The sequence below is a fragment of the Halobacillus litoralis genome (assembly GCF_020171725.1).
Taxonomy (GTDB): domain Bacteria; phylum Bacillota; class Bacilli; order Bacillales; family Halobacillaceae; genus Halobacillus; species Halobacillus litoralis_F.
In genome coordinates, this window is sequence record NZ_JAIVAJ010000002.1 from 173,014 (window position 1) to 230,684 (window position 57,671).

The window sequence follows — 57,671 nt, forward strand, 5'->3', positions numbered from 1 at the left end:
GACTAAAAAGTAAGATGCAGAAATCCCGTTACGGCCTCGTGACGGGATTTCTTGTACATGCGGCTATGACCTTCTCACAGCTCTTCTAGGTAAATTGACTCCAATCATTCCTCCAAGCCATGCCGCCAGTAATAACCCTCCGAAGTAACTCCACTGAGCGAGCGATACCCACTGATTTTCAAAAATGACTTGGAATAACACCATCGACAGAACGAATAATAGTCCGGTCAATCCTCCTGACAGCCAGCCTTTCTGTTCGCCTTTGTAAGCGGCCATCATGCCTCCGAAGGCCAGGATGCTGATGCCTGAGATGAGAGCAATCTGATTCAGCGTAGAATATTCCATGGAAGTGAACCGTAGAAGCAAGGCGAGCACAACGGCAAAGAGAATCATTAATGCGAAGATCGAGCCTATCCCATATCCGAGAACACCTAGAACCATCTTCTTCATATCATTTCCCCCCTCTCAATCAAAGAAGCTTGTCATTTCACTATATGCAGGATGTCCACATAGATAGAAGTAGATATTTTCCTGATGACTTGAATAGATATAAAGAAAAGTCGTTGATAAAGGGGAAGATCTATGTCTACCGTATTGGCCTTACTCATCTTTATCGTCAGCTATGTGTTGATCATGACCGAGAAGTGGAATAGAGCTTTAGTTGCGCTCGCTGGAGGCGTCCTTCTCTTGATTACGAACGTATATCAGTGGGAGGAAGCATTCGGCTTCATCGATTGGCAGACCATTGCTCTTTTGTTCTCTATGATGGTGCTCGTTTCGATTACGAAGAAAACAGGCGTCTTCACCTTCGTAGCGATCCGCCTTGCACAGTTAGTGAAGGGACGTCCGGTACCGCTTCTGTTTGTGACCGCGCTCTTTACAGCTGTCGGATCCGCTTTTTTGGACAACGTCACGACGGTATTGCTTTTTGTCCCTGTATTGCTGTCTCTGATTGACCGACTGAAGCTTCCTGCCTTCCCTTATCTATTAATGACCATTTTCTGTTCGAACATCGGGGGGGCGGCGACGCTGATCGGGGATCCACCGAACATCATGATCGGACAGGCGGTGAAGCACTTCAGCTTTATGTCCTTTCTGTATCACATGGGACCGATTGTATTTCTCATTTTCGCAGCGGTTGTCTCCATTATGATGTTGTTGTTCCGAAACAAGCTGACATACGATGAGAAGCTTGCAGAAGATCTGATGAACATGGACGCTTCTGAGCATTTGAAAGTGTCCAAGCTGCTGGTCAGCTCTCTTTCCGTTCTTCTGCTAACGATCATCGGGTTTATGATGCATCCGTTCATACACATGGATATTACGACCATCGCTGTCAGCGGGGCTTTACTGCTTCTCTTTTTGACTGAAAAAGAATTGGATGTCGAGAAAGTGTTTGAAGAGGTGGAGTGGGTGACGCTGTTCTTCTTCATGGGACTGTTCATGCTCGTTGGCGGGCTTGAAACGGTCGGTGTCATTGATGAGATGGCAAGAGGCATGGTCTGGTTCTCAGGCGGGGATATGCCGGTCACATCGATGATCATGCTGTGGAGTTCAGGAATCCTGTCTGGGGTAGTTGATAATATCCCGTTTGTGGCCGCCATGATTCCGGTCGTTCAGGAACTACAAGGGTATGGCATGATGGACGTCGACCCTGTCTGGTGGTCACTTGCCCTCGGTGCTTGTCTTGGAGGCAATGGAACGCTTGTAGGAGCTTCGGCGAACGTCGTCGTCGCCGGTCTTGCGGCAAGCTACAATCAGCCGATCTCGTTTGTCCGCTTTTCCTTGTACGGTGTCCCCGTCCTGATCTTGTCGCTCATCATGTCATCCGTTTACGTGTTTTTCCGTTATTTGATTCCGTTTCTTTAATAAAATGAACAAAATAGGTGAACTTATAAGTAGGAATTCCAACTGAAAGGTCGTGGCCGGACGTGCTGGTGCTATCCATTATATTACGTACCATTCTCACCTATTTTGTCATTCTGCTTATTTTCAGGTTCATGGGAAAAAGAGAAATCGGCGAGCTGAGCGTCATGGACTTAGTCGTATTTGTCATGCTTGCTGAAATCGCAGTGGTCCTTATCGAAAATACAGATGTACCGATCTGGCAGGCGATCGTCCCCATGGTCACCATTCTCCTCATTCAATTATTCAGTGCATGGTTCTCCCTGAAAAATCAGACGTTCCGCAACTGGTTCGACGGAAGGCCGACGGTCATCGTCAAACACGGAGCCATAGACGAACATGCCATGCGCAAGCAGCGCTACAATTTCAACGACTTGCTGCTTCAGCTCCGTGAACATGGCATTCAGCAGATTGGTGACGTCGATTACGCCATTCTCGAACCATCCGGTAAACTCTCTGTTTTTGAAAAAGAAGAAGACGGTACTTCTGGGTATGCCGTAGTCCTCATTTCAGACGGCCACATTGAAAAAAGTGGTCTGAAGAACATAGACAAGGATGAAGAGTGGTTACGATCAGAAGTGAAGAAGCAAGGGTTCGATTCTCCAGAAGAAGTCTCTCTCTGCACCATCAATGCAGAAGGGGAAATCCAAATGGACGAAAAAGACGAATACAAAAAATAACCGCCAAACCCGGCGGTTATTTTTTATGAAGGATGCGGTTCCAAGGGATCATGTTCCATTCTTCCTTTGTCAGCAGCTTAAAGGCAAACAACAGGATGAAGTAGATGATGGTGAGAGCGGTGCCGACAATGAACAAATGAGTAAGGCTGTCCAAGTCGATGTACTGCTTCATCGTATAGCCGAGATACCCGGTGACAGCCATGATCGCACCGAATTTCGTGAATAATAGAACAGGGAAGACGATGACCTTATGCTTCATCAGGACAGCCATATGGAGCAACGTGACGATGACGACACCGAATGAGATGGCAGCTGCAACGCCTTGAATCCCGAATTCTGGTTTCGAACTCAAGGTGAATAAGACAGCGAATTTGATGACAGCTCCGATCAACGTGTTCCACATTGCAGGCTTGGCCAAGTCCAGTGCCTGCAGGCTTGCTTGAAGCGGCGTCTGGATGTAGTGAAGCAGAAAGAACGGTGCCATAAACTGCAGCATAAAAGCGCCATTGCTCGTCCCGTAAACGGTCGATAAAATCACGACTGGGAAAATCATAAAGACGACAGTGATTACGCCGCCTGATGCGAGCGATAATCGGATCGATTGCAAGATCCGGTACTGGATCGTCTGACTATGTCCTTTTGCACCGGCTTCGCTGATGGAAGGGACAAGCGATACCGACAAGGCATGCGTGAGAAAGGTCGGCAGAAACAACAGCGGGAGGACATATCCGGTCAGCTCTCCGTATTGCTTCGTTGCTTCCGCAGCAGCAAGTCCGGCAATCGCAAGACTCTGTGCGACTAGGATCGGCTCAAAGAAATACGTCAGTGAACCGATGAAGCGGCTGCCGGTCGTCGGCAAGGCAATCGTCATCAACTCGTTCAGCGTTTTCCTGCCTTCAGCAATGTGGTTTTTCCACGTTTTTCTCAAACGGAAGCGCTTCTGCATTTTAAATTGGCGCATCATGTACAACAACGAGATGAACTCTCCGAGCACGACGGATGCCATTGCTCCGGCGGCTGCATACTGCACACCATAGGGCATAAATAGCTTGGTCAAGATGATGACAGCACCGATCCGCACGATTTGCTCAATCACTTGTGACATAGCCTGCGGTTTCATATTCTGCCTTCCCTGGAAGTACCCTCTGATCACAGAAGAAATCGCGATGATCGGAATGATCGGCGTAACGGCGAGAAGAGGGTAAAGTGCTCTTGAATCTGTTAGAAAATACTTAGCGACGACAGGCGATAAGAAAAACATACCGACCGTGAAGATGATACTCAATGACCCCGTGACAGCCAGTGAAACGAGAAGAACGCGTTTGATTTTCTTTTCGTCTCCAACAGCGTCCGCCTCTGAAACTCGTTTAGAGATCGCAACAGGTAGTCCGAATTGAGTGATCGTCATGGCTAATATCAATGTAGGGAGCGCCATCATGTAAAGGCCGACACCCTCAGCCCCCATAACCCGTGCCACAACAATCCGGTTGATAAAGCCTAAAACCCTTGTGAAAAGCCCTGCGGCAACAAGAATTAAAGCGCCTTGAAGAAAGGTTTGTTTTGACATAAAGACAATCCGCCTTCTCAAAGTAATAAAATTCAGATACAATGAAGTATATGCGTCTTCATGGACAAGGCATGACAAGGATGTGAAATTCATTCAATTCGTCAGTAAGGAGTGCCGCGATGTACGAATCGAAATCAGTTCATAAATGGAAGAAGCAAATTGATCCTGTATTAACGAGTAAAGTAGAAGAACTCCGAATGATGGGGTACGAGCGGGTCACAAAAGAAGAGGTGTGGCACTGTCTCGTGAAGAAAGTTTGGAAAGGTGAGCCGGAGAAGCGTCTCTACGAAATGGTCCAGGACGTTTTTCATTTGAGCAGTCATACATATGTCAGTTACCTGGCGGCGGAGGCCTATCAGGATGAAGATCTGCTCGCCTCGATCGAAGCAGTCACGCACCATCAGGAAGGAACATAATGGCAACATTCCTGTGAAAAAAGTCGAACACTGGTTGTCAAATAATAAAAAAGTAGTAAAATTGTTACGGAGCAAACTATAAGAACCACTCATCAAAAAGAAATAGAGAAATCGCATAGCGGGTGTGTCACGATTTAAAGGAGGATTTTTGCATCATGGTAAAACGGGGGCGTATCATCGCCTTTTTCCTCGTACTGGCCGTACTGGCAGGTACAATCGGTACGACGATCACAGGCGTTACGAAAGATATACGATTAGGTCTTGACCTTCAAGGCGGATTTGAAGTCTTGTATGAGGTTCAGCCAATTGACGAAAGTCAGGAGGTCAACGACAGTGTACTGGAAGCGACAGCTGCCGCACTGGATAACCGTGTCAATACATTAGGAATCAGTGAAACGAATATCAATATCGAAGACGGCGGGCGTATCCGCGTACAGCTTGCCGGAGTAGAAGATCAGCAGCAGGCACGGGAATTACTTTCTACAACCGCTGAGCTCTCATTCCGAGGTGCTGACGGTACAGAATATATGGACGGTTCCGACCTTGTCGAGGGAAGTGCCCAACAGACATTCGATGCCAACACAAACCAACCCGTCGTTTCAGTAGGGTTGAAGAGTGCCAGTAAAATGTACGAAGTCTCATCAGAGATTACTTCTAAGGGAGACGATCCTACCACGCCATACCCTGATAATGTAATGGTTATCTGGTTGGATTACAGTGAAAAAGATACAACGTTTGCTGAGGAATTCGGAAAAGAAGAACCAGCTTATATCTCGGCACCAGGATTTACCAACAACGATCCGATCAGAAGTACAAGCGTCCAAATAAACGGGAACTTCACAGTAGATTCTGCACAAAATCTAGCTGACATCCTAAACGCAGGATCTTTGCCGGCTAACTTAGAAGAAATCTACTCCACTTCTGTTGGTGCACAGTTTGGTGAGCAGGCAATGAACGATACGATTCTGGCTGGATTCATCGGAATCGCGATCATCTTCCTATACATGATCGTGTACTATAGATTCCCAGGAGTTATCGCAACGGTTACGTTATCTGTGTATATTTACTTAATTCTTGTCGTCTTTGAGTGGATGAACGGCGTCTTGACGCTGCCGGGTATCGCCGCATTGATCCTCGGTGTAGGTATGGCGGTCGATGCGAACATCATCACCTACGAGCGGATCAAGGAAGAGCTGAAATCAGGCAAGTCGGTCCTATCCGCCTTCAAAGCAGGTAACAAGCGTTCACTCGCAACCATAATGGATGCGAACATTACGACGCTTATCGCCGCAACCGTCCTGTTCATATTCGGGACAAGCTCTGTCAAAGGGTTCGCGACGATGTTAATCGTAAGTATCCTTGTCAGCTTCATTACAGCCGTGTATGGTACACGACTATTCATGGGGTTATGGGTGAAGAGCCGCTTCTTGAACAAACGACCGAAATGGTTCGGCATTAAGCCTGAAGATATTAAAGACATCGAAGACGGAGAAGAAGTGGAAGCAACCGTTATGGGACGCCAATTCGACTTTGTAGGTCTTCGTAAACGATTCTTCAGCTTGTCGATCATCCTAATAGCTGCCGGGATCATAGCCTTGAGTGTTTTCAGGTTGAATCTTGGAATCGACTTTACGAACGGCTCTCGTATCTCTGTTCTATCGAATGATGGGAACATTAACTTGGACCAGGTCGAACAAACGCTTGAAGAAGAATTCGGCGTTACGCCGGAGCAAGTCGTTTCAGCGGGAGACAACGGTGAAATTGCGGTCGCAAGGTTCGATAAGGAACTTGCGCAGGGAACCATTACAGATATTCAGGAGTATTACGAAGATGAATACGGCAATACGCCGAATGTCAGTACCGTTTCACCTACTGTCGCAAAAGAACTCGCTAAAAACGCGGCACTCGCCGTCTTATATGCGTCGATCTTCATTATCATTTATGTGACGATCCGGTTCGAAATCTTCTTTGCTTTGACGGCCATCCTCGCCTTGCTGCACGATGCTTTCTTTATCATCGCATTGTTCAGTATTACGAGAATCGAATTCGATATTACGATCATCGCTGCGATTCTGACCATCGTCGGGTATTCGGTCAACGACACCATCGTTACGTTCGACCGGATACGGGAGAACTTGAAATTGAAGAAGAAAGTGAAGAGCTTTGGGGAGTTGGCTAAGATCGTCAACGACAGCTTGATGCAGACATTAGCACGTAGTATCAACACCGTCCTTACCGTGGTCTTTGCGGCATTGATGTTGTTAATCTTCGGTGCTTCGTCCATTACGAACTTTGCTTTCGCACTCGTAGTCGGCCTTGTTGCCGGTACGTACTCTTCCTTGTTTATTGCTTCGCAGCTTTGGTTAGTATGGCGCGGACGCAACATCAAGGAGAAGCCGATTCAATTCGTGAAGAAAAAGAATACAGGTGGACCACAAGTCTAACCTACGAATGAAGAGAGCATGGATATACATTCCATGTTCTCTTTTTATATGGAGCTGCTTCGACTCGTTTGATTGAAAAGGAGGGGTTCAGGGTATATTCATACTAACTGAATATGAAAGGAGAGAAAGATATGAAGGGGCAGACCTATATAATCCTTTCCATTATCTTTGCAATTGTTATTGCCATTTTTGCTGTCATCAATGTCGAACCTGTACAGGTAAACTTCCTGTTCAGTTCGGGTGAAGCACCACTAATTCTTGTGATTCTCCTCTCCGTCCTCCTTGGTGGACTGGCCACGGCTTCTGTGGGGGCTGTTCGATATTACCGGTTGAAAAGGGAGAACCATACACTTAAGAAAAAATTGGATGAGTCAGGCGAGACAATTACAGAAACTGAATCTGTTGAGTCAGGGGAAGAGAAGGAAACAGAGGAAGAAGACACTTCATACAAAACCACATAATCCTGTTTGCTACCCCTGGGTTGCTCTAGTATAATAGACAAGTCAGGGGTGAACGTATGTTACAAAGTAAAATGAAATGGAAATTTACATATAGCGATGAGTCAACCAGTCCTCAGGTCGATGGGCTGACGCCTCTCACAGGACAATTGTTGTCGAAGCGGAATGTGACGAGTCCAGAGGCGATCGAACAGTTTTTGAATCCCTCGATCGAGCAGCTTCACGATCCTTTTCTTATGGGAGGCATGAAGAAAGCCGTGGAGAGGGTTCAAAAAGCGATTGCGAATGAAGAATCCATCCTCGTCTTTGGCGACTATGATGCAGACGGTGTGAGTTCTACTTCCTTAATGATTGAAGCATTAAGAGAAGCCGGGGCAGACTGTGATTTTTACATTCCAAACCGTTTTACAGAAGGATACGGTCCGAACGAAGGAGCCTTTCAATTTGCAGCAGATTCAGGCTTCTCTGTCATCATTACGGTTGATACAGGAATTGCAGCCGTCGCTGAAGCGGACTTTGCCAAACAATTGGGCGTCGATTTAATCATCACCGACCACCACGAAGTTCAGGAAGTTCTACCGGATGCATACGCGATCATCCATCCGAAGACTTCGACGGAGTATCCTTTCCAGGAGCTTGCCGGGGTAGGCGTAGCCTTTAAGTTTGCAGAGGCACTGCTTGGGCGTTTTCCGAAAGAGCTTCTTGATCTCGCTGTCATCGGCACGATTGCTGACCTTGTTCCTCTTCACGGGGAAAACAGGGTGCTTGCAGCTGTAGGACTTCGTGCGATTTCTCAATCGAAACGTCCCGGGATCCAGGCGCTGCGCGATGTGTGCAGAATCGAAGGGGAGATCAATGAGGAAACAATCGGGTTTACGATCGGTCCGCGTCTGAATGCTGTTGGCCGGCTGCAAGATGCGACACCTGCGGTGGAATTGCTTCTATCAGAAACAGTGGAAGAAGCTGTTGAAATCGCCAAGTTTATCGATCAGCTGAACCAGGAACGTCAAAAAATCGTGACCAAGATTGCTAAAGAAGCTGAAGATATGCTCAAGGAACGAGGGCCTGATCAGGAGAATGTTATTGTCGTAGCCAAGGAAGGCTGGAATCCGGGGGTGCTTGGGATCGTTGCTTCGAAACTTGTCCGGACGTTCGACAGACCGGCCATCGTTCTAGGCATCGATGCTGAGAAAGGACAGGCCAAGGGTTCGGCAAGAAGTATCGATGCTTTCGATTTATTCTCGAACTGCATGGAAGTCCGTGATCGGTTCGTACACTTCGGAGGCCATGCTCAAGCAGCGGGAATGACGCTTGAAGTCGATCAGATTGATCCACTCAGGCAGGACTTGATTCAACTGGCCGAACAGAAGTTAGAACCAGAAGACTACCAACAAGTGCTCGAAGTCGAGACGACAGTCCCGCTTGATGAAATCTCACTCAAGCAGATTGAAGAAGTCGACCGACTTCGTCCGTTTGGTATGGGGAATCCCAAACCTCTCTTTCACGTGCAGCAGGCACCGAAAGAGATTCGTTTAATAGGAAGCAAAAAGAACCACCTGAAATTCCAATTCCAGCAGGACCAGGCTAAAGTGGATGGAATTGCGTTTGGTATGGGGGATGCTTATCACCAGCTTGCTCCAGCGGATAAACTGGATCTCGTCGGGGAGCTTGGTATCAACGAATGGAACGGTCGGAAGAATCTGCAGATCATGATCAAAGATTTCTGTGTTCAAGATTGGCAGCTCTTTGACCTTCGTGGTTCAAAGCGAATTGAAAGCAGCATTTCCGCTGCTGACAAAGACACGTTGACAGCCGTTTCATTCCAGGGAGCTAAGGAGGCGCCTCATCAGGTTCCTGTCTATTCACCTGGAGAACTCGACCAGCAGCATATAGATGGATTGATGATTCTTGACCTACCTGATCAGTTATCAGACCTTGAGGAATTTCTGAAAGACAGGACCGTAAGTAAGGTTTATACCTGCTACCGCGTGGAAGAAAGTACATTCTTGAAAAAATGGCCGACAAGGGATCATTTTAAATGGTTTTATGGTATGCTGTTGAAGCGGGGCTCGTTCGATCTTAATCGAGAGACGGACAAATTGGCCGAACGAAAAGGCTGGGACCGTTCCATGGTCGATTTTATTTCAAAGGTGTTTTTTGAACTCGGTTTTGTTAAAATAGACAATGGACTAGTAACAATCAATTCGCAACCATCTAAAAAGGACTTGCAGGAATCCGTTCTATATCAGCAGCGTGCTGAAAAGTTACGTATAGAACAGACCTTGTATTATTCCACGTATAAAGAGTTGAAGGATTGGTTCAACCAACAGTTAACGATGCAGTCAAAGATCGTCAAGGAGGAAGTATTTCATGGACTATAAAGAGCATATTGCCATCGTAGAAGATTGGCCAAAGGAAGGTGTGCAGTTTAAAGACATCACGCCTTTAATGGATAATGGTCCAGCGTTTAAAGCAGCTGTAGACGAAATAGTAGAATATGCAAAAAAGAAGGATATCGACATCGTTGTCGGTCCGGAAGCGAGAGGTTTCATCGTAGGGTGTCCTGTTTCTTATGCCCTTGAAATCGGCTTCGCACCTATTAGAAAAGAAGGCAAACTGCCGAGAGAAACGATTAAAGTAGATTATGGTTTAGAATATGGTAAAGATGTTCTGACTGTTCATAAAGATGCCATCAAGCCTGGTCAGCGTGTACTGATTATCGATGACCTGCTTGCTACAGGCGGAACGATTGAAGCGACAATCGATTTAGTAGAACAGCTTGGTGGGGAAGTAGCTGGATGTGCTTTCCTTATTGAACTGACTTACTTAAATGGCCGTGACAAGCTTAAAAATCACGACGTACTGACGCTAATGCAATATTAATCCGTTTTGATAGAGTGCCCCACATGTGGGCGCTCTTTGTTTTAGCCGGGGAAATGCCCGGCCGCGTTTTCCTTTACATTTATTCGACTTTTTTTGATAATGAGAATTAACGATCGAGTTCGTAAGTTTAAAGAAACTAGGGTGATTGAATGGCTAAAGATACAGTTCTGACTGCCGAAGAAGTCATAGAGCAGGCGAGTCGATATTTGAACGAATCGGACCTTGAATTCATTCGTCGGGCTTATCAATTTGCAGAAAATGCGCACAGTCAGCAGTTTCGTAAATCTGGAGAGCCTTATATTATCCACCCCATCCAAGTGGCTGGGATCCTCGTTAACCTCGAAATGGATCCGGAAACGATTGCTGGTGGGTTTCTTCATGATGTCGTGGAGGATACCGAGATATCATTAGAAGAAATAGAAGAGGCGTTTAATCCAGAGGTCTCCATGCTCGTCGACGGAGTTACGAAACTAGGAAAAATCAAATATAAATCTAAAGAAGCACAACAGGCAGAAAATCACCGCAAAATGTTTGTCGCGATGGCGAAGGACATCCGGGTCATTTTGATCAAGCTGGCCGACCGTCTGCACAACATGCGTACATTGAAGCATCTGCCTGCCGAGAAGCAAAGACGCATTTCCAATGAAACGCTTGAGATCTTTGCTCCGCTTGCCCATCGTCTTGGAATCTCCACGATCAAATGGGAGCTTGAGGATACTGCACTCAGGTATTTGAATCCTCAACAATATTATCGAATCGTTCATCTGATGAAGCAGAAGCGGAACGAACGTGTTCATTACATTGAAGAAGTGATGGACGAAATTCGTGATCAGTTGGAGGATGTCAATATTGAGGCGGACTTACATGGTAGACCGAAACACTTATACAGCATCTATCGTAAAATGGTCCTCCAAAATAAGCAGTTTAATGAAATTTATGACTTATTGGCGATCAGAATTACGGTGGATAGTATAAAAGACTGTTACGCTGTACTTGGAATTATCCATACTTGTTGGAAGCCGATGCCGGGACGCTTCAAGGATTACATCGCGATGCCGAAGCCCAACCTGTACCAGTCGCTTCATACGACGGTCATAGGTCCAAAAGGGGACCCGCTTGAGGTGCAGATTCGTACGCACGAAATGCACGAAATCGCTGAATATGGAATCGCTGCACACTGGGCGTATAAAGAAGGTAGACAAGATGTCGCTGAACAATCCTTCGAAGAGAAGCTGACTTGGTTCCGTGAAATTTTGGAATGGCAGAGTGAAACGCATGATGCCGAAGAGTTTATGGAGTCACTGAAAGTCGATTTATTTTCGGACATGGTCTATGTATTTACGCCTAAAGGCGATGTGATCGAGCTGCCTTCGGGTTCTGTGCCGATTGATTTTGCCTATCGTATCCATACAGAAGTCGGAAACAAGACGATTGGTGCGAAAGTGAACGGGAAGATGGAACCGCTCGATTACGTTCTGAATACCGGGGACATCGTCGATATCATGACGTCCAAGCATTCCTACGGGCCATCGAAGGACTGGATTAAGCTTGCGCAGACGTCTCAGGCGAAAAATAAAATCCGTCAGTTCTTCAAGAAGCAGCAGAAGGATGAGAACATCGCCAAGGGGAAAGAGTTGGTTGAACGTGAGATCCATAACTTCGGAATTCAGCCGAAGGACGTGCTCACATCCGATAACTTGGACCGCGTTTCCGAAAAGTTCAATTTTGCCAATGAGGAAGACATGTTTGCTGCTGTCGGCTACCAAGGGATTACCGCAGCTCAGATTGCAACGAGATTGACCGAGAAACTTCGCAAGCAGAAGCAGAAAGAGCAGGATTTGGAACAGACGTTAGCTGATGTCAGCACAACGGAAATCAAAACCCCTCCAAAGGCAGGGAAAAAGGATTCCGGCGTGCGTGTTGAAGGCGTCGACAACCTGCTTGTACGTTTATCCAAGTGCTGTAACCCTGTACCGGGTGATGACATCGTCGGTTATATCACGAAGGGACGGGGAGTATCGGTTCACCGAACAGACTGTCCGAACGTGAAAACAGAAGAAGCACAAACGCGTCTTCTCCCTGTCAAATGGGAGACGTCGATGACCGATTCCAAGCAGTACCACGTTGACCTTGAAATCTGGGGTTATGACCGCAGAGGACTATTGAACGAGGTGCTACAGGCTGTCAATGAAACGAAGACGAACATTACAGCTGTATCCGGGAAATCAGACCGCAATAAAATGGCGACCATTCATATTACCATTTTGATTCTAAATACGAGTCACCTGCGTAAGATTGTGGAGCGGATTAAGCAGATTCAGGAAGTGTACACGGTGCGACGTGTCATGCAATAAGTTTTAAAGGAGTAGATTCGGATGAAAGCAGTCGTCCAAAGGGCTGTCGATGCTTCCGTGACAGTTGAAGGGGAAACGACTGGGAAGATCGAGAACGGCTTAGTTGTACTACTCGGGGTCACTCATGAGGATACCGAGGAAGATGCGCGTTATTTAGCCAAAAAAATTCCTTATCTCCGTATTTTTGAAGATGAGAATGAAAAGATGAACCTTTCTCTCGTTGACACGGGTGGAAAACTTTTATCCGTTTCCCAATTCACCCTTTATGGGGATACAAGAAAAGGGAGACGTCCGAATTTCATGGGAGCTGCCAAGCCTCCGCAGGCTGAAGAGCTCTATGAAACCTTTAATCAAATGGTCAAAAATGAAGGGGTTCAAGTGGAAACGGGTGAGTTCGGCGCAATGATGAATGTGCAGCTGATAAACGCTGGTCCTGTTACCTTAATCCTCGAAAGTAAAGACCGATAATAGGAAAAAGCCTTGCAGATATTTTCTGCAAGGCTTTTTAGGTTATCGAAAAAGGTTCTGGATGAAATAGAGAGAATCGTGGGTTGGAAAATAGCTCGCTTTCCGGCGGCGGACGCCGAGCCTCCTCAGACTTCGTCTTCCGGGGTCTCGCCGTTGTCCGTGCATCCCGCTGGAGTCTCGCCATTTTCCAACCCACTTTGCCATAACAGTGGATCCAGAACCTAGCAAAAGCCAGAGTCTGAAACGCTGTTCTGTGCAAACATCTAGCATCTGAATTAGCGTATATCCCCAAATTCCTTTACTAGAAAGATTAATGAATCACCAAAAGAACCCTTCTCACGCCTTGCAGGTATTTTCTGCAAGGCTTTTAATATAGTTGTGGTTACAGTCATTTACTGAAATACTCTAGTAATCCATTCGTAATTCCTTGGCTGACCTTCGTCTTGTAGCCTGTTTTCTGAATGGTCTGTTCTTCTGTGATATCCGATAAGAAACCGAGTTCTAGTAATAGAGCAGGCTTTTTGTTTTCTCGAATAACGTGGAAGTTACCATATTGAACGCCGCGGTTCTTTAAACCGGTTGCATTGATCATGTTTTTCTGAATGACCGAAGCGAGCGGTTTGTCGCGGTTGTGATAATAATAGGTGTTGATGCCGCTTGCGCTCACGTGCTTCGGAGCACTGTTATAGTGCAGACTCAGAAATACGTCGGCAGAAGAAGAGTTGGAATAGTAGCTTCGAATCGATAAAGAAACGTATTCGTCAACGTCTCTCGCCATCAGAACCTTTGCCCCTTTGTTCTCCAAGGCTTTCTTCAATGATTGCGCGGTTTGAAGCGTATGGGTCTTCTCGTAGCTTCCACTCCGCCCGATGGCTCCGGAATCGCGACCGCCATGGCCCGCGTCAATCAGAATCGTTTTTCCTTTTAAGCTGCCATTGATTGTTCCTTGCTGGTCGGGTTTCGTAGAGGTCGACTCCTTTACGATCCAGCCGGCTACAAAAGCGGCTCCGCCTTTGTACTGGATTTTGTACCATTCGCCCTGTTTTTCAATTACAGGGAAGGTTTCTCCTTGCTGACCTGATCCAACAACTTGGTTAGTTGTCGAAGGGCCTTTTCTCAAATTAGTGTGGTTGTATTTCAATTCAACGACTTGTTTGTTTTCTGGTGCGGGTTTTTTAGGTGGCTCTTTGGGTGGATCCGGCATGGAGACGGTATTGACTTCATCAACGAGCCATCCGGCAACCCAGCCTTTCTGGCCGTTTTGAAGCTTGATCTGGTACCAATCGTTCACATTGCTTATGTATTCAGCCATGTCTCCATTTCTAATTTTGGATACGATGTCACCTTTTGTATTTCCGGCACTCCGCACGTTAAGTACGTTCGTTCTGACTTTGATTTTTCCAATAGATTTCTGCGGTTCCGGCTCTTTCTTTTCTTCTTCCTTCGGTTCAGAAGGTGCTTGGTCTTTGGTTGCTGTTACATAATCCGCATGGACCCAGCCGTTTTTGTGATCGATCTTCAGCCATTCTCCTTCTTGTTTCGTCGATTGGACGACTTGGTCTCTCATCAAGTGACCATACACCTGACTGTCGAAACTCGGGGATGACCGAATGCGCAGGTAGTCTACTTTCGATTGGTACTTATTCGACTGAACCGCCTCGCTTTTGTTCACCTTTGTCAGCCATTTCGCCACCCATCCTTGTTTTCCATTGATGGATATCTGCAGCCAGTTATCCTTCTCCTTTATGATGTCGAAGGTCTCGGCTTTGTTCACTTGTCCCGTTCGCTCGTAGTTGAGTCCCGGCCCTGTCCGCACATTCAGGTTATCTACTTGAATGACGGCTTTATCTGCGTATGTAAGGGCTGGGAAGAGGAAGATAAGAACGAAGAGAACGGGTAGCACGTGACGTATCGTTGACATTTACACACCTCCCAATGTTTCTAACACTCCTTATTCGACAAGGTATACATTTATACCTCCTAGAAGAGAACGTTAAACATGATCTTTTTTTGATAGGAACTTGACAGGAGAGTGAATCAGGCTATATGATAATAATCAATTCTATATTGAATCGACAAAAACCGATGAGGAAAAAAGTATCTCGTCCCCACATGGCCAGAGAGAGGATGCCGTTAGGCTGAGAGCATTCTTGCATGATGAACGGGTGAAAGACATTTCTTAGGTGCTGTATCGAATAACAGTAGATACAGCCGTCCACAGGCGTTAACTGTTTTAAGCGGAAGCATCAGCTTCAATTAGGGTGGCAACGCGGGTAATCCCGTCCCTTTTCTTTAACGAGAAAAGGGACGGGATTTTTGTATGGAAAGAAATGGTTTTTAATTTGAGGAGGAATGAACATGAGCATGAACGCTCCACGCGGTACACAGGATATCCTGCCTGGTACTTCTGAGAAATGGCAGTATGTAGAAGAGAAATTGATGGACTTGTGCCGTCGATATAACTATAAAGAAATTCGCACACCAATTTTTGAACATACAGAACTGTTCCAGCGAGGCGTTGGGGACAGCACGGACATCGTTCAAAAAGAAATGTACACCTTTGAAGATCGTGGTGATCGCAGCCTGACACTTCGTCCAGAAGGAACCGCTTCTGTTGTCCGTTCTTATGTACAGAACAAGATTTACGGTCTTCCAAGCCAGCCGACGAAATACTTCTATATGGGACCGATGTTCCGTTACGAACGTCCTCAACAAGGCCGTCAGCGCCAGTTCGTTCAGTTCGGGATCGAAGCTTTGGGCAGTGATGATCCGGCCATTGACGCGGAGGTATTGGCTCTTGCGCTTGGTTCTTACGAAGAGCTTGGGTTGAAATCCTTGAAGCTCGTCTTGAACAGCCTTGGAGATCAGGAAAGCAGAGAGGCGCACAAAGAAGCGCTGGTTCGTCATTTCGATCCACACCGAGAAGAGCTTTGTGCTGACTGTCAAGTTCGTCTGGACCAAAATCCATTACGCGTATTGGATTGTAAGAAGGACCGGGAGCACACGGCGATGAGCACCGCCCCATCGATTCTTGATTACTTGAACGATTATTCTCGTAACTACTTTGAAGAAGTGAAGAAGTATTTGGACGAAATGGGCATTGCCTATGAAATTGATCCGAACCTTGTTCGCGGCCTTGACTATTACAACCACACAGCTTTTGAAATCATGAGTGAAGCGGATGGGTTTGGAGCCATCACAACCTTGAGTGGAGGCGGTCGTTACACAGGTCTAGTTGAAGAAGTCGGCGGACCGGAAACATCCGGAATCGGATTTGCCATGAGTATTGAACGCCTTCTGATGGCGCTTGAAGCAGAAGGAATCGAGCTCCCTGTAGATGAAGGCTTAGACACCTATGTCGTAGCTCTAGGGGAAAACGCGGAGAAAGCGGCTGTGAAATTGACGTATGAACTTCGACGTGCCGGAGTGCAGGTCGATAAAGACTACTTAGGCAAAAAGATGAAAGCTCAGTTCAAGTCGGCAGACCGTTTGAATGCCAAATATGTTCTCGTCTTGGGAGACCAGGAGCTCGAGAATAACGTCATCAACGTGAAAACGATGGAAACAGGAGATCAGCAGGAAATTTCTCTTGATGAAATCATCGACTATATGAAAAAACAATTGATCGGAGGCGAATAAAATGGAACGAACAAAATGCGGAGTTTTACGTAAAGAACATTTGGAACAGGAAGTGACACTTAAAGGATGGGTGCAGAAAAGAAGGGACCTTGGCGGCCTTATTTTCATCGACTTAAGAGACCGTTCGGGCATTGTCCAAGTCGTATTCAACCCTGAAACGTCACCAGAAGCATTGGAAACAGCTGAAGGAGTCAGAAGTGAGTTCGTGATTGAAGTCAAAGGGAAGGTATTGGCACGTAGCGAAGAGACGGTCAATGACAACCTTGGCACAGGTGAAATTGAGATTGCAGCTCAGGAGCTTCACGTCCTAAGCAAATCCAAAACGCCTCCGTTCATGATCGAGGACAAGTCTGAAACATCAGAAGATCTTCGTTTGAAGTATCGTTACCTGGACTTACGCCGTAAAGAAATGCAGGATACGTTCAAAATGCGTCACGCGACAACTCAGACGATCCGTAACTTCTTGAATGAAGAGGAATTCCTTGAAATGGAAACCCCGATGTTAACGAAGAGTACACCGGAAGGAGCACGTGACTACCTTGTTCCGAGCCGTGTCCATGATGGTGAGTTTTACGCATTGCCTCAATCTCCGCAACTGTTCAAACAGTTGTTGATGGTATCAGGCTTTGAGAAATACTATCAGATTGCGCGCTGTTTCCGTGATGAAGACTTACGTGCGGACCGTCAGCCTGAATTCACACAAGTCGACATCGAAACGTCCTTCATGTCCACAGAAGACATTCAAGCTATGACAGAGCGCATGATGAAGCGTGTGATGAAAGAAGTGAAAGGCATCGATATCGAAACGCCTTTCGCGCGTATGCCTTACCATGAAGCAATGGAGCGCTACGGTTCAGACAAGCCAGATACGCGTTATGGTCTTGAGCTTGTAAACCTTTCTGAAGAAGTAAAGGATTCCGGCTTCAAAGTATTCAGTGGTGCGGTCGCTTCAGGTGGTCAGGTGAGTGCCATCAACGTTGAAGGAGAGGCCGATAACTTCTCCCGTAAAGACATTGACAAAATGACAGAAGATGTGAAAATTTACGGAGCGAAAGGTCTTGCATGGTTGAAAGTGAAAGAGGGCGCGTTTAACGGACCGATTGCGAAGTTCTTCTCAGAAGAGGAAGCGGCTGCCTTGATGGACAAGATGTCAGCGAAAGACGGAGACCTGCTTCTATTTGTAGCAGACAAGACATCTGTTGTTCATGACAGCCTAGGAGCTCTTCGTCAGAAGCTTGCACGTAAACTGGACCTGATCGACCCTGAGAAGTTCAACTTCCTATGGGTAACAGACTGGCCACTGTTTGAGTACGACGAGGAGGAAGGTCGTTACCATGCGGCACACCACCCGTTCACAATGCCTGCTGAGAAGGACGTGGACAAGCTGCAGACGGATCCGAAGAATGTTCACGCCGAAGCATACGACATCGTCCTGAACGGATACGAGCTTGGTGGAGGATCTCTTCGTATCTATCAAAAAGACCTTCAAAACCAAATGTTCGAAGTACTCGGCTTCACGAACGAAGAAGCACAAGAACAGTTCGGATTCCTGCTGGACGCTCTTGAATACGGGACACCTCCACATGGTGGAATCGCATTCGGACTTGACCGTCTGGTGATGCTGCTTGCAGGTCGTACGAACCTTCGTGATACGATTCTGTTCCCTAAGACAGCATCTGCAACAGACTTGATGACCAATGCGCCAGGTCAAGTCAGCACTGATCAGCTTGAAGAGCTGCACCTACAAGTGGTGTCGAAAAAAGAAGACGAAAATGAATGAGGAATCACATGAATCATTCTTGCTAAGGTTATCTAAATATGCTATGATGACCTTACAATAAAAAGAGATCAATCCTGATGTGTACGTTGTTCGAATGCACGTTTTGACCGAACATTTATGAGACGGGAGCCTGGCGTTTCCGTGTGGAATGCACGCCTCTTAACCATCACTGATGGGAGGACGCAAGAAGCACAGAACAGGGCACCCACCTGCCTAGAGCGGGTTCAAAACTCATCACAAAACAACGGCACGATTGGGATTGATCTTTTTTATTACATAACGAGAAAGCCCCAGGGATCATATCCCTGGGGCTTTCTTATAATAATACAGATGTAATCATTACCTTGCGACGTTCTCCAAGTTTCCGTTTTTCTCCATACGGAATTGAGGTTTATATCCTTCTTGGTCGTCAAACATCACCATCTTACGGGCGCGGTCCATAATTTGAATCATCGACTGATAATCATCTGCCATCGATTCTAACTTTCTATTCAGCTCTTCATTTTCCTTCGCTAGTCTTTCATTTTCACCTTCCAAATACGCAACCTGCTCCGTATTCGTCTGTCCGGAGTAAGCGGTTCTCTGCAAGTCCTTTAAGAAATGAATAACTTGATCAAAATCGATCGATCCTTCCTCAGGCCCTGATTGAACGGGAGCATCAGCATAGACAGGCTCAGGTTCTTTTTCAATATAGGTATAAGCGGGTATGGACTCAGGCTTTTTACTAGGAGCAGGGGAGAAGGCCGGCTGCTGCTTGGCTTCTTCTCGTTTCTTCTCTTTACGCTGTTTCTTTGCGAGTTCGACGGCCTGTTCGTACTTTTGGCGGACCTCCGCATTCCAGCGGAACCCACAAGCAGCAGAGGTTCTGTTCAGCACGTCGCCGACTTCATCGAATGCTTTCAGCTGTGTGCTTCCTTCACGAATGTGGCGTAACACCGTTTCAGCCAGCAAAAGATCATCTTCATGAGACCACGCATCTTGTCTTACTTTAGGCATAATGATATCACTCCTGTTAAGTTCTATATTCTAAGACCACTTTTTTAGCGTCTATAGAAAAGTAGTTTTTCAGATTTAGTTGTAGTGTAGCCAACAGGAGTGAGGTTTATACTTACGTAGATTTTTGTTTTTTGATTTTCTGCCACACTTGGCTCAAGGCCTGTTCGAACTTCCCAGTCGCATTCGGTTCGTAGTAGCTGCGGTTCTTAATCGTGTCCGGCAGATACTGTTGATCCACCCAGGCACCTTCATAGTTATGAGGATACTTATACTCGTTTCCTCTGCCTAACTCTGAAGCTCCTTTATAATGGGAGTCTTTCAAGTGGGCAGGCACGTCTCCGCTTTTACCGTTGCGAATATCACTCAATGCAGCGTCTAATGCTTTATAGGCACTGTTTGACTTCGGCGACAGGGCGAGTTCCGTCACCGCAACGGATAACGGGATTCTGGCTTCCGGGAAACCGATCCTTTCTGCTGCTTCAACAGCTGCCATGGCGCGTGGCCCTGCTTGTGGGTTCGCGAGTCCGATGTCCTCATAGGCAATGACGACCATCCGTCTTGCAATGCTGTCGAGGTCTCCTGCTTCAATCAGTCGACCTAAATAATGAAGCGAGGCGTCCACGTCACTTCCTCTGATTGACTTCTGAAAAGCAGATAAGACGTCATAATGCGCATCTCCGTCTTTGTCATGGGAAAAGCTCTTCTTCTGCATGCACTCCTCTGCAACTTCTAAAGAAATCGGGACGATGCCCTCTTCGTTTTCAGGAGTCGAGAACGCAGCGAGTTCCAATCCGTTCAGGGCAGCACGCAGGTCTCCATTAGAAGATTGAGAGAAGTGATCTAAGGCCGACTCTTCTATATCTAACGTGAGATTCCCGAGTCCTTTCCCATCATCTGAAATCGCCCTCTGCAAGGCTTCCTTCACTTCTTCAGGTGTAAGGCGGTAAAGTTCAAAAAGGTGACACCGGCTTCTGATTGCTGGGTTGATCGAGTGATATGGATTACTGGTCGTACATCCGATCAGTGTGAGACGGTTACTCTCCAAGTGGGGAAGTAGGAAGTCCTGCTTGGCTTTATCGAGGCGGTGCACCTCATCCAAAATCAAGACGAGCTGCCCGTGCATTTTCGCTTCCTCCACGGCGATTTCCATATCCTTCTTTTTATCTGTTACAGCATTTAATGTTTTATGAGGCAGTTTCAGGCTTTTGGCAAGTGCGGTGGCCATCGATGTTTTGCCGGTTCCCGGCGGTCCGAACAAAATCATGGAAGCCAGTCGTTCTGCAGTGATCATCCTTCTGATCGTTCTACCCTCTCCGACAAGGTGGGATTGTCCGATAATTTCATCTATATGTGACGGTCGCATACGAAAGGCGAGCGGTTGTTGACTCATCGTTCCAACTCCTTCATTTCAAGGTCATTTGTTTTAACACTAGTCGGATTTCTATTAAAATGCAAGAGGGTTGCCATTCATGCTATAATAGCGTTTGGTATAATGAAGAGAGGAGGGTTTTGTGTGGAGAAACACAATGAACGCCCACAAAAGAGCCTTCTGAATTGGAGCTTTTTCACAATTGGTTTAATGATTCTAGGATTTGGAATTTCGATGACGATGCAGGTGAAAGACTTCGGAATCGGACCATGGGACGTTTTCCATTACGGACTGTTTCTACAGTTCGGGCTGACCGTCGGAACGTGGTCGATTATCGCGGGACTTGTCATCGTACTCTTGCATTCCATTTTAGAAAAGCAGATTCCTCAGTTGGGAACTGTTTTAAATATGGTCTTGATCGGTGTTTTTATCGACTTCTTCAACTGGCTGCTGCCAGAACCGGATCTTTTATTAACGAAGCTTCTCGTATTTGGATCAGGAACACTCGTCATTGCTATTGGAATCGGGATCTATGTAGCTCCAGGATTGGGCGCAGGACCGAGAGATGGCTTGATGCTTCTTATTACAAAAGCTACGGGATGGAAAGTATCTCATGTACGGAACGGCATTGAAATCACAGTCGCTGTCTTAGGACTTGCGCTTGGAGGCCCCGTTGGGCTTGGAACTGTATTTATCGCATTATTTTTAGGAACCTTTGTCGGTTATACACTGCCGTTAGCTAAGAAATGGCTGGAGTTTTTACAAACGAAAGGTGAATTATATGAAGATATCTACCAAAGGCCGTTACGGTCTAACCATAATGATTGAACTCGCAAGAAAGCATGGAGAGGGACCGATCTCTTTAAAGCAGATCGCCCGTGATAATGATTTATCTGAACACTACCTTGAGCAGTTAATTGCACCTCTACGGAATGCTTCGCTCGTTAAAAGTGTGAGAGGCGCATACGGAGGCTATATGCTGACCAAAGCTCCTCATGAGATTACAGCAGGGGATGTCATCCGCGTGTTGGAAGGGCCGATTACACCGGTTGAAGGCATTGAGAATGAAGAACCTGCGAAACAGGCGCTCTGGAAACGTGTAAGGGATGCTGTGAAGGATGTTCTGGATACGACGACACTCGAGGACTTGAAGGATCACGTAGACGACCAAACACAAGACGCCTATATGTTCTATATTTAAGAAAAGAGGGGTAAACATGGAATCGATCTATTTAGATCATGCAGCCACAACGCCTGTCCATCCGAAAGTGATCGAAGCGATGCTCCCCGTAACCCAAGAGGTATATGGGAATCCGTCGAGCGTGCACCAGTTTGGCAGGAAGGCTAGAAGGATTCTGGACCAGGCAAGAAGAACGGCCGCGAAGAGCATCGGAGCGAATGAGAAAGAAATTGTTTTTACAAGTGGTGGCACAGAAGCTGATAACCTGGCCATTATCGGAACAGCGATGGCGAACAAGGAAAAAGGCAAGCATATCATTACCACTAACGTCGAGCATCATGCTACATTACATGCAGCCGAATATCTCGAATCCACAGGGTTTGAGGTCACGTATCTGCCTGTAGATGAAACGGGTTCGGTACGTGTTCAGGATGTGAAAGAGGCGTTACGTGAGGATACGATTCTTGTGTCTATCATGATGGTGAATAACGAGACAGGGATCATGCAGCCCATCGAGGAGGTTGCGGACCTGCTCAAAGATCATCAGGCCGCTTTTCATTCTGATATCGTCCAAGCTTACGGTTTGATTGAAATCGATGTGCAGGAGCTTGCTGTCGATTTATTAGCCGTTTCCGGTCATAAGATCAACGGTCCTAAAGGGGTCGGGTTCTTATATGTTCGGGAAGGTACAACTCTTGCTTCCCTTCAGCACGGTGGGGAACAGGAGCGTAAGAGACGAGCGGGGACAGAGAATGTGCCAGCCGTCAAAGGCATGGAAGAAGCCATTATGATCATCCTTGAAAACAGGGATGCATACAGAGAGAAATACCGCTCGTTTAAAGAACAGTTTCTTAACACTCTAACAGAGGAATCTGTGAATTATACAGTGAATGGATCAGAAGATAAATGTATGGAATCGATTGTCAACATCAGCTTTCCTGGAACGAATGTAGAGACGATGCTTACGAACTTTGACTTATCAGGCGTTGCCGCTTCGAGTGGAAGTGCCTGTACAGCAGGTTCTGTAGAGCCCTCCCACGTTCTTTCCGCTATGTACGGAAAAGGGGACGCGAGAACAGTTAATTCGATTCGATTCAGTTTTGGTCTTGCGAACACAGAAGAGAATGTAAAGGAAGCAGCGCGGAAAGTCAGTCAGATTGTTCATAGACTGAGCGAATAGGAAGGTGAAAACAATGAAAGAACCAAAAGACACACGCGTAGTTGTCGGAATGAGTGGGGGAGTCGATTCATCAGTTGCGGCACTTATGCTGAAGCAGCAAGGATATGATGTCGTCGGCATTTTCATGAAGAACTGGGATGACACAGATGAAAACGGAGTCTGTACAGCGACAGAGGATTATGAAGATGTGATCCGAGTTTGTAACCAGTTGGATATCCCGTATTACGCCGTGAATTTTGAGAAGCAATATTGGGATAAAGTGTTTACGTACTTCTTGGAAGAATACAAGAAAGGACGTACGCCGAACCCTGATGTTATGTGTAACAAAGAGATCAAGTTCAAAGCATTCCTTGATCATGCCATGAGCCTTGGTGCCGATTACCTTGCGACAGGCCACTATGCCCAAGTCCGTGAGAATGATGGTGTATATGAAATGCTTCGTGGAGTCGATCACAATAAGGATCAGACGTACTTCCTTAACCAACTGTCTCAAGATGTACTCGAGAAGGTCATGTTCCCGCTCGGGCATTTAGAGAAAAAAGAAGTACGCCGAATGGCTGAAGAAAATGATCTCGCGACGGCGAAGAAGAAGGATTCGACTGGAATCTGCTTCATCGGCGAGCGCAACTTCAAAGACTTCCTGAGCGAATACCTCCCAGCACAGCCTGGTAACATGGAAACGCTGGACGGAGAAGTGAAAGGCAAGCATGACGGCCTGATGTACTACACGCTTGGTCAGCGTCAAGGTCTTGGAATCGGAGGAGCAGGTGACCCGTGGTTTGTTGTCGGTAAAAATGTGGAAGACAACATTCTTTACGTCGGACAAGGGTTCCATCACGATGCGCTCTATTCAGACGGACTCATCGCTTCAGAAGCCGGTTGGACAAAAGGAGAGGCACCGACTGAACCGTTCAAGGCTACAGCGAAGTTCCGCTATCGCCAACAAGACAGCGGTGTGACGGTTGAACCACTTGAGGATGGTCGTTTGAAAGTCACATTTGATGAACCGGAACGTGCCATCACACCAGGTCAGGCTGTTGTCTTCTATGATGGAGATGTCTGTCTCGGTGGTGCAACGATCGATACGGTATTGAAAGAAGAGGAAGCCGTCACGTACGTCGGCTGACAACCAGGTCATGTCCGGTTATAACAGGGCATGACCTTTTTAACATGATTTGAAGGAGGAAGAACAATGGACAAATTGAAGCAGGGCATTGAACAAATGCAGAACCATAACTATGAAGAGGCAGCGAAGCTGTTTACAGAGGCGATCGATGAGAACCCGAAAGAGCCCGTTGGGTATATCAACTTCGGAAACCTTTTGACTCATATGAACGATCATGTAAGGGCGGAGCGATTCTTCCATCGTGCGATTGAACTGGATGAAAAGGCAGCTACAGCCTATTACGGGCTCGGAAATGTGTACTACGAGCAGGAGAAGTACACGAAGGCGCAGGAACAGTTCATTCTAGCTGTGCAGAACGGCCTGGATGAGGCGGACGTTCACTTTATGCTGGGGATGACGTACGTTCACCAGGAGTATCCGAAGCTTGCCCTTCCTTATTTACTGAGAGCAGCTGAGCTTGCTCCCGAGGATGTGGACGTTCAGTTCCAATACGGCTTGTGCGCCGCCCAGAATGGCCAGATTGACGAGGCTGAAAAAGTGATGAACGGTGTGCTACAATTGGAAAAAGAACACAGTGACGCCTATTATAATCTTGGTGTCGTAGCTCTTCATAAAGAAGATGCACACCTTGCTTTGGAGCACTTCACCCGTGCACTTGAAATCAATTCAGAGCACATGCTGGCTGCTCATGCCAAGGCGCAGGTCGAACAAGCCCTGAACGAGTAGAATTTTTGAAGGAGAAAGATGATCATGAAACAACAGTCGCTCTTTGAGGAATCGAATGAAGAACGCCCATATGTAAAAGGCGAGCTCAGTCGGATGATTTTCCATAACGAATCCGAGCATTTTTCCATTGCACTCATTCACGTCAAAGAGACGAATGAGGATTTCAAGGAAAAAAAGCTTGTCATTAAAGGGCACTTCTCTCCTTTGGAGGAGGGAGAGACGTACATTTTTTACGGCGCCTTTCAACAGCACAAAAAGTTCGGTGAGCAGTATGTCGTGGAGATGTATAACAGGGTGTTACCTGAGACGAAAGAAGGCCTGGTCCACTATCTATCCAGTGATCTATTTCACGGCATAGGAAAGAAGACAGCAGAACGGATTGTCGACCACCTTGGCGAAAAAGCGATATCAAAAGTGATGGAAGACCGTGATGTGCTGAAAGAGGTTCCGAAACTGGCCAAAGAGAAGGCGGATCAGCTGTATGATGCCCTCAAGGAACATCAAGGGTTCGAGCACGTCATGATTCATCTTTCCAAGTATGGCTTCGGTTTGAAGTTGTCTCAGAAGATCTATGAAGTCTTCAAGGATCAAACGCTTTCCATCATTGAAGAAGACCCTTATCAACTTGTATTTAAGGTAGAAGGTTTCGGGTTCCACAGGGCAGATGAAATGGCAAGAGCTCAGGAGCTTGCTCATGACCACCCTACTCGGATACGAGCGGCGTGCCTTTACGTTCTGCAAAAGAACATGTCGGATGGTCACGTCTACCTGCCGACGAAGGACTGCCTTCTTCAAGTCGAGCAGCTCCTTAATGCCGGCCATGATCCAGAAATCCAGTTTGAATCACTTTCTGACCAGTTGATTCATCTAGCTGAAGAACGCTATGTATTTATTGAAGAAGAACGCGTCTATCTTCCTTCCCTCTATTTCGCTGAAAATGGCTTCCGTGGCCATATCGAACGAATCATGGAAGAATCGATTGAACAGGAATTTACGCAGGCAGATCTATTGAAAGTCATCGGGGATATCGAAGAAGAAGAGTCCATGAGCTACGGGGAAGATCAATTTCAAGGCATCGAAAAAGCTCTATCCTCAAAGCTAATGATTTTAACAGGTGGACCGGGAACGGGTAAAACGACGGTGATCAAAGGGATCATCCAGTCCTATGCTGCGTTGAATGAGCTCTCGACAGATGTAAAGGATTTCGATTCCGATGAGCCGTTTCCTTTCGTCTTAGCCGCACCGACAGGGAGAGCCGCTAAGCGTATGAACGAATCGACGGGCCTGCCTGCCAGTACGATCCACCGCCTTCTCGGGTGGGATGGACATCAAACTTTTGAGAAGAACCACAATAACCCCATTGAGGGGAAAGTTCTCATTGTAGATGAATTCTCGATGGTCGATGTATGGCTCGCCAACCAGCTTTTCCGTGCCGTTCCTTCGGATATGCAGGTGCTTCTCGTTGGAGATGAGGACCAATTGCCTTCTGTCGGACCGGGGCAGGTCCTCGCTGATTTATTAGCCTCGGGTCAAATCCCTTCTGTGAAATTGAACGAAGTGTATCGGCAAAAGGAAGGCTCTAAAATTATTCAGCTGGCTCATGAAATCAAGAACAATCAATGCACGTCGCAGTCTCTTACGAAAGAACATGACTTCAACTTCCTCCCAGCAGAAGAATATCAACTCAAAGACCTGGTCACCCGGATTGTGAAGAAGGCTGTCGACAAGGGAATCGAACTGAAAGACCTGCAAGTGCTGGCACCGATGTATCGAACGGATGTAGGGATTCATAAGCTGAATGAAGAGATCCAGAAGGTTGTCAATCCGCAGAGCAAACAGAAGCGCGATCTCACATTTAAAGAAACGACGTTCCGCAAAGGGGATAAAGTCATCCAGCTTGTGAACCAACCGGAAGACGGGGTGTACAACGGGGATATCGGTGAGATTGTCGCTATTTTCCGAGCAGAAGAAAATGTTGACGGCGTCGAGCAGGTCGTGGTGGAGTATGACGGGAAAGAAGTCGTCTATCCAAAGAAGGATTTGAACAGTATCATGCATGCATACTGCACATCGATTCACAAATCCCAGGGAAGTGAATTTTCCATCGTCATCTTACCTGTAGTAAGAAGTTATAGACGGATGCTGAGGAAGAACCTTCTCTACACTGCCATAACGCGCGCTAAGCAGTCTTTGATGATCTGTGGTGATCGTCAGGCATTTCTAGAAGGAATCAAAGCAACCGATCAAAATACTCGATACACCCACTTAAAAGAAAAACTTCAAGAGGATGCCCCGCCGTCGCCTGTTGAAGAGGAGGAAGAGGAAGGGTTATCGCCCTATGATTTCATGTAAGGAAGGAGCGGTCGTATGCAAGGACATAAGACAGGCATGTCCGGCAGTACCATCATGTCGGACCCTGAACAGTTTGATCACTTATTCCAATTTGGATGCACTCATGTAGAGATCGGAGAATTTCCTGACATGGAATCCGTTCACACTTTCTTGAATCTGGCTGAGGAGAATCAGGTTACATTTGGCGTACATTCTCCTCTGATTCGAAGTGGAAGTAAGTACGACATGATCGAATCCGTTAAAATGCCGATAGAAAAAGCCAGGCAGCAATTCGAAGAGGAAGTAGCCTACTTGGCTGAGGTCGGAGCATCGTACGTCCTTGTCCATTTCCCATACTTCAAAGGTCCGTCGGCGGATCCGTTTGGAAGAATAGAAGAAGGGCTTACCTTCCTGTCACATCTCCAAGAGAAGTATAAACTGCCGATTGTCTGTGAACCGAAGCTTGGTTTTGACCGTTCCCCGTGTAACATTGAATACCTTCACCAATGTGCTGGAAGTCTATGGGGACGCTATGGATTACCCATCTGCATCGATCTCGGAGACTACTTCATGGCAGCAAAAGGGGACTGGATGCCCTACATAAAACCTCTTCTGCCTTTCACGAAAGTGGTCCACCTTCACAATGTTACGTTTACGGAGAAAGGTTATTTCTGGAGCGTGCTCCATCCAACTGAGGGAGGCGCCTACGATATGAAATGGTGTATTGTAATGCTGGGCGAGGGAGAAGGGAAATACTTCATTTTTGAACATACCCCGCATACTTCTCCTTCGTCTCAATCTGTACAAGAAGGGCTTGAGTGGGTGCGCCAATTACTATCCTAATGTATGAATCTCGCAGGTTGCGGTCATACTGGATGGTAAAAAAGGAGTTTGCTCATCTATGCGATGTCCTAACTGTGAGAGTAAGAACCTAGGGAAGATCGGTACGCACCAATTTTATTGCTGGAACTGCTGTTTGGAGTTGTGGGTGGAGGATGGAAAAGTCAATATTCACCAGATTGAAGAAGATGGAAGTTTAAGCTCTTTAAATGATATCTTTTACCAGCAAGGGTAGAGGGGCATGACCGACCAGACTACGAAATGGGTCAAACGATGGGTGATTTTCTTCATCATCCTCCTCTCCCTGCTTTTACTGGCGTGGTTGTTTCCATACTATGACCACGTGCTGATCACGATTGGAACCATCCTTCTGCCCTTTGTTCTCGCCCTGGTCTTTTCACTTCTTCTCCATCCGATCGTCAAGTTTATGGTGGGAGCGGGAGTCAATCGTTCAGTTGCAATCTTACTCATTTTCACCGCTTTCTTTACGCTTGCAGGATTCGGCATTTACCGGGGATATCCTCATCTTCTGGAACAATTGAAGATGCTCAGTGAACAAGCCCCGCAGCTATCAGAAACCTATAAGCAATGGACGAAGGCGTTCTATGCCCAAACGGAACGACTTCCAGACGGGATCCATGAACGGGCGGACGGAAGCCTGAAGGAATTCGAAGAGTGGCTCAGCATCAGAGTCATGTCCGTGATTACTGGAATGAGGGGCTTGTTTGATATGGTCTTCCTGATGGCAGTGATTCCCGTCATGACCTTCTACTTTTTGAAAGACTATAAAAAAATCGGTCATTGGCTTCTGCAATGTCTGCCCGGTCACTGGCACCACGAAGCGAAGCGTCTCACGGTTCAGTTGAATCATTCCCTCGGTGGCTACATTCGTGGGCAGTTATTCATCAGTTTATTTGTCGGAGTGCTCGCTTCTGTCGGGTTTTGGATCATCGATTTACCTTATCCGCTCGTCCTCGGAATACTGGCAGGCGTCACGAATATCATTCCCTATTTCGGACCGCTGCTCGGAGCGGTGCCTGCTTTGATTGTCGCACTTACGATGTCTTGGAAAATCGTCATTTTCACCCTCATCGTCATCATCGTCATTCAACTGACAGAAGGGAACCTCTTGTCCCCCTACATCATGGGGAGAAGCATTCACATACACCCTTTGTTCATCATCCTTGCCCTGCTTGCGGGCGGAGAGGTTGCGGGTATTGCCGGCCTGATCCTCGCTGTACCCATTTTGACCTGTGTGAAAGTGGTTGTATCGGAAGTGAGGGAAGGCCGTTTAAACATTGACAGATGAGGTTCGTTTATCTATAATAGCGCATATCGACACTATATGAACGAAGCAATACGAAGATGGAACGGAGTAAGTAATACTTCCATAAAGAGAGGCATTCCCTTTGGCTGAGAGGAAGGCTATGGACAAGGTTACTGAAAGCTATTCCGGAGTGCGGTTAATCACCGCCGGCAACGCCCCGTTATACGCGTACTGAGATGATAGGCATTCGCCTATAACCAGGGTGGTACCGCGGAGTGAACTCCCGTCCCTGCCAATGTGCAGGGACGGGAGTTTTTTCGTTTGTATAGAAATGATTTTCAGATACTTAAGGAGGCAAAGCAATGAAATCGTTAACTTCAGCAGAAGTGCGTCAGCTTTTCTTAGATTTCTTTAAAGAAAAAGGTCACAGTGTTGAGCCGAGTGCATCCCTCGTCCCACACGAGGACCCTACACTTCTATGGATCAACAGTGGTGTGGCTACACTAAAAAAATACTTTGATGGCCGGGTAACACCGGACAACCCACGAATTGTGAACGCTCAAAAGTCGATTCGTACGAATGATATTGAGAATGTAGGGTTTACAGCCCGTCACCACACATTCTTTGAAATGCTCGGAAACTTTTCGATCGGTGACTACTTCAAAGAGGAAGCGATCGAATGGGCTTGGGAATTTCTAACGAGTGACAAATGGATTGGATTCGATGAGTCAAAGCTGTCCGTCACTGTTCACCCACAGGATGATGAGGCGTTTGCCATCTGGCGTGATAAAGTAGGTCTTGAGGAAGAGCGAATCATTCGAATTGAAGAGAACTTCTGGGACATCGGGGAAGGCCCGAGTGGACCGAATACAGAGATTTTCTATGATCGTGGTGAGGAGTTCGGAAATGATCCACAGGACCCTGAACTCTATCCTGGTGGGGAAAATGAACGCTACTTGGAAATCTGGAACCTCGTGTTCTCTCAGTTCAACCACAACCCGGATCATACGTACACGCCTCTACCGAAGAAGAACATTGATACAGGGATGGGACTTGAGCGTATCGTCTGCGTGATTCAAGGAACGGACACGAACTTCGAGACAGATCTGTTCATGCCGATCATCAAGAAAACGGAAGAAATTTCGGGTCGTCAGTACGGAAATAGTCAAGAAGAAGACTCGGCGTTCAAAGTCATCGCTGACCATATGCGTACGGTAACATTCGCTGTAAGTGACGGCGCGCTTCCTTCCAACGAAGGACGAGGTTACGTTCTTAGACGTCTACTTCGTCGTGCGGTTCGCTTTGCGAAACAAATCGGAATCGACGAGCCGTTCATGTACAAGCTTGTTCCGGAAGTTTCAGCAATCATGGTAGACTTTTATCCGGAAGTGAAAGAGAAAGAAGCGTTCATTCAAAATGTCATTAAAACAGAAGAAGAACGATTCCACGAGACCTTGAATGATGGACTCGCAATCCTTTCTACGATTATGAAACAGGAAACAGAAAAAGGCAGCAATGTTTTCCCTGGTACAGAAGTATTCCGTCTGTATGACACCTATGGTTTCCCTAAAGAGTTGACCGAGGAGTATATCGCAGATGCTGGGTTTACCATCGATGAGGAAGGCTTCCGCTTAGAAATGGAAAAACAACGTGAGCGTGCACGTAATGCACGACAGAAGTCCGATTCGATGCAGATTCAGGAAGGCGTACTTGGTGATGTCCATGTCGAAAGTACCTTCATCGGATACGATCAGTTGCAAACGACATCCAAGGTTGTCGAGCTGATCAAGGGGAAAGACTTCAGTAACGAGGCACAGGCGGGAGATACCGTCTACTTGTTCCTTGATCAGACACCATTCTACGCTGAGAGCGGCGGTCAAATGGCGGATAAAGGCTTTATTCGAACAGACGATGCGAAGCTCGAAGTAACGAATGTTCAAAAAGCACCAAACGGACAGCACATGCACGAAGCAGTCGTTCAGGAAGGCACTATCACAAAAGGCGCTGTAGTAGAAGCAGAAGTTGACGCAGGTTCCCGTTCCTTCATTGTGAAGAACCACACGGCGACTCACCTTCTTCACCAAGCGCTAAAAGATGTACTGGGTGACCACGTCAACCAGGCAGGATCTCTTGTAGCACCGGACCGTCTTCGTTTTGACTTCTCTCACTTTGGATCTGTTACCAATGAAGAGATGGAAAGAATCGAGTCCATCGTCAATGAAAAAGTATGGAAATCGATTCCTGTTTCAATCGAGTACAACTCGATCGAGGAAGCAAAGGCGAAAGGTGCCATGGCTCTGTTTGGTGAAAAGTACGGAGATACTGTACGAGTGGTACAGGTCGGAGACTACAGCTTGGAGCTTTGTGGTGGATGTCACGTCCATAATACAGCGGAAATCGGTTTGTTCAAGATCGTTTCAGAGTCTGGAATCGGAGCGGGTACACGCCGTATCGAGGCCGTTACCGCAAAAGATGCCTATCTGTATATGAATCAGAAAGAAGCGCTTCTGAAGCAAGCCGGGGAACTTCTGAAAACGAAACCTGAGCAAGTACCGGAACGGATCGACGCGCTTCATAAAGAAATGAAAGACTTGCAGCGTGATAACGATTCCCTCAGCCAGAAACTATCGAACATGGAAGCTTCCTCGATTCTGGATGAAGTAGAAGAAGTGAATGGGGTTCACGTACTTGCCAAACAAGTCGATGTCAAAGACGCAAACGCATTGCGTACGATGATCGACGACTTGAAACAGAAGATCGGTTCAGGGATCATACTACTTGCAACACCGAACGGAAATAAAGTACAGTTGATTGCAGGAGTATCTGACGACTTAGTAGAAAAAGGATACCATGCAGGTCAATTGATCAAGGAAGCTGCAACCCGCTGCGGAGGCGGAGGCGGTGGACGTCCCGACATGGCTCAGGCCGGAGGAAAAGATGCGTCTAAGATTCCGGAAGCACTTGAGTTCGCGAAAGAGTATGTGAGTCAAAACGCATAGTTTTTCATGCTTAGGAATCAGGTATATAATAAAGTAAAGACTACTAAGTGCGAGGTGAATGAAATGAGTTCGATGGATAGAACCATGAGGTTTAATTTCTCAGAAGAACCGTTCGACCAAGATGTGCGCTCAGTATTATTGTCTGTACACGGCGCCCTGCAGGAGAAAGGGTACAACCCGATCAATCAAATTGTCGGCTACCTGCTTTCAGGAGACCCTGCTTATATCCCGAGGCACCAGGACGCAAGAAATCTCATTCGCAAAATAGAACGCGATGAGTTGATTGAAGAACTAGTGAAATTTTATCTTGAAAAGAATAACGAGGGCAGCGAATGAAGAAAATAGGTTTAGATGTGGGAGAGAAAACCATTGGCGTCGCCATATCAGACGCCCTTGGTTGGACAGCCCAGGGACTGACGACGATTAAATGGGATGAAAATGATTATTCCACAGCCAAAGATGAACTCCAATCTATCATTGATGAGCATATGGTTACAGAGGCTGTCGTCGGCTTTCCGAAGAACATGAATGGAACGATCGGACCAAGAGGAGAGGCGAGCCAAACGTTCGCCTCTTGGCTTGAGAAAAACTTTAGCATCACCGCTCATCTATGGGATGAACGACTTACAACGATGGCAGCAGAAAGAGTGCTGATCGACGCAGATGTAAGTCGTAAAAAGCGGAAGAAAGTCATTGATAAAATGGCTGCGGTCATGATCCTGCAAGGGTATCTTGATTCCAAACAATAAAAAGGAGGCCACTAAACGATGGCATTAGAAAAAGAAGAGCGTATTATCATTCCAGATGAAAATGGAGAAGAACATTTATTTGAAGTCTTGTTTACGTTCGACGTAGAGCAGACGAAGCAATCTTACATCGCTGTCGTACCGGCTGATCAAAAAGAAGGCGACGAAGTAGAAGTATTCGCTTTCCGTTATGAAGAGAAAGGGAACGAAGAAGATGACCTAGCTCTTTTCCAGATTGAATCGGAGGAAGAGTGGGAAATGGTTGAAGAAATGCTGAACACTCTTACAGATGAAGATTTAGCATAATAGAGTGAAAGGGGGAATCATTCATTTGATTCCCCCTTTTTTTACTTGAGAATTTATAAATTTTTTTACAATTGTAGAAATTTGAAAGCACATGTAGAAAGAATCTGGCACTTTATAGTATAATGTAGCGGATGGAAGGGGGAATTCCGATGTCAGATTCAAACTTTAAAGATAAATATAAAGATCGATTAAAACGAAGAACAGAAGAGGCGAGTACTGTGAGAAAGATTGTCGCAACTATTTTGACGACGCTTATCGTTGTCCTTGTCGTAGGTGGCGTCTCTGGTTACTTGTACGTCAAATCTGCACTTGACCCGGTTGATCCGGATGATAACAGCCAAATGAATGTGGAAATCCCACTGGGTTCTTCTACTTCTCAAATAGCCGCTATTCTTGAAGAGAATGAGGTCATCAAGAACGATTTGATTTTCCGGTTCTATACGAAGTTTAACAACGAAACAGGATTTCAGGCCGGAGACTATCAATTCACCCAGTCCATGAAGCTGAGTGAAATCATCGAGACGTTGAAAACAGGACGCCTTGTCAAAGAGCCTGTAGCCAATATTACCATCCCGGAAGGGCAGTCACTCGAACAGATTGCAGACATTTACGCTTCGGAATTTGACTTCACTACAGAAGAGTTCATGGAGAAAGTGAATGATCCAGCATACGTGAAAGATTTGATGAGTCGGCATTCTGCACTTCTAACGGAAGATATTCTAGGTGAGAATATCCGTTATCCTCTTGAGGGATACTTATTCGCCGCGACATATCCGTTCTATGTCGATGATCCGAGTATCGATCAGGTCGTAACGAAGATGCTTCGCAAAACGGAACAGGTCGTTCTACCATTCACAGATGCATTAGATGCTCAGGGCCTTTCGATTCATGAGGGGATTACGATGGCTTCTCTCGTGGAAAATGAAGCACGCACAGCAGAAAACCGTAAAAAAATTGCCGGCGTTTTCTATAACCGATTAGATGAGGGGATGCCTCTTCAAACGGATCCGACCGTCCTCTATGCCCTAGGTGAGCATAAAGACCGTGTATTATATGAAGATCTGGAAGTAGAGTCACCTTATAACACCTATTACGTGAACGGACTCCCAGTCGGGCCAATCTCGAACTTCAGTTCAAATGCCATGCAGGCAGCGGCTGAACCAGCTGATAATGCATTCTACTATTTCCTGGCAGATTCTGAAGGGAATATTTACTATGCAGAGACGTTAGAGAAGCATAATGAGCTGAAAGCGAAATATATCACAGGTAGTTAATCTTTTTTGGAAGGAATGCTCGCATTCCTTCTTTTTTATGTGTTAAAATAATAGGGTTGTAATTTAGAAACGTGTGAAGGGATGTTCGTGAATGGACCAAGAAGCGTATTTACGATCCTTGCTGCCGGAAAGCTCTGATCACATGCAGCAGATCGAAAAGTTTGCCGAAGATCATAACGTGCCGATTATGGAGCCCTTAGGGATTCATTTCTTGCAGCAAATGATCCGCCTGAAGAAACCTGAGCGCATATTGGAGATCGGGGCGGCAATCGGGTATTCAGCTCTTAGGATGCTGGAAGCAGCACCGGACAGCCGTATCGTTACGATTGAGCGGGACGAGATACGGTATGAAGAAGCCAAGCGCAATGTTCAGGAAGCGGATGCTTCTGAACACATTCATATTTTGTACGGCGATGCCCTTGATATGTCAGAAAAAGTAGCAGAACATGCCCCTTATGACCTGCTCTTTATCGATGCCGCCAAAGGAAAATATGAAGAGTTCTTTGACTTGTACACGCCCTTCTTATCGGAAGACGGAGTGATCATTTCAGACAATGTGCTGTTTAAAGGGTTCGTAGCGGACGATTCCGAAGCCTCTAAACGGATGGCGAAACTTGCTAAGAAGATTAGGAACTACAATGAGTGGTTAACGAGTCACCCGGATTATCATACAACGATTATACCAATAGGTGATGGTGTAGCCATCACGACAAAGAAATAAAAAGCAGTGAGATTTACGTGGATGAAAGGAGAACCTAGCATGATGAAGGACAAACCTGTTGTGATTGGAGTTGCGGGCGGTACAGGGTCAGGAAAAACGAGCGTAACGCGTTCGATTATCCAGCGATTTGCCGATAAGTCCATCCTTATGATTGAACAAGATTATTACTACAAAGACCAATCTCATCTCCCATTCGAAGAGAGGTTGCAGACCAACTATGACCACCCGCTGGCGTTCGACAATGAACTGTTGATTGAGCACTTGAACCACTTGATCAACCAAGAGTCTGTGGAGAAGCCGGTTTATGACTACAAGATGCATACTCGTTCAGACGAAACGATTCACGTTGAGCCGAAAGAGGTCATCATCGTAGAAGGTATTCTCGTATTAGAAGATGAGAGACTTCGTGACCTGATGGACATCAAAGTATTCGTCGACACGGATGCAGACGTTCGGATTATCCGCCGTATGATGCGCGATATCAATGAAAGAGGCCGTACACTGGACTCCGTCATTGAACAATATATTAACGTTGTGAGACCGATGCACCTTCAATTTGTGGAGCCTACGAAACGCTACTCTGATATCATCATCCCAGAAGGCGGACAGAACCACGTGGCGATTGACTTAATGGCAACGAAAATCCAGACGGTTCTCCATGAAAAAGAGCATCCGGAAACCACATAAAATAGTTGAAATACTGTCAAAAATCTGGCATAGTACTCAATAGCAGTTCTAATTATGTATGTCTCCGTGTAAAGTATAGATAAACAAAGTGAGCAAACGGCTCATCACCTATATTTGGGGAACATCTTTTGATGTATTAAAGGAGTGTATGATGACGATGGCAGAAGAAAAAAGCTATTATATGACGGAAGATGGTAAACAAAAGCTCGAAGAAGAGCTTCACCACCTGAAAACAGAGCGACGCAAAGAAGTCGTGGAACGTATTAAGATTGCAAGAGGTTTCGGTGACCTATCCGAGAACTCTGAATACGATGCAGCGAAAGATGAACAAGCTTTCGTAGAAGCACGTATCACGCAAGTTGAAACGATGATTCGTAATGCCGTAATCATTGAGAACGATGATGAGAACCCGGATACGGTAACGATGGGTAAATCTGTGACGTTCCAAGAGCTTCCAGACGGCGATGAAGAGACATACACGATCGTCGGAAGTGCCGAAGCAGATCCTTTCGAGGGTAAAATTTCAAATGATTCTCCAATGGCTCAAAGCTTGATTGGTCACAGTGTCGGAGACCGTGTTTCTGTCACCACACCAGGCGGCGACCTTGATGTAAAAATCATTACGGTAGAATAACGAAGAACCCAGACATCTGTCTGGGTTTTTTTGTGCAAAAAATAGTCATTAAACAAGGTGTTCAAGGGATTGCCCGGGAAATAAAGAGGGTGGGGTATTGGTCTTGAAGCCCTGATAAGGTATAATGAACATCGAGTTAGGAGGAGGCCGTTCATGACGAATCAATATTCACGTTCGAACCGTTTTGAGAAGAAGCGGAAAAGTACGAAACTGATGACGTTTTTATTAGGAGCTGGAAGTTTATTACTGGTTGCCTTCATAGCACTTTTCATTTTTGGCGGAAATGGGGAAGACACCACTGCAAAAGAACCGGAACCGAAGGAAGAACAAATGGTGTCCGATGAAGAAAAAGTCGATGAGAAATCAACCGAAGATGCCTCTGATCCTGAAGGAGACGCCGGGGTTGATGAGTCAAAGGACCAATCTGAAGACTCGGAATCGAACGAAGGAAATGAAACTCAAACGACAACAGACGAAGAAGAGCTTGAAGTGGAAGAGGAAGAGCAGAGTTCCGACGATTCTACTGAAGAAGGCTTGACTGTTGAAGAAGCAAGTGACGATGAAAATGTTAAAAGAGTCATCAAGAAAAACTGGGAACCTGTAAAGACGACTCAAGATATTGAAGGCGAGCACCGTGTTGTATATGATACGGAAAGCCAGGACTGGAAAGAGATGGAGACAGCCATCCGTCGTGCAACGGGTCTAACAGACGAGAATATGATTACCCAGTATATAGGTAACGGAGGTAGTCCGAATAAGGCCATTGCTACGGTCTACAACCGAAATGATGCAAAAGAGATCTATCGTGTGAATGTGCAATGGATCGAAGACACAGGCTATCAAGTTAAACAAATAGAAGAACTTAAGAACCTACCGTCTGGATCAGAAGGGTAAGGGCGTTTTAGAAAGGAAGACTGACATGACAATCGGAATTATTGGGGCAATGGATGAAGAAGTAGAATTATTGAAACAAACGATGACGAATACAAAAGAGCAGGAAGTGGCGGGCAGTCTGTTTATAGAAGGACAGCTGCACGAAAAGGATGTCGTTCTTTTGAAATCCGGTATCGGTAAAGTGAATGCGGCGATGTCGACGACGATCCTTCATGAGCGTTATGACCTTGAAGCTGTCATTAACACAGGTTCAGCAGGCGGGTTCGCCAAAGAATTGGAAGTAGGCGATGTTGTCGTCTCCACACTCGTCACGCACCATGATGTAGACGTTACGGCTTTTCAGTATGAATATGGACAAGTGCCCGGCATGCCTGCTATGTATGCAGCAGACGAGAAGCTGGTGAATCAGGCGATGGAAGCCGTTGAACAGACAAGTGCGAAGGCATCAAAGGGAATCATTGCGACAGGCGACTCATTCATGCAGGAGCAGACACGCGTGGACTTCGTTCGTGGTCAATTCCCTGAGATGATTGCAGCCGAGATGGAAGCGGCAGCGATTGCGCAAGTCTGCTATAAATATGGGACACCTTTTGTCGTGATTCGTGCGTTGTCAGATATCGCCGGTAAAGAATCATCCATTTCATTCGATCAGTTCCTGCCTAAGGCAGCAGAGAATGCAGCGACGATGATTATGACGATGGTGAAGGCTATATAAGTAAGAAATTACCACCTTTCTGCTCATAGGATTATGTTAGAATAATAGATGTAGCAGGAGGTGGTGCATCCATGAATTCGAATGAATGGATGAAGAAAAAAATCCTGGATTATAAAAGATTTGTTATGACTCTTTTGATTCTTTCCAGCTACTTATATATTGGAACCTTAATCAGTATTTATGAATATCACGCCGACTATCACCTTTATCTTCTTCCTTTGTTAACGCTTACGCTGCCGGCGGCTTTTGTCCTGACGCTTAAGACGAAAAGGTGGCAGAGAGCTTTATCGGAGGATCAGTAAGCATCCACTCCACATGTTGGAGTGGTATTTTTTATGGGATCAGTTATTCTGACCTTGCTTGCTCTGCTTGTAAAATTCGTGAAAAATCTTCATGAGCGCTCGTTTTTCTATTCTGGAAACGTAACTCCTGCTTATGCCAAGTTCTTTTGCAATCTTCCGCTGTGTTTTTTCCTCCGTACGATTTAAGCCATAGCGAAAGATAATGACTTCTTTCTCCCGTTCATCCAGAACATTGATGAAATCCTTGATCTTCTCAAGCTCCATATGAAGTTGAATCTCTTCTACGATGTCCTCCACGTCAGCTTGGAGGATATCCAGCAGGTTCAGTTCGTTGCCTTCTTTATCATGACCGATTGGATCCTGCAGTGAGACATCCTTATTCGTCTTCTTAGTGGACCTCAGATGCATCAGAATTTCGTTTTCTATACACCGGGCGGCATAGGTCGCCAGTTTAGTCCCTTTGCCCGTAGAATAGCTCTCTATCCCTTTGATCAACCCGATCGTTCCAATCGAAATCAAATCTTCAAAATCTTCCTTTGTGTTTTCGAATTTTTTCACGATATGAGCTACAAGCCTCAAGTTGTGTTCAATCAACTTGTTGCGGGCTTCCGGATCTCCTTCTGCCATCAACTTCAGCTGCTTTGCTTCTTCTTCAGGGGGCAGGGGATTGGGGAACGCCTGGTTTTTCACGTAGGACATGAAGAATAACGACTCTTTAAAGAAATACAAAATCGAAGCGATCAAACTGCTCATGAGACGCGCACCTCCTCATAGATTAGGCTAGAGCCTATCACATACATATGTGGAAATAAGGGGAGCTGTGCTTGACCATCATGAAATAGGCATGTACCCATTTTCACTCGCACCAAGTCCTTCAACATGAAAACACTCGAGCGGAATAGGAATCCATAAAAAAAGAACGAAACCTTGCGTAAGCAGCAAGTGTTTCGTTCTTTTTATTTGAGGCTGAAAATTTATAAGACAGCCCTAAGCATTTGTCTCGTTTTGTTTTTCTTTTTCTAAGGCGTCGGCATAATCGTCTTTAACGCTTTTTTCCCAAAGTGGTACACCACTTCTATAGGCAGCTCTTGAGATCATGTGTCCGGAAACAGGTGCTGTCAGGAGAACAAAGAAAATACCCAACAACAGCTTACCACTGACGATATCATGCTCAATATATAAGAATAGAAAAGCACCGATCATAACGCCGGCCACACCAAGCGTGGAAGCCTTTGTGGCTGCGTGAAGACGCGTGTACACATCAGGAAAGCGCAGGATGCCGAGTGAACCCGATATGATGAAAAACGTACCGATCAAAAGCGAAATGCAGATTGTTATATCTAAAACAAGATTAATCCATGTCCCGCTCAATGATAACACCCTTTTCTAAGAATTTCGCCAATGCTACCGTTCCAATGAAGAGGAGAATTCCGATTAACAGAATCACATCATTGAACTTCGTTGTAACGAGCAGAATGGCGATCAATCCTGCCAGAGCCATTAAATTGATGCCGATAATGTCCAGTGCGACAGCGCGGTCAGGGTTACTCGGCCCTTTAATGGCACGATAGAGAAGGATAATCAGTGAAATGGAGACACCGGTTATACAAATAAGCGTCGTATATTCCACGAGCGATTGCGTGACATTTAACATCTCTTCCATTATCGTGTCACCTCCATAATCGCTTTTTCAAAGGTTTCTTTAATATCAGCAATGGATTTCTCGACATCAGGTATATCCATTGCATGAATGTAGATCTTCGTGTGATCGTCACTGACTTCGATGGACAGTGTCCCAGGCGTCAATGTAATCAGGTTCGCAAGCAGGGTGATTTCGAAATTGCTTCGAACATCAATCGGGAGAGTGAAGATTCCCGGTTGAATATCAAGCTTCGGTTTATAGACCAGTTTGACGATGTCAATGTTCGAGAGTACAAGTTCCCTCACGAAAAGTAAAATCAGCTTCAAAAACTTCCATACGCGTTTCATATAGAAGGAGTCTGGAATAAAGCGCTGAAGGATGAACAACAGACCGATTCCGAGTAGGTAACCTACAAAGAAGGTTGAGAACTCATAGCTCTCACTAAGGAACATCCACATGATGGCAATAATGATATTGATAACGATTTGTAATGGCATCTGCTTCTACTCCTTTAACACAGAATCAATATAGATTTGCGGGTCCATGATGTACTCGGAAATGTTTGAGATTGTAGGATAGAACCACTCAGCACCGATTCCCAACGTGATGGACATGGCAAGGAGGACTCCAGCAGGCCAGACCATTTTGGAAGCAGCCGGTTTGCGTTCAGGGTGAGGGTTCTCTGTCTTCTCTCCCCAGAATCCCCGGATGAAAATACGAATCATCGAGAACAAAATCAGCAAGCTCGACAATAGCGCGACGATGACGATCATGATTTCATCCTGAGCAAGTCCACCCTGCAGAAGAAGCAGCTTACCAATAAACCCACTGAATGGTGGAATCCCGGCCAAAACTAGAGAGGCAACAAAGAAGAACCACCCAAGAACAGGGTAATGGTGAATCAACCCACCCATTTTCCTCAGATCGGACGTGCCGGCTACATAAGCGATGATTCCGACGAGTAGGAAGAGAGCAGCTTTAATGATCATGTCATGGACCAAATAATAAATCGTTCCACTAATTGATGTTTCTGTGAAAATACCAATCCCCATCAGCATGAAGCCGACAGCAGGGATGATGTTGTAAGCGACGACTAACTTAATGTTGTTCGTCGACATAGCTCCGATTACACCAAACAGCATCGTAAAGGCTGCTAAGTAGATGAACAACGTATGTGTCAACTGTACATCTTGATTGAACATCAGCGTAAAGGTACGTAGAATCGAGTAAATTCCGACCTTAGTGAGTAAGGCACCGAACAGGGCACTCACAACCGGATTCGGTGAAATGTATGGGCGTGGCAGCCAGTAATAAAGCGGGAAGACGGCTGCTTTCGTAGCAAATACGAAAAAGAACATAATGCCGATTGTCGTTAAGATGCCCTGTTGTTCTACTTCCTGAACACGGACAGCAATTTGTGCCATGTTGACAGTACCTACGACCGAATACAGGAATGCGATCGTCGTAACAAACAACATGGAAGAGAACAAGTTGATCAATACATATTTAATGGATTCCCTTAATTGAACTTTTCCGTTCCCAAGTACGATTAACCCGTATGAAGCCATTAGAAGGACTTCAAAGAATACGAACAGGTTGAATAAGTCACCTGTCATGAAAGCACCACTTACTCCAGCGATCAATAAGAAGAAGAAACTGTAGAAATAGAATTCCTCTTGCTGCTTGGATAGAGATTGAGGTGCATAGAAGATCGCGGCGGCTGCAATAATGTTCGTTGTAAGAACAAGTGTAATGGCCAGCAGATCACCGACAATGATAATCCCGTAAGGAGCTGCCCAGCCTCCTGTTTCAAGGATTAAAGGTCCATTCTGTAAAACGTGTAGAAAAACGTAGCCGACGACAAGCAGTTGTATGATGGTAAACACTTGCGAGAGCGTACGTGACAACTTTCGTTTTTTCGGAATAAACGCCACCAAAATACCAAAGATCAGTGGCAGAATGATAGGCAGTGCAATTAAATTACTCATAGTCATTACCTCTCATTTGCTCCATATTATCCGTTCCATTAACCTGAGCTGCTCGGTAGGCAAGTACTAATAAGAGACTTGTCACACCAAAGCTGATGACAATGGAAGTCAGGATTAAAGCCTGCGGCAGTGGGTCGGTATAGGTTTCGACCCCTTCCGTTAAGATAGGCGGCGCACCGCGCTTCAGTTCACCCATCGTTAGAATGAAGAGATGGGCCCCATGCGATATGAGACCTGTCCCGATAATAATCCGCAGTAACTGTTTTTGAAGGAGGTTGTATATTCCCGTTGTGAATAAAATACCAGCGAGAATAGCCATTAATATTTCCATGGTTATTGATCCTCCTTTTTCCCTGGTAGTTTAATGAGACCGTAAATCGCCATAGCAGCGATACCTAATACGACAATTTCGAACAAGGTATCCAGTCCACGGAAGTCGACCAAGATCACGTTCACGACGTTATCTCCGCCACCTAACTTATAAGAGTTTTCAAGGAAGTAGCTTGAAATCGACTCAAAGAACTTGCTGCTGTGTGCAGAGATGGCCACCATGGTCATCATCGCACCGAAACCGATGGAAATGACTAGGTTTAAGAATCGCGTACTTGCAGCTTCTTCTTTTTTACGAAGCTTCGGCAAGTGATAGAAGACCAATAGGAACAATGCTACGGTCACTGTTTCTACGATTAACTGCGTCAGAGCAAGGTCCGGCGCACGGAAGAGTACGAACAGCATAGAGAGTCCATACCCGACAACCCCAAGTATTAGAATAGCCGTAATCCGGTTATTCGTCAGAATCGTGGAGACAGCGGCAATCACCATTGTGATGGCAACAAAGATTTCAGGAAGTGACAATGGTGCCACATTGCTGAGATCGACCGTAAAGCCCCCTGTGAGCGCCATAAAGGCGAACGTGACAATAAGGATAGCCGCGAGGACTAAACGCACGTACCGGCCGATAGAGCCGTTCATATACGCTTTCGTCACTCGGCTTGAATAGGTCTCAAGGCGGTCGACTAGTCCGTCGTAGACTTTATTCATACTCAAGACACCTGGAATCGCACGATATACAGGGGCCCATTGTTTTCTAGACAAGTAAAGGACGGTACCGAATACGAGCACGGTGATCGACATGATCAACGGTGGATACAAGAATCCGTGCCAGAAGTATACTTCTTTTGAAACAGCAAGTCCTTTTACAGCTGAGGCGGCGTGAGCGATAAACGGCTCATTCACCATACCCGGGAACAACCCAATAAGAATGACACCAAGCACAAGGATGATCGGTGAAACAAGCATCCCGACAGGTGCTTCATGTGGCTTCTTAGGCAGTTCACTAAGGTTTGCCTTACCACGGAATGTACCGAAGAAGAAGTACATGGAGTAAACGAAAGTAAAGATACTACCGAATACAGCCAGGTAAGGAAGGGCCGTTTTGAGAACTCCGATGAAGCCTGCGTTTGCAATATCCTCTAAGTGTAAGGATGCATCAAAGAACAGTTCCTTACTATAGAAGCCATTAAGGAACGGCAACGGCACACCGGCCATTGAGAACGTTCCAAAAATAGCGAGTGTTGCGGTGATCGGAAGGTACGTCATCAATCCGCCGAGTTTACGGATGTCACGGGTACCCGTTTCGTGGTCGACAATTCCTGCAACCATGAACAGACTTCCCTTAAATGTTGCGTGGTTCAGGATGTGGAAGACGGCAGCAAATACGGCTACTTTCGTTCCAAACCCGAGCATCGCCATGATCATACCGAGTTGGCTGATCGTGGAGAAAGCAAGAATTCCCTTCAAGTCCACTTGTCGAACAGCCATGTAAGAACCCCAGCATAACGTTACGATACCGACAGAAGATACAATGATAAAGAACCAGTCGCTCGATGATAGCATTGGTGAATAGCGGGCAACCAAGTAGATTCCCGCTTTAACCATCGTGGCTGAGTGCAGGTAGGCACTAACCGGGGTTGGTGCTTCCATGGCATCCGGCAGCCAGATGTGGAATGGGAATTGAGCTGACTTCGTGAAAGCTCCCAGCAGCAGCAAAGCAAGAATGAGCGGGAAATACTCGCTGTTCAAGATTAACTGCTTTTGACTGATCATTTCCTGGATACTTGTTGTATCGGTTAGAACCGTCATGAATACAAGAGCACCAAGAAGGCTCAATCCTCCGAAAACGGTAATCAGCATGGATTTCAATGCACCGTATCTAGACTCTTTCTTAAAGTTCCAGAATCCAATCAATAAGAAAGAAGACAGTGAAGTGAACTCCCAGAAGCTGTAAAGGACAAAGACGTTGTCGGATAAAACGACACCGAGCATGGACCCCATAAACAGCAGGAAGTATACATAAAAATGTCCCAGTTGCTCTGATTTATCTAAGTAATAGATCGAATAGAAGGCAACTAGGGCGCCTATTCCACTTATTAATAACACAAATAAAAGACTTAGACCGTCCAAGTGGAAAACCATGTTGATGTCCAATGATGGAATCCATGAATAACTCCTTGTGAGCGGCTCAAAGCCTGTTCCGAGAAATCTAGCAAAGTAAATAAAAATAAGTATTGGTATAATGGTTACAAAAAAACCAGTATGGATCCGTTCCCTCCATTTATCTACAAACGGAATGAACATTGCCATAATAAACGGCAATAAAACAGCCCATATCATACGTGTGGCTCCTCCCTTGACTTAGTTTCAACTAGTTCTATTGATAAATATCGTATCAACGTTCTGTTCATTTAATTGTAATCAAAAAAAGCATGATTATTCAACTGTGATCAACTGAGGGAATCGGTTTGGCCCTCTAATTTAGTATGGTCTATTAAATAGGAAGAAACACATGAAAAACGAAAGAAAAAAATCAATAAAAAAACTCACCGATTTTAAGGGGAAGGTGAGTTTTTTTATGTATATCTGTGTCTATTGTTGTTAGGAACTGTCAAAAAATATCAACCGACTTGTGATGTATGCTCATCGTTGTGATTCGATAATGCTCGTTCTTTCATCTCATCTTTGATTTGGTTAATAAAGTCACTGGAAAGGTTGAGTTCAATGGCTTTGTGGTAAGATTGTAATAGCAGGGAATCAGATAGTTCCTTCATGTTTCTGCCACTCATGTGACAGCCACCTCCCGGTTCATTTCAATTGCTTAAACACATCTTTTTTTAAGGTAAGTTAACCTTACCATGACCAGTGAAACCCTACAATCGGGCAGTTATCTACATGATTCTGTAGATAACTTTCATACTATTTTGTAAAAAGTTGGGCTGTCAAAGCGTTAAACAGTGTGGAAATTGTGTATAAAGTTATCCACAGGTCGGGAGTGTCGGGAATTGTCGAACGATTTTTGTTCTGATTTCCACCTTTGAGAGAGATTTCAAACTGTTTATTGAATTGTAACTATTACGCTATGTAAAAGAGTTTTTGAAACATCGACTGATTTTGTATATGATGGTGAAGGAGATTTTGCCGTTATAGATGAGATGGAGTGAAAAAAATGTGGAATCGTTTCTTACCGAATGAACACGTTGAAAGTGTTTTTGAGATTGATCCTGTCGAACTCAAGAACAAAGGCGTGAAAGGGATTATTACAGATTTGGACAATACGTTAGTCGCATGGGACGTCAAAGATGCCACTGACGAAATAAGAGAATGGTTTAAAAAGATGAACGATCATGGCATTCAAGTAACGATTGCCTCCAATAATAAAGAAGCTAGAGTGAAATTATTTTCAGAGCCACTAGAAGCTTCCTTTATTTATAGTGCTCGTAAACCACTTGCCAAAGCTTTTAAAAAAGCGAGGAAGCAGATGGGGCTGAAGAAGGAAGAGGTAGTTGTCGTAGGAGACCAGCTTCTTACAGATGTTCTCGGAGGGAATTTAGCTGGATTTCATACAATTCTAGTCGTCCCTATTGTGGAAACAGATGGATTTTTTACGAAATTCAATCGGAAGATCGAGAGAAGGATCCTCCACTGGATGAGAAAAAAAGGGAAAATCAACTGGGAAAGGAGCAAAAATTAAATGGAAGCTATATACTGCCAAGGATGCGGCGTCGAAATTCAAACGAGCCATCCGGATCAACCGGGGTTTGCTCCGAAATCCGCTCTGGAAAGAGAAGATGTAATTTGTAAACGCTGCTTCAGATTGAAACACTACAATGAGGTGCAGGATGTACCTTATCAGGACGATGACTTCTTGGAAATGCTGAACCAAATCAGCCGCAACGAAGGTCTTGTCGTGCAGCTGGTCGATATATTCGACTTTAATGGAAGTTTTATCTCTGGCCTGAAACGTCATACAGGAAGTAATCCGGTCATCCTCGTCGGAAACAAGATGGATGTTCTTCCAAAGTCCGTTAATCCGGGTAAAGTGAAGCTATGGTTAAAGAAGGCTGCAAAAGAGCAGGGACTGTCCGTTCAAGATGTCTTCTTGATATCCGCACAGAAGAACCAGGGGATTGCAGAGTTATCCGAAGCGATTGACGAGTATCGAAAAGGGAAGGATGTATACGTTGTCGGGACGACCAACGTCGGTAAGTCCACGTTCATCAACACGCTGATTGCGAACACATCAGGTGTCAAAGACGCTATTACAACATCTTACTTCCCAGGGACGACGCTAGGCTTTATCGATATCCCGCTGGATGATAAGAGTTCCCTTTATGATACGCCTGGAGTCATTCAACGTCACCAAATGGCGCACTATGTTTCGGACCAGGATCTTAAGACCATTACACCACACAAAGAAATCAAGCCGAAGGTGTATCAATTGAACGAAGAGCAGACGCTTTTCTTCGGTGGTCTTGCGCGTCTCGACTTTGAAACAGGGGAAAGAAGTTCATTTATCTGCTATTTTTCAAATGACATCAACATACATCGTACGAAACTGGAGAAGGCAGACCAATTATATGAGGATCACGTCGGGGAAATGCTCTCACCACCCGATCATGAAACGTTAGAGAAGCTGCCACCACTCGAGGGGCATACGTTCAAAATCAAAGAGAGTAAAACGGACCTTGTATTCTCAGGGTTAGGTTGGATTACAATTCCTGAAGGAGACATTACAGTCACAGCCTATGCTCCTGAAGGTGTAAAAGTTTCACTACGCGAGTCACTGATTTAAGGAGAGGATAGTGTGTTGAAGTTAGGATTGATCGGTCACCCTGTCGGCCATTCCATGTCACCATGGATTCACCATCAGCTGATGGAACAACAGGGCCTAACAGGTTCATATGAATTATTCGATATTTCACCCGAACAGTTTGATACGAAGATCGAGCAGCTTAAAAGTGAAGGTCTGGATGGCTTTAACGTAACGGTCCCTCACAAAGAGCGAATCATCCCGCACCTTGACCGTCTCGATGAGAGTGCAAAAGCCCTCGGGGCCGTCAACACCGTGAAGTGTACACCGGAAGGTTGGGTAGGCTATAATACGGATGGTACTGGGTTTGTGGATTCATTACGGAACCGGTTCCCTGAGGCTTTGCAGGAACAGTCTTCAGTCCTTCTTCTCGGCAGTGGAGGAGCTGCGAGAGGTATTTATTTTGCTCTTCTACAAACGGGAGTAAAAAGGGTTGATATCGCCAATCGCACGATTGCACGTGCAGAAGCGATCATCGATTCCGGAGGTGGCCGAGTGGCATCGTCTTCCTTAGATTTGGATCAGGCAGAAGCAGAGCTTGGCCACTATGATGTTGTCATCCAAACGACGACAGTGGGCATGAGTCCTAATTCAGACGAGCACATCGTCTCTGCTGACCGTATTACAAAAGGGACGGTTGTTAGCGATATTGTCTATCGTCCAATGAAAACTAAATTTTTAGAAGAAGCCGAAAAACAAGGCGCAGCATTGCATTTTGGACATGAGATGCTCTTGCAGCAGGCTGTTTATGCGTTCAAGATCTGGACCCGAACAAACCCTGATGCATTAGCGATTCTAGATAGGTTCGAAAGCAAATTGAAAGGGGTATAGAATGTTAACAAGTAAACAGAAAAAACACCTTAGATCGATTTCACATGAGGTACAGCCGATTTTCCAAGTAGGAAAATCCGGAGTGAACGAAAATATGACGACTCAAATCGGAGAAGCACTTGAGAAACGCGAGCTCATTAAGGTGAGCATCCTCCAAAACAATTTCGACGATAAAAACGAAGTAGCCCGTCAAATCGTGGAGGCGACAGGTGCTCATATCGTTCAGGTCATTGGTAATACGATCATCCTTTATAAGGAATCCGTTGAGCATAAGCAAATCGAATTGCCATAAAGGGGAACTGATATGAAGCGGATTGGTATTCTCGGAGGGACATTTGACCCTCCTCATCTTGGCCACCTTATCATGGCAGAACAAGCACTGGAAGGAATGGAACTGGATGAGGTTTGGTTCCTTCCTTCTTACATCCCTCCACATAAGGAGGATGCGGCAGGTTCATCAGTGGACAGGTTGGCGATGGTGAAAAAGGCAGTTGAAACAAACGAACATTTTAAAGTTTGTGATATTGAACACACCAGAAAAGGAACGTCGTACACGGTGGATACGATGAAGGTGTTGAATGAAGAATATCCTGACCATCAATTCTATTTCATTATTGGTGGGGATATGGTCGAGCATTTGCCGAAGTGGAATCGGATTGATGAACTCGTTCAATTGGTGGAATTTATCGGTGTGAAGCGACCAGGGTATGATTGGGAACCGAGACGGTTTGTACATCCAGTTGAAGTTCCACAAATCGACATCTCTTCTTCCGAAATCCGGGAGAGGGTTTCAAGAGGTGAAAGCGTGCGCTACCTTGTACCCGATTCTGTATATCACTATGTAAAGGAGCATCAGCTGTATGAACATAACTCGTGAAGAGGCTTTAGCGTATGTAAAGCCTCATTTGAAAACCTCCAGGTATGAACATACGGTACGTGTCGCCGATCAAGCTGTTGAGCTTGCTGAGCGCTATGGCGTCAATCACCATCATGCTGAAGTGGCCGCAGCTCTCCATGATTATGCGAAGTACAAGCCTCTCGAGGAAATGAGACGGTGGATTGTGCAGGATCGAAGGCTGCCGAAGGATCTTCTCGACTATCATCATGAGCTATGGCATGGTCCAGTGGGAGCTTTAATGCTTGAGAAGGAAATCGGATTGAGCGATGCTGCTGTTAGGAGTGCGATTGATTGTCATACGACAGGAAAAAAGCATATGAGTCAGCTCGATAAAGTGATTTTCCTTGCTGATTATATCGAGCCCGGGCGGGATTTTCCAGGTGTTGATGAAGTAAGGAAGATAGCGAAATCCGACCTTGACCAAGCATGTGCACTCGCTCTGAAAAATACCATTATTTTTCTTGTGCAAAAAGGGCGCACCGTTTATCCAAATACGTTTCATGCGTACAATGATTTCATATGATAAATAATAAAGATAGAAACATGATGAGGGAGGAACACTATGGAAAGTAAAGAATTGGTCAACTTAGCCGCACAAGCGTGCGATGAAAAGCGAGCGCAGGACATTGTCGTCCTCGATATGGGAGAGGTATCTCTCATCGCAGATTATTTCCTGATCTGTGAGGGGTCGAATGAGCGTCAAGTTCAGGCGATCGCAAGAGAATTGAAAAAACAGGCTGATGAAAACGGAATTGATGTAAAGAGAATGGAAGGCTTTGATCAGGCGCGCTGGATTCTAGTCGATTTGAACGGCGTCGTCTGTCACATCTTCCACAAAGACGAACGTCACTATTACAACTTGGAAAGACTGTGGGGAGATGCTTCGACTGTACACATTGAAGGGTTGGACAGCTGACTGTGAGCTATCAACAAATGGCTCAAGTATACGATCGACTGATGGCGGACGCCCCCTATGATCAGTGGAAAAACTTCACAACAGAAATGATCCGGTCATACCACCCTGATACCCGCTCGATATTGGATCTGGGTTGTGGGACAGGTGAAATCACAAGGCGGCTGAGGACGGACGGATACCAGCTGACAGGTGTGGATCTTTCCGCTGAGATGCTTTCCATTGCGGAGCAAAAAGCAACGGATGACATCCAGTGGCTCAAACAGGACATTACGAGGCTAGAGGGTCTGCAGCATTATGACTGTGTCATCAGCTACTGTGATGTCATGAATTATTTGACGGAGGAAAGTCAGGTTCAAGCGGCGATCAACAATGCATATCACGCATTGAACCAAAACGGGCTTTTTCTATTTGACGTCCATTCAAAGGAGCACATGGAAGCCCATTTGATGGGGGAGACATTTGCTGAGGTTTATGATGATCTCTCGTATGTATGGTTCTGTGACCCTGGTGAAGAAGAGGGGAGCGTGATCCATGATCTCACCTTCTTTGTACAACAGGAAGATCAGTATGTACGCTTTGACGAGCAGCATGAACAAAGGGCGTATGCGGCAAAAGACATCATAAATTGGATTGAAGAAGCAGGTTTTGTGCTGAAGCGGATGACCGCTGATTTTGATACCCAGCCAAAAACGGATGGGAATCGTCTGTTTTTCGTCTGTCAGAAAGTATAAGAACGGGATCCTCACGGGTTTCGTTCTTTTTCATTTATTCTAAAAAAGAGGTGTTGAAATGGGAGCTCTTCTATCAATCGCAGCATTTGCCATCCTTGTTTACTTATTCTTTAAGGTGCGAAATATGGAGGAAATGCTCAAGTATCAAAGTTTTAAAATCGACCAGTTAAAAACGCTTATCAGCAAGGAAAAGGATAAAGATCGAAGGGAAAGCCCTGATCACCCTGAGTGAACGTATCAACAGACAGACCTAACGCTCAGAATATGTTCTGAGCGTTTTCTGCCTAAGCTGTTAACTCTTGCAGGGATTTAACAGGTTTTGTCGAATTAAACAATAGCATAGATCAAGTTAATTCTATGCTCTCCTTATCATCTTTGTGCTTTCTTTGAGTAGCCTTGAACATTTCTTCAAACAATTCCCCTGTATGATCTTCAAGCGCCTGCAGCCCTTCCCCTGTTACGCCGCCTTTTACGGTTACCTTTTCCATTAATTCTTCCAGCGTAAATATCTTTTGTGAAAACAACTCGCCCAGCCCGACGACCATCTGTTCTGTCAGCTTCGTTGCCTTCTCTTCAGGAATGCCTGCCACCTTGTGGGCTGCTTCAATCCATTCTTTCAGTAGAAAACTGATAAATGCAGGACCACAGGAAACGATGTCAGAAGACACTCTGATATGTGGTTCTTCTACAAATACTGGTGTCGAGAACTCTCCGAACGCTTCTTCCAACGTTTGTTTATAAGTTTTGTTAACGCGCGATCCGAACGTAAATAAGCTGACTCCTGCAAGAGCATGATTGGTGATAGAAGGGACGATTCTTGCAACTTGGGATGGAATCGTATCTTCCAGTTCGTCTACAGACACGGGACTCGTAATGGAGACGAAGCAGTGGTCAGCCCGGAGGTGACCGTCAAGCTGTTTTAGCACATTTTTGTAATCGTGTGGTTTTACACACAGAAAAAGAACGTCACACTTGTCAGCTAGAGAGGTTAAATCATCCGAAACATCGACTTCCCTGAATTGTTCGACGAGAGGAGTCAGTTTTTCAACGGAACGATTGTAAAGTGTAAGGTCTCCTTCAGGAACAGCGCCGCTCCTGATGAGGGAGGAGGCAAGCATACTCCCCATGTTTCCAGTTCCGATTATTCCCCATTTCAAAGGAATCCCTCCTTTTTTAGGTTACTTCCCTATAACTATTCTCCATCAAATATAAATATGAAAGCAGGTAAACGATATGATGCAAATCGCCAAGCGATACGGGTGGATTGTGATTGTTGTGACAGCGGGCTTTTTTGTGTTTCATACACAGGCAGAAAGCGATACAGCGATGGTAGAGAGAGCCGGTCAAGACGTAAGTGTCGTAACGGTTGATGAACAGATCGATGAACAGGCCGATATGAAAGTAGATGTTAAAGGAGAAGTAGTCAGGCCCGGAGTGTATTCAATTGAGAGCGGAATGAGGGTCAATGACGTCATCCTGTTAGCCGGTGGCATGACGGACAAGGCGGATCCGACAAGTGTGAATCTTGCTCAGCTTTTACAAGATGAAATGGTGATTTTGGTTTCGTCCGAACAGGCTGCAATCAGTGTGCAGGGAACCGGACAAATTGTCATCAACCAGGCGACTCAGGAAGAGATTCAAACGCTTAGTGGCATCGGGCCGTCGAAAGCAGAAGCCATTGTGATGTATAGAGAAGAGAACGGGCCGTTTCAATCAAAAGAAGATTTACTGGAAGTGTCGGGAATCGGAGAAAAAACACTTGAAGCGATTGAGGAGGAAATCCGTGTGCCTTAGCTGTGTTTGACGAATCGTTCTCAGGAAGGGTAAGCTTAATGAAAAAATGTCAGGGGGATACATAATCATGGGACGCATTTCTTGGAATCAATATTTTATGGCTCAAAGTTATCTGCTGAAATCGAGAAGCACTTGCGAAAGGTTAGCGGTTGGTGCTGTGGTTGTAAGAGACAAGAGGATGATTGCAGGCGGATATAACGGAAGTGTAACCGGTGGTGTCCACTGTATTGATGAAGGCTGCTATGTTGTAGGCGGGCACTGTGTCAGAACGATCCATGCAGAGATGAATGCTTTGCTGCAATGTTCAAAGTTCGGAGTCGCAACGGACGGCGCTGAGATTTATGTCACGCACTTCCCTTGCATCCACTGTACGAAGGCGATCATTCAAGCTGGAATCAAAGCCGTTTATTACAGTGAAGATTACAAAAACGACCCTTACGCCATCGAGCTTCTCCAACAAGCTGGCGTTCGAACAAAGAAAGTCCTTCTGCAAGTGGACCCTGTTCATTATGAGCAACAGCAGCTCGTCAGTGAGCTTCTCGAGGAATTAGAGTCCCAAGGTCACTCCGGTCTGGATGGATGGAAGAAAAAAGCTGACCGCTTATTCCATGTTCCGACTGAGCAGAAATCATGAGAGCGAAGCTGCACCTGCCAGCTTTAGCATTTGTTGCAGGCGGAGCGTTAGCCCGTCTGCAGCCGTTAGAACAAAGTGTATTAGGAGCGATCTGTGTCTGTTGGCTTCTTTTTTTCTATAGGGACCGCGCCCTTCTTGTGGTACTTGCTTCTTCCATCATCTTCGGTTATTTCTACCTGAAACCTCCTGTACCACCACCATCCATTTCTCCTTCCTTTTCTTCATCCGTAATGATTCAAAGCATAGATAAAAGTACCAGCAACATTCAACTTATTGTTGTGGAGCCTGAAAAGAATGAAAAAACTTTAGTGAGTTTTTTTCCTGAGGACGAGAGCGTGAGTCCAGCTTCATGGAGATATGGGGCAGCGTGCGAAATAAAGGGCGAAAGGGCTCTAATAGAAGGGGCGACTAATCCCGGTCAGTTTAATTACAAACGGTATATGAGTGATCAGGGAGTTTTTGCTCAAGTTGTGCTCACGCAGGAAGAGCAGCTGGTATGCACAGGAGAGGGGTTCTATCATAAAGCGCATGAATTCCGCGAGCGTTTAATAACGGATGTCAGGCGCAGCCTTGCACCGAATGCCTTCCCCTGGATCGCCGCTTTAGTATTTGGCGAACAGGACGATTTGGATGAGGAGACGGTTGAATGGTTTCGGTCCTTCAATCTTTCCCACATTCTCGCCATCTCGGGCCTCCATGTCGGCCTCTTCATAGCTGGTGTTTACTGGGCAATCGTCCGTTTAGGAATCGGGACAATTGAACAGGCGAGAACCGCTCTACTTATTTGTCTGCCGTCTTATGCGTTTCTTGCAGGGGCAGCACCTTCTGTCCTTAGAGCCTCCTTAATGGCGGTTTTACTTATCTTATTTTCGTTCTTCAGGCTTCGGGTTCCCTTAACAGACGTCCTTTCTATGGCAGCTGTCCTGCTTCTACTGTTATCTCCAACCACTTTTTCCTCTATCGGTTTCCAATTCTCCTTTCTGGCTACGTTCAGTTTAGTGCTATCGAAAAATATCTTATCCCAGACCCAGAATGTACTGGTACAGTCCACCCAAATCAGTTTGATAAGCCAGCTTGCCATTCTGCCTTTCCAGCTGCAATACTTCTACGAATTTAATCCATTGTCTCTCGTTGCAAATGTCATACTGGTCCCTTACTTTTCATTCTTCGTGATTCCTTGTGGCCTCCTCCTTGTCCTCTCAGCCCTGCTGTATGATCGTTTTGCGATGGCTGCCTCCCATTTCCTTGCCGACCTGCATTTACGTGTACTGGCGGCTTCTCAGTGGGTGATGGAGCCATTGGAGTGGTCCTGGGTAGTGGGGAAGCTGCCCCCACTCTTTATTTTGCTGGCACTCATTCCGCTTTTTTACATGATGAGGGAATGGTCGAAAAAACATCTCATGAAGGCATGGTTAGGTGGATGTGCTATGGTGTTGGTGCTTGTCTTGTATGGGTTGCTGCCTTATGCATCAGGGAAAGGTGCGGTCACGATGCTTGATGTTGGACAGGGAGATGCCTTTGTGATCGAACTGCCTCATCGAAAAGGGGTCTTAATGGTCGATGCTGCAGGTCCACCTCCTTTTATAGAAAATCAATCCAGAACAGCGGATGACATCATCATCCCGTTTTTGAAATCGAAAGGAATCGCTCAACTCGATGCGTTGATCGTTTCGCATGAAGATTCCGACCACAACGGAAGTATTCCATACGTAATGGATGCAATAGAGGTGCATACACTGATCGTACACCCTTATTACCAGGTTGAAGAAGAAGGGGTGAGTGTAATGAATGTTGAAGCAGGTCAGAGGCTTGAGGTGAAAGGTCATGCCTTTCAATTTCTGCATCCTTCCTTGGATGAAGGGAATCCAAATGATAATTCATTGGTTTTCACGACCACATTAGGAGGCTTGTCGTGGTTGTTTTCAGGGGATATATCCAGTGAGGTGGAGAAAGAAATCATCAAGGCTTTCCCAAATGTGAGAGTAGACGTGTTGAAAGCGGCTCACCACGGAAGTGATACGTCCTCATCAGAAGAGTGGATCGATCAACTCGAACCGAAAGTCACTTGGATTTCGGCAGGAAGGAATAATCGGTATGGACATCCTCACCCCTCTGTTGTAAGCAGGTTTCAGGATGTTGGGATTACCATGTACCAAACTCCTCACCATGGAGCCGTTACCTATCTTTTTTCAGGGCAGATAGGAACGTTTTCGCCCTTTCTCCCGTATAATGCACCAGATGGCGCAGAAGCGAAATGACAAAGGCTCTGTGAGCGGACTCGACCCGCGTGTCCAAACTCTTCGGGCAAATAAAAAAGACTGCCTAAAGCAGCCTTTTCAATTAAGTATTCTTATTGTCCAATTACTGAGAACACGACTCCGATGGTGAAGATGACGAAGAAGAAAACAAATGAAAATACAAAGCCTAATCCAGAATCGATCACGTCATTCGTCTTGGACTGAATATCCTTCTTGAATTCGTTCATTGATACCCCTCCTATTTACAGTTACAAGTATAAGCGATTGTTTACCAAAAATCCACATTCTCCTCGAAGGAATTCGAATTTCCTCTCCTGTTGAACCATTGCCTCAGCTAGCAAGACTTGTCACAGATAATTCTAGGGTTGTCGGTCAAACTAAAGAACGAGAGGGAAAACATCGTCCCCTCGAGAAGCGTCCGGGGCTTCTCGTATGGCGTTCATATAGATGAGGAGTACGGCGTCTTCGGTGTCACTTTTTTGACAGAGAATCAATTGCACCATAAAATAGTGACACTGACTCCCCGAATTTCGGGGGCGCCGTATTCTTATTATCGAGAGGGTCAAATAAAGTGAAATCACACGTATATTTATTGTATGGAGAAGAATCTTATTTAATACAGGAAAACAAGAATAAAATCATTGAGAAAACGTTAAAAAAAGAGGACAGGGAATTCAACGTCTCCCAATACGATTTAGAAGAGGTTCCAGTGGAGGATGTTGTCACAGATGCTGAGACGCTCCCTTTTTTAGGCGAGAAAAAAGTTGTCATTGCTTATCATCCCGTTTTTCTAAAAGGAAAACCGGACAAGCTTCCTTTTGAACATGACACAGATGTTCTGCTTCGTTATTTGGAGCAGCCTGCTGAACATTCCGTGCTTATTCTGATCGCGCCTTATGAAAAGCTGGATGAACGGAAGAAAGTGTTCAAGCAATTGAAGAAGCAGGGCGAGGTGACACCCTGCCAGCCTGTGAAGGAATGGGACATTGATAAGTGGATCAAGACCATTGCTGATGAGCTACATATTGTGATTCCGAATGACATTTATGAACTGTTTTCACAGGAAGTCGGCACGAACCTCATGGCCTTGAGAAGCGAAATGGAGAAGCTTGCCTTAAATGTCGGAGAAGGCGGAGTCGTCACAAGGGAGCTCGCCGAGCAGCTTCTGTCTCATAGTGCGGAAGCCTCCGGGCTGAAGCTGGTCGACGCTGTGATGGAGAGGGACTTGAACCGCGCCATTCAGCTCTATAAGGATCTTGAGAAACTCAATGAAGAGCCGATTGCGTTAACCGCCCTGCTCGCTTCACAGTTCCGTATCATCAGTCAGGCGAAACTATTGAAACAAAAAGGCTATGCCCAAAATCAGATGAGGAGTTACATCAAAGCGCACCCTTATGTCATTAAGATGGCATTGAAAAGAGAACGTTTCTTTACGCAGGGTGAGTTGAATCACATTATGGATCAGTTAGCTGAGACGGACCATGTCCTGAAACAGGGGAAGATGGAGAAGTCCCTTGCCTTTGAGTTACTGCTCTATCGTCTCATTCAAGTGAAACAAAAAGCTTAACCGTAAGAGGTCTTCCTTTGAAGGGAGGCCTTTTTTGTGTCCATTGCGGTAAGAAAAGATGGTATGAAAAAAGCGCCTGTCCTAATAATAGGAAAGGCGCTTTTCAAATGAAAAACGATCCAATCAGGAGACGGATCGCTTGTTGGTCATAAAATACCGACTATTATAATGCGTTAACTTGTTTAGTCAGGCGAGATTTCGTACGGTTACCGTTGTTTTTGTGAAGAGCACCACGCTGAACAGCTTTGTCAATTTTCTTGACTGCTGTACGAAGAGCATCCTTAGCAGTGTCTGCATCTTTGTTAGCAACGAGTGTTTCTACACGTTTCACGGCTGTACGCATGTCAGATTTGAATGCTGCGTTAAGAGAACGAGCATC

Annotated in this window: 60 protein-coding genes, 1 other RNA gene and 1 other annotated feature (2 of these 62 only partly in view); of the genes, 45 read left to right on the top strand and 16 right to left on the bottom strand. The window is 45.8% G+C overall.

The genetic code is table 11. The features are described from left to right. Positions 1-6 carry the end of a preprotein translocase subunit YajC gene (gene yajC, locus LCM20_RS05120; protein WP_225194355.1) on the top strand. 255 nt of this gene lie to the left of the window's left edge, so only the last 6 of its 261 coding nucleotides appear in the window; its start codon lies beyond the left edge, outside the window; its stop codon occupies positions 4-6. Positions 7-63: 57 nt separating this feature from the next. On the opposite strand, the gene LCM20_RS05125 is transcribed toward yajC, so the two are convergent. Further along, entirely contained in the window at positions 64-450 is a 387-nt protein-coding gene (locus LCM20_RS05125; RefSeq protein WP_225194356.1) for a TIGR04086 family membrane protein, read from the bottom strand. Between the two features lie 132 nt (positions 451-582). Here LCM20_RS05125 and LCM20_RS05130 point away from each other — a divergent pair, with 132 nt between their 5' ends. Both LCM20_RS05130 and LCM20_RS05135 read left to right on the top strand, forming a co-directional pair. Continuing rightward, entirely contained in the window at positions 583-1,869 is a 1,287-nt protein-coding gene (locus tag LCM20_RS05130) for an ArsB/NhaD family transporter (RefSeq protein ID WP_225194357.1), read from the top strand. 62 nt (positions 1,870-1,931) lie between these two features. After that, on the top strand, positions 1,932-2,585 hold the full coding sequence (locus LCM20_RS05135) for a DUF421 domain-containing protein (protein ID WP_225194358.1): 654 nt from the start codon (positions 1,932-1,934) through the stop codon (positions 2,583-2,585). A gap of 16 nt (positions 2,586-2,601) precedes the next feature. Here the strand turns inward: LCM20_RS05135 and spoVB are convergent, their stop codons facing one another. After that, positions 2,602-4,152 carry a stage V sporulation protein B gene (gene spoVB / locus LCM20_RS05140; protein ID WP_225194359.1) on the bottom strand — a complete coding sequence of 517 codons (1,551 nt, stop codon included), beginning with the start codon at positions 4,150-4,152 and terminating at the stop codon, positions 2,602-2,604. Positions 4,153-4,271: 119 nt separating this feature from the next. Here spoVB and LCM20_RS05145 point away from each other — a divergent pair, with 119 nt between their 5' ends. From LCM20_RS05145 to dtd, 7 genes are all read left to right on the top strand, one after another. Next, positions 4,272-4,568 carry a post-transcriptional regulator gene (locus tag LCM20_RS05145; protein ID WP_225194360.1) on the top strand — a complete coding sequence of 99 codons (297 nt, stop codon included), beginning with the start codon at positions 4,272-4,274 and terminating at the stop codon, positions 4,566-4,568. A 155-nt stretch (positions 4,569-4,723) separates the two neighbouring features. After that, positions 4,724-7,012, top strand: a complete 2,289-nt coding sequence (gene secDF / locus LCM20_RS05150; protein ID WP_225194361.1) for a protein translocase subunit SecDF — start codon at positions 4,724-4,726, stop codon at positions 7,010-7,012. A 131-nt stretch (positions 7,013-7,143) separates the two neighbouring features. Next, positions 7,144-7,473, top strand: coding sequence for a lipopolysaccharide assembly LapA domain-containing protein (locus tag LCM20_RS05155; protein ID WP_225194800.1), 330 nt, complete (start codon positions 7,144-7,146; stop codon positions 7,471-7,473). Between the two features lie 56 nt (positions 7,474-7,529). Continuing rightward, the gene (gene recJ, locus LCM20_RS05160; protein WP_225194362.1) at positions 7,530-9,851 is read left to right on the top strand and encodes a single-stranded-DNA-specific exonuclease RecJ; all 2,322 of its coding nucleotides are present in this window, start codon (positions 7,530-7,532) and stop codon (positions 9,849-9,851) included. Continuing rightward, positions 9,841-10,353 carry an adenine phosphoribosyltransferase gene (locus LCM20_RS05165; RefSeq protein ID WP_225194363.1) on the top strand — a complete coding sequence of 171 codons (513 nt, stop codon included), beginning with the start codon at positions 9,841-9,843 and terminating at the stop codon, positions 10,351-10,353. Before recJ ends, LCM20_RS05165 begins: the two co-directional genes overlap by 11 nt. A 149-nt stretch (positions 10,354-10,502) precedes the next feature. Continuing rightward, entirely contained in the window at positions 10,503-12,707 is a 2,205-nt protein-coding gene (locus tag LCM20_RS05170; RefSeq protein ID WP_225194364.1) for a RelA/SpoT family protein, read from the top strand. Between the two features lie 21 nt (positions 12,708-12,728). Beyond that, on the top strand, positions 12,729-13,175 hold the full coding sequence (dtd, locus tag LCM20_RS05175) for a D-aminoacyl-tRNA deacylase (RefSeq protein WP_225194365.1): 447 nt from the start codon (positions 12,729-12,731) through the stop codon (positions 13,173-13,175). A 388-nt stretch (positions 13,176-13,563) separates the two neighbouring features. Here the strand turns inward: dtd and LCM20_RS05180 are convergent, their stop codons facing one another. After that, positions 13,564-15,096 (bottom strand): N-acetylmuramoyl-L-alanine amidase, encoded by a 1,533-nt coding sequence (locus LCM20_RS05180; protein ID WP_225194366.1) that lies wholly within the window; start codon positions 15,094-15,096, stop codon positions 13,564-13,566. Positions 15,097-15,251: 155 nt separating this feature from the next. Then, positions 15,252-15,465, top strand: a binding site (T-box leader). 68 nt (positions 15,466-15,533) lie between these two features. On the opposite strand from LCM20_RS05180, the gene hisS reads away from it, so the two are divergent. The 3 genes from hisS (at position 15,534) to ssrS (ending at position 18,858) form a co-directional block, all read left to right on the top strand. Then, positions 15,534-16,814 carry a histidine--tRNA ligase gene (gene hisS / locus LCM20_RS05185; RefSeq protein WP_225194367.1) on the top strand — a complete coding sequence of 427 codons (1,281 nt, stop codon included), beginning with the start codon at positions 15,534-15,536 and terminating at the stop codon, positions 16,812-16,814. Between the two features lies 1 nt (position 16,815). Beyond that, positions 16,816-18,594 (top strand): aspartate--tRNA ligase, encoded by a 1,779-nt coding sequence (gene aspS, locus LCM20_RS05190; RefSeq protein ID WP_225194368.1) that lies wholly within the window; start codon positions 16,816-16,818, stop codon positions 18,592-18,594. A 68-nt stretch (positions 18,595-18,662) separates the two neighbouring features. Further along, positions 18,663-18,858, top strand: a non-coding RNA gene (ssrS, locus tag LCM20_RS05195) — 6S RNA. 75 nt (positions 18,859-18,933) lie between these two features. Here ssrS and LCM20_RS05200 read toward each other — a convergent pair. Then, entirely contained in the window at positions 18,934-19,590 is a 657-nt protein-coding gene (locus LCM20_RS05200) for an RsfA family transcriptional regulator (protein ID WP_225194369.1), read from the bottom strand. A gap of 112 nt (positions 19,591-19,702) precedes the next feature. Further along, on the bottom strand, positions 19,703-20,980 hold the full coding sequence (locus tag LCM20_RS05205; protein WP_225194370.1) for a replication-associated recombination protein A: 1,278 nt from the start codon (positions 20,978-20,980) through the stop codon (positions 19,703-19,705). A 189-nt stretch (positions 20,981-21,169) separates the two neighbouring features. Here LCM20_RS05205 and LCM20_RS05210 point away from each other — a divergent pair, with 189 nt between their 5' ends. The 19 genes from LCM20_RS05210 to LCM20_RS05300 all read left to right on the top strand — a co-directional run bounded on the left by LCM20_RS05210 (position 21,170) and on the right by LCM20_RS05300 (position 38,887). Further along, positions 21,170-21,787 (top strand): YczE/YyaS/YitT family protein, encoded by a 618-nt coding sequence (locus tag LCM20_RS05210; RefSeq protein WP_412097984.1) that lies wholly within the window; start codon positions 21,170-21,172, stop codon positions 21,785-21,787. Then, positions 21,741-22,160, top strand: coding sequence for a cysteine metabolism transcriptional regulator CymR (gene cymR, locus LCM20_RS05215; protein WP_225194372.1), 420 nt, complete (start codon positions 21,741-21,743; stop codon positions 22,158-22,160). Before LCM20_RS05210 ends, cymR begins: the two co-directional genes overlap by 47 nt. A 16-nt stretch (positions 22,161-22,176) precedes the next feature. After that, the gene (locus tag LCM20_RS05220; RefSeq protein ID WP_225194373.1) at positions 22,177-23,319 is read left to right on the top strand and encodes a cysteine desulfurase family protein; all 1,143 of its coding nucleotides are present in this window, start codon (positions 22,177-22,179) and stop codon (positions 23,317-23,319) included. Positions 23,320-23,332: 13 nt separating this feature from the next. Then, positions 23,333-24,445 (top strand): tRNA 2-thiouridine(34) synthase MnmA, encoded by a 1,113-nt coding sequence (gene mnmA, locus LCM20_RS05225; protein WP_225194374.1) that lies wholly within the window; start codon positions 23,333-23,335, stop codon positions 24,443-24,445. Positions 24,446-24,511: 66 nt separating this feature from the next. Then, positions 24,512-25,171 carry a tetratricopeptide repeat protein gene (locus LCM20_RS05230; protein ID WP_225194375.1) on the top strand — a complete coding sequence of 220 codons (660 nt, stop codon included), beginning with the start codon at positions 24,512-24,514 and terminating at the stop codon, positions 25,169-25,171. A 24-nt stretch (positions 25,172-25,195) separates the two neighbouring features. After that, positions 25,196-27,523, top strand: a complete 2,328-nt coding sequence (locus LCM20_RS05235) for an ATP-dependent RecD-like DNA helicase (protein WP_225194376.1) — start codon at positions 25,196-25,198, stop codon at positions 27,521-27,523. Positions 27,524-27,538: 15 nt separating this feature from the next. After that, positions 27,539-28,345 (top strand): TIM barrel protein, encoded by an 807-nt coding sequence (locus tag LCM20_RS05240; protein ID WP_225194377.1) that lies wholly within the window; start codon positions 27,539-27,541, stop codon positions 28,343-28,345. Between the two features lie 238 nt (positions 28,346-28,583). Beyond that, positions 28,584-29,651: an AI-2E family transporter gene (locus tag LCM20_RS05245; RefSeq protein WP_225194378.1), complete on the top strand. Its 1,068-nt coding sequence runs from the start codon at positions 28,584-28,586 to the stop codon at positions 29,649-29,651. A gap of 320 nt (positions 29,652-29,971) precedes the next feature. Beyond that, positions 29,972-32,608, top strand: a complete 2,637-nt coding sequence (gene alaS / locus LCM20_RS05250; protein WP_225194379.1) for an alanine--tRNA ligase — start codon at positions 29,972-29,974, stop codon at positions 32,606-32,608. 63 nt (positions 32,609-32,671) lie between these two features. After that, complete coding sequence (locus tag LCM20_RS05255; protein ID WP_225194380.1) at positions 32,672-32,944, top strand: IreB family regulatory phosphoprotein; 273 nt, start codon at positions 32,672-32,674, stop codon at positions 32,942-32,944. After that, positions 32,941-33,357 (top strand): Holliday junction resolvase RuvX, encoded by a 417-nt coding sequence (gene ruvX, locus LCM20_RS05260; protein WP_225194381.1) that lies wholly within the window; start codon positions 32,941-32,943, stop codon positions 33,355-33,357. The genes LCM20_RS05255 and ruvX overlap by 4 nt, the downstream gene beginning before the upstream one ends. 18 nt (positions 33,358-33,375) lie before the next feature. Next, a complete protein-coding gene (locus LCM20_RS05265) occupies positions 33,376-33,660 on the top strand; it encodes a DUF1292 domain-containing protein (protein ID WP_225194382.1) in 285 nt (94 codons plus the stop codon). Between the two features lie 149 nt (positions 33,661-33,809). Continuing rightward, a complete protein-coding gene (mltG, locus tag LCM20_RS05270; protein WP_225194383.1) occupies positions 33,810-34,934 on the top strand; it encodes an endolytic transglycosylase MltG in 1,125 nt (374 codons plus the stop codon). Between the two features lie 91 nt (positions 34,935-35,025). Then, entirely contained in the window at positions 35,026-35,655 is a 630-nt protein-coding gene (locus LCM20_RS05275) for an O-methyltransferase (protein WP_225194384.1), read from the top strand. A 42-nt stretch (positions 35,656-35,697) separates the two neighbouring features. Next, positions 35,698-36,342: a uridine kinase gene (gene udk / locus LCM20_RS05280; protein WP_225194801.1), complete on the top strand. Its 645-nt coding sequence runs from the start codon at positions 35,698-35,700 to the stop codon at positions 36,340-36,342. 157 nt (positions 36,343-36,499) lie between these two features. Beyond that, the gene (greA, locus tag LCM20_RS05285) at positions 36,500-36,976 is read left to right on the top strand and encodes a transcription elongation factor GreA (RefSeq protein ID WP_225194385.1); all 477 of its coding nucleotides are present in this window, start codon (positions 36,500-36,502) and stop codon (positions 36,974-36,976) included. Between the two features lie 153 nt (positions 36,977-37,129). Continuing rightward, positions 37,130-37,870 (top strand): YrrS family protein, encoded by a 741-nt coding sequence (locus LCM20_RS05290; RefSeq protein WP_225194386.1) that lies wholly within the window; start codon positions 37,130-37,132, stop codon positions 37,868-37,870. 25 nt (positions 37,871-37,895) lie between these two features. Beyond that, positions 37,896-38,585, top strand: coding sequence for a 5'-methylthioadenosine/S-adenosylhomocysteine nucleosidase (mtnN, locus tag LCM20_RS05295; RefSeq protein ID WP_225194387.1), 690 nt, complete (start codon positions 37,896-37,898; stop codon positions 38,583-38,585). A gap of 71 nt (positions 38,586-38,656) precedes the next feature. Further along, positions 38,657-38,887, top strand: a complete 231-nt coding sequence (locus tag LCM20_RS05300) for a YrhC family protein (protein WP_225194388.1) — start codon at positions 38,657-38,659, stop codon at positions 38,885-38,887. A 39-nt stretch (positions 38,888-38,926) separates the two neighbouring features. Here LCM20_RS05300 and sigK read toward each other — a convergent pair whose 3' ends face one another. The 8 genes from sigK to LCM20_RS05340 form a co-directional block, all read right to left on the bottom strand. Beyond that, positions 38,927-39,640: an RNA polymerase sporulation sigma factor SigK gene (sigK, locus tag LCM20_RS05305; RefSeq protein WP_225194389.1), complete on the bottom strand. Its 714-nt coding sequence runs from the start codon at positions 39,638-39,640 to the stop codon at positions 38,927-38,929. Between the two features lie 234 nt (positions 39,641-39,874). Further along, positions 39,875-40,258 (bottom strand): monovalent cation/H(+) antiporter subunit G, encoded by a 384-nt coding sequence (mnhG, locus tag LCM20_RS05310; RefSeq protein ID WP_225194390.1) that lies wholly within the window; start codon positions 40,256-40,258, stop codon positions 39,875-39,877. Beyond that, complete coding sequence (locus LCM20_RS05315) at positions 40,239-40,550, bottom strand: Na(+)/H(+) antiporter subunit F1 (RefSeq protein WP_225194391.1); 312 nt, start codon at positions 40,548-40,550, stop codon at positions 40,239-40,241. Before LCM20_RS05315 ends, mnhG begins: the two co-directional genes overlap by 20 nt. Beyond that, positions 40,550-41,026 carry a Na+/H+ antiporter subunit E gene (locus LCM20_RS05320; RefSeq protein ID WP_225194392.1) on the bottom strand — a complete coding sequence of 159 codons (477 nt, stop codon included), beginning with the start codon at positions 41,024-41,026 and terminating at the stop codon, positions 40,550-40,552. Before LCM20_RS05320 ends, LCM20_RS05315 begins: the two co-directional genes overlap by 1 nt. Positions 41,027-41,032: 6 nt before the next feature. Further along, positions 41,033-42,517 (bottom strand): Na+/H+ antiporter subunit D, encoded by a 1,485-nt coding sequence (locus tag LCM20_RS05325; protein ID WP_225194393.1) that lies wholly within the window; start codon positions 42,515-42,517, stop codon positions 41,033-41,035. After that, positions 42,510-42,848 carry a Na(+)/H(+) antiporter subunit C gene (locus tag LCM20_RS05330; protein ID WP_225194394.1) on the bottom strand — a complete coding sequence of 113 codons (339 nt, stop codon included), beginning with the start codon at positions 42,846-42,848 and terminating at the stop codon, positions 42,510-42,512. The genes LCM20_RS05325 and LCM20_RS05330 overlap by 8 nt, the downstream gene beginning before the upstream one ends. Positions 42,849-42,850: 2 nt before the next feature. Next, entirely contained in the window at positions 42,851-45,190 is a 2,340-nt protein-coding gene (locus LCM20_RS05335; RefSeq protein WP_225194395.1) for a Na+/H+ antiporter subunit A, read from the bottom strand. A gap of 281 nt (positions 45,191-45,471) precedes the next feature. Next, positions 45,472-45,639 (bottom strand): sporulation histidine kinase inhibitor Sda, encoded by a 168-nt coding sequence (locus LCM20_RS05340; RefSeq protein WP_225194396.1) that lies wholly within the window; start codon positions 45,637-45,639, stop codon positions 45,472-45,474. Positions 45,640-46,019: 380 nt separating this feature from the next. Between LCM20_RS05340 and LCM20_RS05345 the strand changes: the two genes are divergently transcribed. From LCM20_RS05345 to LCM20_RS05385, 9 genes are read left to right on the top strand one after another with little or no spacing between them, the layout of a single operon-like run. Beyond that, a complete protein-coding gene (locus LCM20_RS05345) occupies positions 46,020-46,544 on the top strand; it encodes a YqeG family HAD IIIA-type phosphatase (protein WP_225194397.1) in 525 nt (174 codons plus the stop codon). Beyond that, the gene (gene yqeH, locus LCM20_RS05350) at positions 46,545-47,645 is read left to right on the top strand and encodes a ribosome biogenesis GTPase YqeH (RefSeq protein ID WP_225194398.1); all 1,101 of its coding nucleotides are present in this window, start codon (positions 46,545-46,547) and stop codon (positions 47,643-47,645) included. Between the two features lie 12 nt (positions 47,646-47,657). Further along, positions 47,658-48,494 carry a shikimate dehydrogenase gene (aroE, locus tag LCM20_RS05355; RefSeq protein WP_225194399.1) on the top strand — a complete coding sequence of 279 codons (837 nt, stop codon included), beginning with the start codon at positions 47,658-47,660 and terminating at the stop codon, positions 48,492-48,494. A 1-nt stretch (position 48,495) separates the two neighbouring features. After that, the gene (gene yhbY / locus LCM20_RS05360) at positions 48,496-48,786 is read left to right on the top strand and encodes a ribosome assembly RNA-binding protein YhbY (RefSeq protein ID WP_225194400.1); all 291 of its coding nucleotides are present in this window, start codon (positions 48,496-48,498) and stop codon (positions 48,784-48,786) included. A 12-nt stretch (positions 48,787-48,798) separates the two neighbouring features. After that, a complete protein-coding gene (locus LCM20_RS05365; protein WP_225194401.1) occupies positions 48,799-49,371 on the top strand; it encodes a nicotinate-nucleotide adenylyltransferase in 573 nt (190 codons plus the stop codon). Further along, positions 49,355-49,915: a bis(5'-nucleosyl)-tetraphosphatase (symmetrical) YqeK gene (gene yqeK / locus LCM20_RS05370; RefSeq protein WP_225194402.1), complete on the top strand. Its 561-nt coding sequence runs from the start codon at positions 49,355-49,357 to the stop codon at positions 49,913-49,915. Before LCM20_RS05365 ends, yqeK begins: the two co-directional genes overlap by 17 nt. Before the next feature lie 39 nt (positions 49,916-49,954). Beyond that, complete coding sequence (gene rsfS, locus LCM20_RS05375; protein ID WP_225194403.1) at positions 49,955-50,308, top strand: ribosome silencing factor; 354 nt, start codon at positions 49,955-49,957, stop codon at positions 50,306-50,308. Between the two features lie 2 nt (positions 50,309-50,310). Beyond that, on the top strand, positions 50,311-51,039 hold the full coding sequence (locus tag LCM20_RS05380) for a class I SAM-dependent DNA methyltransferase (protein WP_225194404.1): 729 nt from the start codon (positions 50,311-50,313) through the stop codon (positions 51,037-51,039). A 58-nt stretch (positions 51,040-51,097) separates the two neighbouring features. After that, on the top strand, positions 51,098-51,271 hold the full coding sequence (locus LCM20_RS05385; RefSeq protein ID WP_225194405.1) for a hypothetical protein: 174 nt from the start codon (positions 51,098-51,100) through the stop codon (positions 51,269-51,271). A 112-nt stretch (positions 51,272-51,383) separates the two neighbouring features. Here the strand turns inward: LCM20_RS05385 and comER are convergent, their stop codons facing one another. Continuing rightward, entirely contained in the window at positions 51,384-52,196 is an 813-nt protein-coding gene (gene comER / locus LCM20_RS05390; RefSeq protein WP_225194406.1) for a late competence protein ComER, read from the bottom strand. Between the two features lie 79 nt (positions 52,197-52,275). Between comER and LCM20_RS05395 the strand changes: the two genes are divergently transcribed. From LCM20_RS05395 to LCM20_RS05405, 3 genes are all read left to right on the top strand, one after another. Further along, the gene (locus tag LCM20_RS05395) at positions 52,276-52,833 is read left to right on the top strand and encodes a helix-hairpin-helix domain-containing protein (RefSeq protein WP_412097985.1); all 558 of its coding nucleotides are present in this window, start codon (positions 52,276-52,278) and stop codon (positions 52,831-52,833) included. 67 nt (positions 52,834-52,900) lie between these two features. After that, positions 52,901-53,467, top strand: coding sequence for a ComE operon protein 2 (locus tag LCM20_RS05400; RefSeq protein ID WP_225194408.1), 567 nt, complete (start codon positions 52,901-52,903; stop codon positions 53,465-53,467). After that, entirely contained in the window at positions 53,464-55,725 is a 2,262-nt protein-coding gene (locus tag LCM20_RS05405; RefSeq protein WP_225194409.1) for a DNA internalization-related competence protein ComEC/Rec2, read from the top strand. The genes LCM20_RS05400 and LCM20_RS05405 overlap by 4 nt, the downstream gene beginning before the upstream one ends. Before the next feature lie 92 nt (positions 55,726-55,817). Here LCM20_RS05405 and LCM20_RS05410 read toward each other — a convergent pair whose 3' ends face one another. Beyond that, complete coding sequence (locus LCM20_RS05410) at positions 55,818-55,952, bottom strand: YqzM family protein (protein ID WP_225194410.1); 135 nt, start codon at positions 55,950-55,952, stop codon at positions 55,818-55,820. A 344-nt stretch (positions 55,953-56,296) separates the two neighbouring features. On the opposite strand from LCM20_RS05410, the gene holA reads away from it, so the two are divergent. Beyond that, positions 56,297-57,292: a DNA polymerase III subunit delta gene (gene holA / locus LCM20_RS05415; protein WP_225194411.1), complete on the top strand. Its 996-nt coding sequence runs from the start codon at positions 56,297-56,299 to the stop codon at positions 57,290-57,292. 163 nt (positions 57,293-57,455) lie between these two features. On the opposite strand, the gene rpsT is transcribed toward holA, so the two are convergent. Further along, positions 57,456-57,671, bottom strand: partial view of a 30S ribosomal protein S20 gene (gene rpsT / locus LCM20_RS05420; RefSeq protein WP_225194412.1) — the 3' portion only. 45 nt of this gene lie beyond the right edge of the window; 216 of the gene's 261 nt are visible here — the last part of the coding sequence; its start codon lies beyond the right edge, outside the window — the gene reads right to left on this strand; it ends in the stop codon at positions 57,456-57,458.

Bases quoted from the DNA above. Each gene is read 5' to 3' on its own strand.
- LCM20_RS05125 (WP_225194356.1), bottom strand. From the start codon at position 450: ATGAAGAAGATGGTTCTAGGTGTTCTCGGATATGGGATAGGCTCGATC.
- LCM20_RS05130 (WP_225194357.1), top strand. From the start codon at position 583: ATGTCTACCGTATTGGCCTTACTCATCTTTATCGTCAGCTATGTGTTG.
- spoVB (WP_225194359.1), bottom strand. From the start codon at position 4,152: ATGTCAAAACAAACCTTTCTTCAAGGCGCTTTAATTCTTGTTGCCGCA.
- LCM20_RS05145 (WP_225194360.1), top strand. From the start codon at position 4,272: ATGTACGAATCGAAATCAGTTCATAAATGGAAGAAGCAAATTGATCCT.
- secDF (WP_225194361.1), top strand. From the start codon at position 4,724: ATGGTAAAACGGGGGCGTATCATCGCCTTTTTCCTCGTACTGGCCGTA.
- LCM20_RS05155 (WP_225194800.1), top strand. From the start codon at position 7,144: ATGAAGGGGCAGACCTATATAATCCTTTCCATTATCTTTGCAATTGTT.
- recJ (WP_225194362.1), top strand. From the start codon at position 7,530: ATGTTACAAAGTAAAATGAAATGGAAATTTACATATAGCGATGAGTCA.
- LCM20_RS05165 (WP_225194363.1), top strand. From the start codon at position 9,841: ATGGACTATAAAGAGCATATTGCCATCGTAGAAGATTGGCCAAAGGAA.
- LCM20_RS05170 (WP_225194364.1), top strand. From the start codon at position 10,503: ATGGCTAAAGATACAGTTCTGACTGCCGAAGAAGTCATAGAGCAGGCG.
- dtd (WP_225194365.1), top strand. From the start codon at position 12,729: ATGAAAGCAGTCGTCCAAAGGGCTGTCGATGCTTCCGTGACAGTTGAA.
- LCM20_RS05180 (WP_225194366.1), bottom strand. From the start codon at position 15,096: ATGTCAACGATACGTCACGTGCTACCCGTTCTCTTCGTTCTTATCTTC.
- hisS (WP_225194367.1), top strand. From the start codon at position 15,534: ATGAGCATGAACGCTCCACGCGGTACACAGGATATCCTGCCTGGTACT.
- aspS (WP_225194368.1), top strand. From the start codon at position 16,816: ATGGAACGAACAAAATGCGGAGTTTTACGTAAAGAACATTTGGAACAG.
- LCM20_RS05200 (WP_225194369.1), bottom strand. From the start codon at position 19,590: ATGCCTAAAGTAAGACAAGATGCGTGGTCTCATGAAGATGATCTTTTG.
- LCM20_RS05205 (WP_225194370.1), bottom strand. From the start codon at position 20,980: ATGAGTCAACAACCGCTCGCCTTTCGTATGCGACCGTCACATATAGAT.
- LCM20_RS05210 (WP_412097984.1), top strand. From the start codon at position 21,170: ATGATTCTAGGATTTGGAATTTCGATGACGATGCAGGTGAAAGACTTC.
- cymR (WP_225194372.1), top strand. From the start codon at position 21,741: ATGAAGATATCTACCAAAGGCCGTTACGGTCTAACCATAATGATTGAA.
- LCM20_RS05220 (WP_225194373.1), top strand. From the start codon at position 22,177: ATGGAATCGATCTATTTAGATCATGCAGCCACAACGCCTGTCCATCCG.
- mnmA (WP_225194374.1), top strand. From the start codon at position 23,333: ATGAAAGAACCAAAAGACACACGCGTAGTTGTCGGAATGAGTGGGGGA.
- LCM20_RS05230 (WP_225194375.1), top strand. From the start codon at position 24,512: ATGGACAAATTGAAGCAGGGCATTGAACAAATGCAGAACCATAACTAT.
- LCM20_RS05235 (WP_225194376.1), top strand. From the start codon at position 25,196: ATGAAACAACAGTCGCTCTTTGAGGAATCGAATGAAGAACGCCCATAT.
- LCM20_RS05240 (WP_225194377.1), top strand. From the start codon at position 27,539: ATGCAAGGACATAAGACAGGCATGTCCGGCAGTACCATCATGTCGGAC.
- LCM20_RS05245 (WP_225194378.1), top strand. From the start codon at position 28,584: ATGACCGACCAGACTACGAAATGGGTCAAACGATGGGTGATTTTCTTC.
- alaS (WP_225194379.1), top strand. From the start codon at position 29,972: ATGAAATCGTTAACTTCAGCAGAAGTGCGTCAGCTTTTCTTAGATTTC.
- LCM20_RS05255 (WP_225194380.1), top strand. From the start codon at position 32,672: ATGAGTTCGATGGATAGAACCATGAGGTTTAATTTCTCAGAAGAACCG.
- ruvX (WP_225194381.1), top strand. From the start codon at position 32,941: ATGAAGAAAATAGGTTTAGATGTGGGAGAGAAAACCATTGGCGTCGCC.
- LCM20_RS05265 (WP_225194382.1), top strand. From the start codon at position 33,376: ATGGCATTAGAAAAAGAAGAGCGTATTATCATTCCAGATGAAAATGGA.
- mltG (WP_225194383.1), top strand. From the start codon at position 33,810: ATGTCAGATTCAAACTTTAAAGATAAATATAAAGATCGATTAAAACGA.
- LCM20_RS05275 (WP_225194384.1), top strand. From the start codon at position 35,026: ATGGACCAAGAAGCGTATTTACGATCCTTGCTGCCGGAAAGCTCTGAT.
- udk (WP_225194801.1), top strand. From the start codon at position 35,698: ATGAAGGACAAACCTGTTGTGATTGGAGTTGCGGGCGGTACAGGGTCA.
- greA (WP_225194385.1), top strand. From the start codon at position 36,500: ATGGCAGAAGAAAAAAGCTATTATATGACGGAAGATGGTAAACAAAAG.
- LCM20_RS05290 (WP_225194386.1), top strand. From the start codon at position 37,130: ATGACGAATCAATATTCACGTTCGAACCGTTTTGAGAAGAAGCGGAAA.
- mtnN (WP_225194387.1), top strand. From the start codon at position 37,896: ATGACAATCGGAATTATTGGGGCAATGGATGAAGAAGTAGAATTATTG.
- LCM20_RS05300 (WP_225194388.1), top strand. From the start codon at position 38,657: ATGAATTCGAATGAATGGATGAAGAAAAAAATCCTGGATTATAAAAGA.
- sigK (WP_225194389.1), bottom strand. From the start codon at position 39,640: ATGAGCAGTTTGATCGCTTCGATTTTGTATTTCTTTAAAGAGTCGTTA.
- LCM20_RS05315 (WP_225194391.1), bottom strand. From the start codon at position 40,550: ATGGAAGAGATGTTAAATGTCACGCAATCGCTCGTGGAATATACGACG.
- LCM20_RS05320 (WP_225194392.1), bottom strand. From the start codon at position 41,026: ATGCCATTACAAATCGTTATCAATATCATTATTGCCATCATGTGGATG.
- LCM20_RS05325 (WP_225194393.1), bottom strand. From the start codon at position 42,517: ATGAGTAATTTAATTGCACTGCCTATCATTCTGCCACTGATCTTTGGT.
- LCM20_RS05330 (WP_225194394.1), bottom strand. From the start codon at position 42,848: ATGGAAATATTAATGGCTATTCTCGCTGGTATTTTATTCACAACGGGA.
- LCM20_RS05335 (WP_225194395.1), bottom strand. From the start codon at position 45,190: ATGATATGGGCTGTTTTATTGCCGTTTATTATGGCAATGTTCATTCCG.
- LCM20_RS05340 (WP_225194396.1), bottom strand. From the start codon at position 45,639: ATGAGTGGCAGAAACATGAAGGAACTATCTGATTCCCTGCTATTACAA.
- LCM20_RS05345 (WP_225194397.1), top strand. From the start codon at position 46,020: ATGTGGAATCGTTTCTTACCGAATGAACACGTTGAAAGTGTTTTTGAG.
- yqeH (WP_225194398.1), top strand. From the start codon at position 46,545: ATGGAAGCTATATACTGCCAAGGATGCGGCGTCGAAATTCAAACGAGC.
- yhbY (WP_225194400.1), top strand. From the start codon at position 48,496: ATGTTAACAAGTAAACAGAAAAAACACCTTAGATCGATTTCACATGAG.
- LCM20_RS05365 (WP_225194401.1), top strand. From the start codon at position 48,799: ATGAAGCGGATTGGTATTCTCGGAGGGACATTTGACCCTCCTCATCTT.
- yqeK (WP_225194402.1), top strand. From the start codon at position 49,355: ATGAACATAACTCGTGAAGAGGCTTTAGCGTATGTAAAGCCTCATTTG.
- rsfS (WP_225194403.1), top strand. From the start codon at position 49,955: ATGGAAAGTAAAGAATTGGTCAACTTAGCCGCACAAGCGTGCGATGAA.
- LCM20_RS05385 (WP_225194405.1), top strand. From the start codon at position 51,098: ATGGGAGCTCTTCTATCAATCGCAGCATTTGCCATCCTTGTTTACTTA.
- LCM20_RS05395 (WP_412097985.1), top strand. From the start codon at position 52,276: ATGCAAATCGCCAAGCGATACGGGTGGATTGTGATTGTTGTGACAGCG.
- LCM20_RS05400 (WP_225194408.1), top strand. From the start codon at position 52,901: ATGGGACGCATTTCTTGGAATCAATATTTTATGGCTCAAAGTTATCTG.
- LCM20_RS05405 (WP_225194409.1), top strand. From the start codon at position 53,464: ATGAGAGCGAAGCTGCACCTGCCAGCTTTAGCATTTGTTGCAGGCGGA.
- LCM20_RS05410 (WP_225194410.1), bottom strand. From the start codon at position 55,952: ATGAACGAATTCAAGAAGGATATTCAGTCCAAGACGAATGACGTGATC.